Origin of the sequence: Desulfatibacillum alkenivorans DSM 16219, assembly GCF_900142135.1 — a bacterium.
In the GTDB taxonomy this organism is placed as follows: Bacteria; Desulfobacterota; Desulfobacteria; order Desulfobacterales; family Desulfatibacillaceae; genus Desulfatibacillum; species Desulfatibacillum alkenivorans.
In genome coordinates, this window is sequence record NZ_FQZU01000034.1 from 1 (window position 1) to 57,671 (window position 57,671).

Annotated in this window: 48 protein-coding genes (1 of these 48 running past the window's edge); 21 read left to right on the top strand and 27 right to left on the bottom strand. The window is 53.2% G+C overall.

Translation table 11 applies throughout. From position 1 onward, the window contains the following. A partial coding sequence (locus BUE18_RS20820; protein ID WP_139264832.1) for a POTRA domain-containing protein occupies positions 1–684 on the bottom strand: 684 nt, incomplete at its 3' end. Between the two features lie 821 nt (positions 685–1,505). Here BUE18_RS20820 and BUE18_RS20825 point away from each other — a divergent pair. The 4 genes from BUE18_RS20825 (at position 1,506) to BUE18_RS20840 (ending at position 3,515) form a co-directional block, all read left to right on the top strand. Next, positions 1,506–1,985: a zinc ribbon domain-containing protein gene (locus BUE18_RS20825; protein WP_073478112.1), complete on the top strand. Its 480-nt coding sequence runs from the start codon at positions 1,506–1,508 to the stop codon at positions 1,983–1,985. Next, positions 1,982–2,476, top strand: coding sequence for a tetratricopeptide repeat protein (locus BUE18_RS20830; protein ID WP_073478113.1), 495 nt, complete (start codon positions 1,982–1,984; stop codon positions 2,474–2,476). Before BUE18_RS20825 ends, BUE18_RS20830 begins: the two co-directional genes overlap by 4 nt. A gap of 38 nt (positions 2,477–2,514) precedes the next feature. Beyond that, positions 2,515–3,057 (top strand): hypothetical protein, encoded by a 543-nt coding sequence (locus BUE18_RS27640; protein WP_073478114.1) that lies wholly within the window; start codon positions 2,515–2,517, stop codon positions 3,055–3,057. A 113-nt stretch (positions 3,058–3,170) separates the two neighbouring features. Continuing rightward, the gene (locus BUE18_RS20840; RefSeq protein ID WP_211482829.1) at positions 3,171–3,515 is read left to right on the top strand and encodes a tetratricopeptide repeat protein; all 345 of its coding nucleotides are present in this window, start codon (positions 3,171–3,173) and stop codon (positions 3,513–3,515) included. Positions 3,516–3,568: 53 nt separating this feature from the next. Here the strand turns inward: BUE18_RS20840 and BUE18_RS20845 are convergent, their stop codons facing one another. The 3 genes from BUE18_RS20845 to BUE18_RS20855 all read right to left on the bottom strand — a co-directional run bounded on the left by BUE18_RS20845 (position 3,569) and on the right by BUE18_RS20855 (position 6,782). Continuing rightward, positions 3,569–5,698: an acetate--CoA ligase family protein gene (locus tag BUE18_RS20845; protein WP_073478116.1), complete on the bottom strand. Its 2,130-nt coding sequence runs from the start codon at positions 5,696–5,698 to the stop codon at positions 3,569–3,571. A 350-nt stretch (positions 5,699–6,048) separates the two neighbouring features. Then, complete coding sequence (locus BUE18_RS20850) at positions 6,049–6,600, bottom strand: DUF4416 family protein (RefSeq protein WP_073478117.1); 552 nt, start codon at positions 6,598–6,600, stop codon at positions 6,049–6,051. An 8-nt stretch (positions 6,601–6,608) separates the two neighbouring features. Further along, on the bottom strand, positions 6,609–6,782 hold the full coding sequence (locus tag BUE18_RS20855; protein ID WP_073478118.1) for a Trm112 family protein: 174 nt from the start codon (positions 6,780–6,782) through the stop codon (positions 6,609–6,611). Positions 6,783–6,935: 153 nt separating this feature from the next. On the opposite strand from BUE18_RS20855, the gene BUE18_RS20860 reads away from it, so the two are divergent. The 3 genes from BUE18_RS20860 (at position 6,936) to BUE18_RS20870 (ending at position 10,043) form a co-directional block, all read left to right on the top strand. Beyond that, positions 6,936–7,889 (top strand): glycosyltransferase family 9 protein, encoded by a 954-nt coding sequence (locus BUE18_RS20860; protein ID WP_073478119.1) that lies wholly within the window; start codon positions 6,936–6,938, stop codon positions 7,887–7,889. Positions 7,890–8,073: 184 nt separating this feature from the next. After that, a complete protein-coding gene (locus BUE18_RS20865) occupies positions 8,074–9,348 on the top strand; it encodes an AAA family ATPase (RefSeq protein WP_073478120.1) in 1,275 nt (424 codons plus the stop codon). Then, positions 9,348–10,043 (top strand): RloB family protein, encoded by a 696-nt coding sequence (locus BUE18_RS20870; protein WP_073478121.1) that lies wholly within the window; start codon positions 9,348–9,350, stop codon positions 10,041–10,043. Before BUE18_RS20865 ends, BUE18_RS20870 begins: the two co-directional genes overlap by 1 nt. A 44-nt stretch (positions 10,044–10,087) precedes the next feature. Here BUE18_RS20870 and BUE18_RS20875 read toward each other — a convergent pair whose 3' ends face one another. The 13 genes from BUE18_RS20875 to lptF all read right to left on the bottom strand — a co-directional run bounded on the left by BUE18_RS20875 (position 10,088) and on the right by lptF (position 24,483). After that, positions 10,088–10,588 carry a hypothetical protein gene (locus BUE18_RS20875; protein ID WP_073478122.1) on the bottom strand — a complete coding sequence of 167 codons (501 nt, stop codon included), beginning with the start codon at positions 10,586–10,588 and terminating at the stop codon, positions 10,088–10,090. An 81-nt stretch (positions 10,589–10,669) separates the two neighbouring features. Beyond that, complete coding sequence (locus BUE18_RS20880) at positions 10,670–11,620, bottom strand: lysophospholipid acyltransferase family protein (RefSeq protein WP_073478123.1); 951 nt, start codon at positions 11,618–11,620, stop codon at positions 10,670–10,672. A 34-nt stretch (positions 11,621–11,654) separates the two neighbouring features. Further along, on the bottom strand, positions 11,655–12,881 hold the full coding sequence (locus BUE18_RS20885) for an O-antigen ligase family protein (RefSeq protein WP_073478124.1): 1,227 nt from the start codon (positions 12,879–12,881) through the stop codon (positions 11,655–11,657). Between the two features lie 8 nt (positions 12,882–12,889). Then, the gene (locus BUE18_RS20890) at positions 12,890–13,951 is read right to left on the bottom strand and encodes a glycosyltransferase (protein ID WP_083611196.1); all 1,062 of its coding nucleotides are present in this window, start codon (positions 13,949–13,951) and stop codon (positions 12,890–12,892) included. Positions 13,952–13,966: 15 nt separating this feature from the next. Further along, entirely contained in the window at positions 13,967–14,995 is a 1,029-nt protein-coding gene (locus tag BUE18_RS20895; RefSeq protein ID WP_073478126.1) for a glycosyltransferase family 9 protein, read from the bottom strand. Next, positions 14,992–16,140, bottom strand: coding sequence for a glycosyltransferase family 4 protein (locus tag BUE18_RS20900; protein WP_073478127.1), 1,149 nt, complete (start codon positions 16,138–16,140; stop codon positions 14,992–14,994). The genes BUE18_RS20895 and BUE18_RS20900 overlap by 4 nt, the downstream gene beginning before the upstream one ends. Continuing rightward, the gene (locus BUE18_RS20905; RefSeq protein ID WP_073478128.1) at positions 16,116–17,078 is read right to left on the bottom strand and encodes a mitochondrial fission ELM1 family protein; all 963 of its coding nucleotides are present in this window, start codon (positions 17,076–17,078) and stop codon (positions 16,116–16,118) included. The genes BUE18_RS20900 and BUE18_RS20905 overlap by 25 nt, the downstream gene beginning before the upstream one ends. 89 nt (positions 17,079–17,167) lie before the next feature. Next, a complete protein-coding gene (locus BUE18_RS20910) occupies positions 17,168–18,397 on the bottom strand; it encodes a hypothetical protein (RefSeq protein ID WP_073478129.1) in 1,230 nt (409 codons plus the stop codon). 83 nt (positions 18,398–18,480) lie between these two features. After that, the gene (locus tag BUE18_RS20915) at positions 18,481–19,860 is read right to left on the bottom strand and encodes an NAD(P)/FAD-dependent oxidoreductase (protein WP_073478130.1); all 1,380 of its coding nucleotides are present in this window, start codon (positions 19,858–19,860) and stop codon (positions 18,481–18,483) included. Continuing rightward, positions 19,860–20,966, bottom strand: a complete 1,107-nt coding sequence (gene lpxK, locus BUE18_RS20920) for a tetraacyldisaccharide 4'-kinase (protein ID WP_073478131.1) — start codon at positions 20,964–20,966, stop codon at positions 19,860–19,862. Before lpxK ends, BUE18_RS20915 begins: the two co-directional genes overlap by 1 nt. Next, positions 20,959–22,212 carry a 3-deoxy-D-manno-octulosonic acid transferase gene (locus BUE18_RS20925; RefSeq protein ID WP_073478132.1) on the bottom strand — a complete coding sequence of 418 codons (1,254 nt, stop codon included), beginning with the start codon at positions 22,210–22,212 and terminating at the stop codon, positions 20,959–20,961. Before BUE18_RS20925 ends, lpxK begins: the two co-directional genes overlap by 8 nt. Before the next feature lie 16 nt (positions 22,213–22,228). Then, positions 22,229–23,290, bottom strand: coding sequence for an LPS export ABC transporter permease LptG (gene lptG, locus BUE18_RS20930; RefSeq protein WP_073478133.1), 1,062 nt, complete (start codon positions 23,288–23,290; stop codon positions 22,229–22,231). Beyond that, on the bottom strand, positions 23,287–24,483 hold the full coding sequence (lptF, locus tag BUE18_RS20935; RefSeq protein WP_073478134.1) for an LPS export ABC transporter permease LptF: 1,197 nt from the start codon (positions 24,481–24,483) through the stop codon (positions 23,287–23,289). The genes lptG and lptF overlap by 4 nt, the downstream gene beginning before the upstream one ends. Positions 24,484–24,684: 201 nt before the next feature. Here lptF and BUE18_RS20940 point away from each other — a divergent pair, with 201 nt between their 5' ends. After that, entirely contained in the window at positions 24,685–25,755 is a 1,071-nt protein-coding gene (locus BUE18_RS20940) for a tetratricopeptide repeat protein (RefSeq protein WP_083611198.1), read from the top strand. A gap of 520 nt (positions 25,756–26,275) precedes the next feature. Here the strand turns inward: BUE18_RS20940 and BUE18_RS20945 are convergent. Together BUE18_RS20945 and BUE18_RS20950 are read right to left on the bottom strand one after the other, a co-directional pair. Beyond that, entirely contained in the window at positions 26,276–27,457 is a 1,182-nt protein-coding gene (locus tag BUE18_RS20945; protein WP_083611199.1) for a prenyltransferase/squalene oxidase repeat-containing protein, read from the bottom strand. A 47-nt stretch (positions 27,458–27,504) separates the two neighbouring features. Further along, positions 27,505–28,227 (bottom strand): YdjY domain-containing protein, encoded by a 723-nt coding sequence (locus BUE18_RS20950; RefSeq protein ID WP_073478136.1) that lies wholly within the window; start codon positions 28,225–28,227, stop codon positions 27,505–27,507. Between the two features lie 120 nt (positions 28,228–28,347). Here BUE18_RS20950 and BUE18_RS20955 point away from each other — a divergent pair, with 120 nt between their 5' ends. The 3 genes from BUE18_RS20955 to BUE18_RS20965 all read left to right on the top strand — a co-directional run bounded on the left by BUE18_RS20955 (position 28,348) and on the right by BUE18_RS20965 (position 35,064). Further along, positions 28,348–30,390, top strand: coding sequence for a TonB-dependent receptor (locus BUE18_RS20955; protein WP_073478137.1), 2,043 nt, complete (start codon positions 28,348–28,350; stop codon positions 30,388–30,390). 283 nt (positions 30,391–30,673) lie between these two features. Then, positions 30,674–32,314 carry a choice-of-anchor U domain-containing protein gene (locus tag BUE18_RS20960; RefSeq protein WP_073478138.1) on the top strand — a complete coding sequence of 547 codons (1,641 nt, stop codon included), beginning with the start codon at positions 30,674–30,676 and terminating at the stop codon, positions 32,312–32,314. 251 nt (positions 32,315–32,565) lie between these two features. Beyond that, positions 32,566–35,064 carry a PAS domain-containing protein gene (locus BUE18_RS20965; RefSeq protein WP_073478139.1) on the top strand — a complete coding sequence of 833 codons (2,499 nt, stop codon included), beginning with the start codon at positions 32,566–32,568 and terminating at the stop codon, positions 35,062–35,064. A gap of 81 nt (positions 35,065–35,145) precedes the next feature. Here BUE18_RS20965 and BUE18_RS20970 read toward each other — a convergent pair whose 3' ends face one another. After that, the gene (locus tag BUE18_RS20970) at positions 35,146–36,525 is read right to left on the bottom strand and encodes a sigma-54-dependent transcriptional regulator (RefSeq protein ID WP_073478140.1); all 1,380 of its coding nucleotides are present in this window, start codon (positions 36,523–36,525) and stop codon (positions 35,146–35,148) included. 10 nt (positions 36,526–36,535) lie between these two features. Continuing rightward, positions 36,536–38,347, bottom strand: a complete 1,812-nt coding sequence (locus BUE18_RS20975) for an ATP-binding protein (RefSeq protein WP_083611200.1) — start codon at positions 38,345–38,347, stop codon at positions 36,536–36,538. Positions 38,348–38,663: 316 nt separating this feature from the next. On the opposite strand from BUE18_RS20975, the gene BUE18_RS20980 reads away from it, so the two are divergent. From BUE18_RS20980 to BUE18_RS21000, 5 genes are all read left to right on the top strand, one after another. Continuing rightward, positions 38,664–39,056, top strand: a complete 393-nt coding sequence (locus BUE18_RS20980; RefSeq protein WP_073478141.1) for a hypothetical protein — start codon at positions 38,664–38,666, stop codon at positions 39,054–39,056. Positions 39,057–39,623: 567 nt separating this feature from the next. Continuing rightward, a complete protein-coding gene (locus BUE18_RS20985; RefSeq protein ID WP_073478142.1) occupies positions 39,624–43,415 on the top strand; it encodes a hypothetical protein in 3,792 nt (1,263 codons plus the stop codon). A gap of 79 nt (positions 43,416–43,494) precedes the next feature. After that, on the top strand, positions 43,495–46,410 hold the full coding sequence (locus tag BUE18_RS20990; protein WP_170868426.1) for a hypothetical protein: 2,916 nt from the start codon (positions 43,495–43,497) through the stop codon (positions 46,408–46,410). A 511-nt stretch (positions 46,411–46,921) separates the two neighbouring features. Next, the gene (locus BUE18_RS28045; RefSeq protein WP_170868427.1) at positions 46,922–47,089 is read left to right on the top strand and encodes a hypothetical protein; all 168 of its coding nucleotides are present in this window, start codon (positions 46,922–46,924) and stop codon (positions 47,087–47,089) included. A gap of 560 nt (positions 47,090–47,649) precedes the next feature. Continuing rightward, positions 47,650–48,090: a periplasmic heavy metal sensor gene (locus BUE18_RS21000; protein ID WP_073478145.1), complete on the top strand. Its 441-nt coding sequence runs from the start codon at positions 47,650–47,652 to the stop codon at positions 48,088–48,090. Between the two features lie 470 nt (positions 48,091–48,560). On the opposite strand, the gene BUE18_RS21005 is transcribed toward BUE18_RS21000, so the two are convergent. From BUE18_RS21005 to BUE18_RS21030, 5 genes are all read right to left on the bottom strand, one after another. After that, entirely contained in the window at positions 48,561–48,818 is a 258-nt protein-coding gene (locus tag BUE18_RS21005) for a TfoX/Sxy family protein (RefSeq protein WP_012609484.1), read from the bottom strand. 545 nt (positions 48,819–49,363) lie between these two features. Beyond that, on the bottom strand, positions 49,364–49,786 hold the full coding sequence (locus BUE18_RS21015; protein WP_073478147.1) for a QcrA and Rieske domain-containing protein: 423 nt from the start codon (positions 49,784–49,786) through the stop codon (positions 49,364–49,366). Next, complete coding sequence (locus BUE18_RS21020; RefSeq protein WP_073478148.1) at positions 49,779–50,651, bottom strand: HD domain-containing protein; 873 nt, start codon at positions 50,649–50,651, stop codon at positions 49,779–49,781. The genes BUE18_RS21015 and BUE18_RS21020 overlap by 8 nt, the downstream gene beginning before the upstream one ends. Then, positions 50,623–51,852 carry a hypothetical protein gene (locus tag BUE18_RS21025; protein ID WP_244549360.1) on the bottom strand — a complete coding sequence of 410 codons (1,230 nt, stop codon included), beginning with the start codon at positions 51,850–51,852 and terminating at the stop codon, positions 50,623–50,625. The genes BUE18_RS21020 and BUE18_RS21025 overlap by 29 nt, the downstream gene beginning before the upstream one ends. 211 nt (positions 51,853–52,063) lie before the next feature. Further along, positions 52,064–52,696 (bottom strand): MBL fold metallo-hydrolase, encoded by a 633-nt coding sequence (locus BUE18_RS21030; protein ID WP_073478150.1) that lies wholly within the window; start codon positions 52,694–52,696, stop codon positions 52,064–52,066. A 127-nt stretch (positions 52,697–52,823) separates the two neighbouring features. Between BUE18_RS21030 and BUE18_RS21035 the strand changes: the two genes are divergently transcribed. The 4 genes from BUE18_RS21035 (at position 52,824) to BUE18_RS21050 (ending at position 55,701) form a co-directional block, all read left to right on the top strand. Continuing rightward, a complete protein-coding gene (locus BUE18_RS21035) occupies positions 52,824–53,495 on the top strand; it encodes an ABC transporter ATP-binding protein (protein ID WP_073478151.1) in 672 nt (223 codons plus the stop codon). Continuing rightward, on the top strand, positions 53,492–54,289 hold the full coding sequence (locus BUE18_RS21040; protein ID WP_073478152.1) for an ABC transporter permease: 798 nt from the start codon (positions 53,492–53,494) through the stop codon (positions 54,287–54,289). Before BUE18_RS21035 ends, BUE18_RS21040 begins: the two co-directional genes overlap by 4 nt. A gap of 26 nt (positions 54,290–54,315) precedes the next feature. Continuing rightward, on the top strand, positions 54,316–55,170 hold the full coding sequence (locus BUE18_RS21045) for a M50 family metallopeptidase (RefSeq protein WP_073478153.1): 855 nt from the start codon (positions 54,316–54,318) through the stop codon (positions 55,168–55,170). A gap of 72 nt (positions 55,171–55,242) precedes the next feature. Beyond that, a complete protein-coding gene (locus BUE18_RS21050) occupies positions 55,243–55,701 on the top strand; it encodes a hypothetical protein (protein WP_073478154.1) in 459 nt (152 codons plus the stop codon). A 182-nt stretch (positions 55,702–55,883) separates the two neighbouring features. Here the strand turns inward: BUE18_RS21050 and BUE18_RS21060 are convergent, their stop codons facing one another. After that, entirely contained in the window at positions 55,884–57,092 is a 1,209-nt protein-coding gene (locus tag BUE18_RS21060) for a PP2C family protein-serine/threonine phosphatase (RefSeq protein ID WP_073478166.1), read from the bottom strand. A 310-nt stretch (positions 57,093–57,402) separates the two neighbouring features. Here BUE18_RS21060 and BUE18_RS21065 point away from each other — a divergent pair, with 310 nt between their 5' ends. Beyond that, a protein-coding gene (locus BUE18_RS21065; RefSeq protein ID WP_073478155.1) for a DUF4388 domain-containing protein crosses the window boundary here: on the top strand, positions 57,403–57,671 show its start. The gene runs 895 nt beyond the window's last position; only the first 269 of its 1,164 coding nucleotides appear in the window; it begins with the start codon at positions 57,403–57,405; its stop codon lies beyond the right edge, outside the window.

Consider the following 57,671-nt stretch of genomic DNA (forward strand, 5'->3'; position numbering starts at 1 on the left):
GTCTTCGGTCACGTCCAGCACGATGTCCGAGGTGCCGGGACGCTCGCCGGGCTTGAACGTGGCCTTCACGTTGAGGCCCGGAATGTCCGTCAGAAGCAAAAGGCCCCGCTCCACGTCCGCCGTGCGCACCGCGCCTTCCCCCCGGATCACCTTCAGGGTGTTCCGCAGAAGCTCACGGCTGTATCGCTTGTTGCCCCGGATGATGATCTCGCCCAACCGGCCTTCACGAACCTTGATCAGAACCTCCCCTTCCTTGATGCACTGGGGAGGCACATAGGCGCGGGAGAGGAAGTACCCGTGCTCTTTGTAGAACCGGGTCACCTCGTCCGTCACTTCCTTGAGGGCGCTCACCTCCATGGTCTGGCCCACGTACGGCGCCACAACCTCCTGGAGATCCTGGTCCGCGAAAACCCGCTGACCCTCAAAACGGATCTTGGATAAACGGAACGTCACACCTTCCCCGCCCTTGAACACCGCGCTCTGTTCGTCCTGAACGCTGATCTCGGGCAGCCGGGAATGAGCGGGAATCTCCCGCTCGTTGAGCGATCTCTCCACTGCACCGGGCATGCCGCTATCCGGCACAACGGATTCTTCGGGCTCTTGTCCAGCCCAGGTTACCGCGGCCATTGCCAGCCACAATATAACCTGCCCCAAAATGATGGTGTGCTTCACTGTCTTCCTCACCGCGGCCTCCTCTGTATAGGCGATCTGCAATAAACATAAAGCATAAGCAAAACTACGGGCGCCGTTTCAAAATCCGCCCAAAACTGAAAAATGACTAAAAAGAACAAACTGTTAAGAATGCGAGCGGCAATGGGAGCATAAAAAGACGCCCTGCTAAAGATAGTGGGCGCAGGAGTGATGTGGGACGTTTGTCCCTCGGGGATGCAAAACAACGAGACGCTATTTTGCAGAAGGATGGAATTGCGTAGGACCCGCATACAGTTCAGCACTTTCAGCCGGCAGACTCAGAAAAAGCAGCTTTCGCAATAACTTTAGCTGTAAAAAGCGCAATACGACGCATTTCTCCCTTGAAACGAAAATGCGGCTATTGGTGGTGCTCTTTGCTTTTTTGCAAAAAATTATACAACTAGTATATAAATAAAAGCGAAACATAAATATGAATTGAATCACATGGGGAGCGTGATTCAGTTCACATATAGTCGCTTATGGGAACTGTATAAGACCAGAACATACCCACATATTTGACACGCTATTCATAGCAGAAAATTGGTGCAGTCCATTTCTTTTTGTGGAGAATATCTCAGTTACTTGTGCGCTTTTGTACTTCAACGCCCGGAAAAGGTCAAGTTAAAATTAAAGATTTTGGCGCCAAAGCCCTTGAATATTTGCAAATTTACTTTTAACAGAATTAAACTGTCGCAGGGCCTTTGATAGCGCCTTGTTGACGATTCGGGAGGTGCTGTGATAGGTATTTTGCGCTATTGAAATACGGATGCGGACCACACCGCCGGATATAATTATTTTCTAAGAAAGGCAGCCCAGTGCAAGTAGATTGTCCAAGATGCCAGGCCCCCATTGACGTCAATGACCTTGAAGAGGACGCTTACTGCAATAACTGCGGCGCAGCCCTGGCCATAGAGATGGGAGGCGCCGGCTTTGCGTTGGTTTCATCCGGCAAAGAAGAAGAGGACGTCCCCATCATACCTGAAGAGGAACAGGCGCCGGACCCCATTCACGACCGGGTATTGTCCGACCATACCAAATGGCGGGTGGGCGCCGTGTTTGCCGCCTTGTTCGGCCTGACGGTTCTGGGATGCGCCGTTTATTCCGCGATCCGTGAATACTCGGAAAAAGGCATGTGGGGGTTGACCCGAGGAAACGAGGCGGCCTTTTTATGGGTGATCATTGCCATCAGCGCATTTTTGCTGATCGGCGCGGGGATCGTGTATCTGATATCCCGGTCCGAGACGAAAAAGTATCTTAAAACCGTAGAGGCCAAAAAAATGGGAGCCAAATCGTGACAAGATATTATCCCAATGCGACCGTTGCAGTGCTGATTCTGTTATGTCTGATTGCCGGTATGGGGACGGCCCAAGCCAAAAGCGGCAAGGGCTCCTCGGTTTATCTGACGGACACTTTCAGAAAATGGCAGGCGGCCCATCAAAAGGTCTGCGACCTGATGGGCCAATTCAAATTTGAAGAGGCGCTGAAGGAATCCAAGCCCTTGATGGGATATTTGGCGGAACTGAAACTGACCGACGGCAAGGAAATGTTTGAAACGTGCAACAATCTAGGCGCCATTCACTTGCATTTGAAGGATTTCCAGGAAGCCCATAACCTATTTTGGACGGCCATGAAAATCGGAACCCAAGTATACGGGTCAGACAGCATCCAAGTCGGCTTTGTGTTTAAAAACCTCTCCATGTTATACGGAGAGCGGGCCGACCTGATTTTTTTAAAACATCGGGATGAGTTGGGCGGCGCCCAAAACCAGGCGCCTCGAAAAAAATAGTTTTGCTCAAGCCACTTGAATATTGTGAAAGAACCTTTATGACAGAAAACGGCAAGCCTTTGGAAACCCCGCCGGACTCCGATTCCAAATCCTCCTCCGACATGACGGAAGGCCCGGTCCAGTCCCCTCTGAATATGGTGACCCCTGTAACCGTGCATCAAAGCTGGGAAGAAGCCTATCGGATTGAACAGGAACAGGATCCCAAAAGCATTGATTTTAAGGAATATGCGGATGGGCGGATCGTTATTTCCAAAGAATCCATGGAAGTCATCCAACGAAAGCTGAACGCAGCCGCCAAACTCAAGAAACGGCATTTAAAAGTCCTGAAAGCGCATGAGCAGTTGCTTGCAGAGCATGAAGGCCTTCTGCACGCCCGGGAACAGGCGCCTGCCGCTTCCGCATCCGAAACGGCCAACCTGCCCGTCCCCGTAAGCGCTCCGGCCGCCATGGAAAGAGCGGTTGTCCGCATGGATAAAATCCTCCTCGCCATGGCGCGCTGCAAATGGCACGAGTTTCAGCGCAGGAAGGATTTGCTTCTTGCAATGAAGAAGACCCTGAACTATATGAAGCGTCGGATTTAGCCCCCGCTGAAAACGGGTTAGGCCGAACAACCGAACATGTTATAAACGGCGAGGAATTCCCTTTGTTTAAAAAATTCAAAGAAAAATTTGGAGCCCCCAAAGCGGACAAATCCATGGTCTGGAAAGAATCCAACCAGGAGCTTGTGGATTTGATCAGAAGCCGCAAAGCGGAAGAGGCCCTGGACGTCGGCCAGAGGCTGGTGGATTTTGTGGACAGAAAATTTCCCAAAGACGCGCCGGAAAAGGCCACGACCTATAACAATGTGGGCATGGCGCTGCTGCTGAACTCGGACTTCTCCCTTGCCGAGGAATGCTTTCGGGAAGCCCTGGCCATGCGTATACGGATTTTTGGGGAAGAGCACCGGGAAGTGGCCGTGGTCTATATGAACCTGGCCCAGATGTATAAGGTCCGAGCCCAACAGATCCTTTCCAAATTCCACGAAAAGACCACAGCCTGACAATCCATCCAAATAATCCGGCGGCCCCCCAAGGGGAGCCGCCGGAATGTAAGCTAAAAGACAATCAATGCGTCGGCCGCCACAGGCTTGCCGTCCATGATCAGAATGGGATTGAGATCGATTTCCTTGATTTCAGGAAAATCCAGGGCCAGATAGCCTAAATTCACCAGCATGGACGCCAGGGCCTCGCGATCCACAGCGCCCATATTTCGGAAATCATCCAGCAAGACGCGGGACTTCAAGGAGTCGATCATAGCCAATGCTTCCGCCTGGGTCATGGGCGCCAGGCGCAGGGAGAAGTCCTTCAAGGCCTCCGCCAGAACACCGCCCATGCCGAACAGAACGCAAGGGGGGTAGCCCTCAAAACGGGTTATTCCGGCCATGAACTCCCTTTGTACGGGCAGCATTTTACCCACGATGACAGGAACGCCCGGGGCCGCTTCCTGAATGGCGTCGTAAGCCTCCGCCGCTTCCTGGGGATTGCCCAGGTTCAGCTTTACCAACCCCTTTTCCGTTTTGTGGAGAATGTCCGGGGAGCAAGCCTTGATCACCACGGGATATCCGAGGGATCCCGCAGCCTGGACAGCCTCGTCCCGACTGGAGGCCAGGCTTTCGGGGCTGACGGGTATGCCGTAATCCGCCAAAATCCGCTTGGCCAGGAACTCGTCCAGGGGGCCGTTGGCCTGAGCCAGGATGGAAGCCGTCTTTTTTCCCAAGCCCCGGGGTTTTTCCGCCTTGGAATAGGGACGGGTCCTGATCAGATGATGTTTGTACAAACAGCCCATGGAAAACGCGGCTTTTTCCGGGGAGGAAAAGACCGGGATGAAGTTGTCCATCATCACATTGCGAGCGTTGTCCTCGTCCCCCATGAAAGTGCCGACCAAAACGGGCTTGCCGTATTTTTCTTTAAGCTGCAAAAAGCTGGTCAGGTCGCTTTTGGTCAGCTCGGTCATATCCTCCTCGGAGACGCCCAAGGCCTTTCCCAGGGTGCCGGCGGTGACCTTGGCCCAACCCGTATCCATGATCCCGTGGATAAGCAGACCGTCCACTTCATCGCATTCCAGAAGAATCTGGGGAATGATCTGTGACAAGGGCTTGGAATCCACGATAAAGGTCAGATCCACGGGGTTCTTGGGGCTTGCCGTGGGCGGGATGACCTCCCGGATTTTGTCCTGCACGTCTGCGGGAAGCTCCTCCACCACCAAACCCTGCCGGTCCGCCGTATCGCACATGCCCGAGCCAGGCCCGCCCGAATGGGTGAGGACAGCCACCCGGTTCCCCTTGATGCCGGGCTGAGTAGCCAGAGCATGACCAACCTTGTACACGTCCTCGATGCTGTGCACCCGGATCACCCCGGCCTGCTCAAACAGCCCATTGTACAAAAAGTCCGGCCCGGCAATGGAGCCCGTGTGGGAAAGGCCGCTTTTGGCCCCCGCCTTGCTGCCGCCCACGTATTGGGCCACAATGGGCTTGACGCGGCTGACTTCCCTGGCGACCTCCAAAAATCCGCCGGGATCGGACAGGGCTTCGATATACAGGCCGATGGCCTTGGTCTTGGGATCGTCGCCCAGATACTCCAGGCAATCCACAATATTGATGTTGGCTTCATTGCCCACGCTCATGGCCTGGTTGACCCGCACCCCCCTGTACTTCAGATAGGTCAGGGTCTGGGCCAGATAGGTGCCGCTCTGGGAGGCGATGCTTAAAAAGCCGGGCTTGTCCTGAAAAGGCGTCACGGTGGCGTTGAACGGATATTGGGAGTTGAACACCCCCATGCAGTTGGGACCCAGAAACCGAATGCCGTGCTTGTCCGCCGTCTCCAGAAGCTGTTTTTCCAGAACCTTTCCGTCTGCGCCCATTTCCCTAAAACCGGCGCTGATAATGATGGCGTGCTTTGTCCCCAGCTTGCCGAAATCGTCCAACATGTCTATGACAAGCCCCGTGGGAACCACCAATATAGCCAGCTCCGGCGTGTCGGGCAGACTGGAGATGGAGGGATATGCCTTTACTCCAAAAATTTCTTCGTGCTTGGGATGCACCGGAATCGCCGTTCCGGGAAACCCGCAATGCAAGATGTTCAAAAACTGCATGGACCCCATTTTCATGGGATTGGCGCTGGCGCCCACAATAGCCACGGACTTGGGCGCCATGATGGTATGCAACGGATTACGACTGGTATTCAACGATTCTCCTCCTTTTGAAAATCCCCCTGAACCTGACTGCTTAAACAAATCTTGGGCGAACCGCTTGTTCGCAACCAAACGAGTGATCGTTCGGTTTGTATCATAGGGCGCAAGAGCCTGTAAAACACTGTCGCATTTTGACGATCGTCCAAAATAAGACTTTTAAAAAGCAAGTAATTGGTGTTCTTCATAATTCCGAAAAACCAGGAATGATAAAAAAATTTTGCACTGCCCCCGGCCCCCGGCTTCCCTGCAAAAAAACACACCAAACCGGGGTTTGAGGCCGCTCGGGAGCCGGTCTTTGAACGGTCCGTGGGCGATGAAAATCGGCCGGTTTTGTTTTTAAAAAATCAGGATTGGACGGCGCTGCAAAGCAGCGGATCTTTCAGGCAGGCGGCGTATTTTTTTCGGACGGCTTTGAGAAAATCGTGCATTTCCGGCTCGGCGTAGTCCGGGTAGGTCCAGGGAAGGTTTTGAAAACCCCCTTTGGTGTAGATAAGGGTGAGGTCCGCGTAAATGCCCCAGGCAAGGTAAACCCTGTGGGTGAAATTCTTGCCCGTGGCCAGGATGAACCGCTCCATGAGCAGATATCCGGGGTCTATGTTCACTTTTCTATAGTCGTTTTCAGCGAAAGCGGCTTCGATTTTGTTGGTCGCCAGCTTGATTTCCGGCAGGTCATCCTGGGCGATAAGCTGGGCGAAAGCGAACATGCGGCGGTACAGCGGGCCGCCCATTTCCCGCTCGTAATACTCGGTGTGATGAAAGGAGAACCACGGGCTCATCATGTCCACCGGGCCGAACCGGCCGGTCAGTTCCTTGAGGATGGGCTCTGCAAGGCTTTTGTCCGCGGTGAAAATACCGATGACCAGCTTGGCCCGGCTTGGGAGAGTGGGTTTGCTCACGGGGCGGTTTACTCCTCCAGGGGTTTGGCCTCGCTGATCAGCATGATGGGAATTTCGTCCCGGATTTCATAGACCAGCTTGCAGGGCCTGCAAATCAGGCCGTTTTCCTGCTCATTAAGTTCTAGTTTGCCCTTACACTTGGGACAGGCTAAAATTTCCAGAAAATCTTTTTTAACGGGCATGTTCGCCTCCTGAATATTGACTTCCGGGCGTTTTCCCGGAATTAATTGGCTATAGTCCTATGCAATTTGCCTGGTTTTGTTGTATAAGGCGCCTCCAGGATGAAATAAGCAGCGGACAAAACGCCGCTCCATAATATCCCTAAAGGACTAAATATGGCCCCTCATTACTTCATTATCCGCTGGTCCGGCATGGGCGACATCGTCATGAGCCTGCCGGCCCTGGCCTTTCTCAGGGAAAAGCAGCCTGACTGCCGCATCACCTATCTGACCGACGTTCCGTTTATGGCCATCCCGCTCATGTCCGGGCTGGTGGATCACGTGGCCCCCCTGGACAGACGGGGATTCGCCAAACCGGGCCGCATCAGCGGAGCCCTGGGCGGCGCGGTCAGCATAGTCTCCCAATTGCGGAAAGACAAGCCGGATATCGCCTTTGACCTGCAGGGCTTCGGAGAAACCGCGGTTTTGGCCTGGCTTTCCGGGGCGCCGATTCGGGTAGGACGTATCAAAAAATCCGGCCCGCGTAAATGGATTTACACCCAAAACATTGACGCGGACTGGGGAACGGATCATCGCAGCGCATTTTTCGTCAAAGCGGCGGCCCAGGGATTGGGTCTGCCGGCCCCCGTCCACTTTGACCGGCCCAGGCTGGAAATCCCGGGATTGACGCCCGTGGAAGGACTGGTGTGCCTGAACATGGGGGCGTCCACCGAATCCCGCAGATGGAGCGAGGAGAATTTTATCGCTTTGGGAAAAAGCCTGTCCCAAAAGGGATACGCCATCCGCCTGCTTTTAGGCCCCCAGGAAACCCATATTCTGGATGCAGCCAAAGCTGCGGCCGAGGAATTCGGATGGGAGATTGCCATGCCCGAAAGCATGGAGGATCTGGCCAAGGCCTGCGGAGAGGCCAGCCTCATGGTTTCCAACGACACCGGGCCTGGGCATCTGGCTGCGGCTCTGGGAGTTTCCGTGATTACGATTTACTCCACGGGAGATCCCGACAACGTAGGCCCCCTGGCCCCTCGGACCGCCTGGTTTCGCGACCGCGAAGACATCAACCGCATCGCCCCCGGCGGCGTGGAACTCGCCTGCCTGAACTTTTTGGAGTGAGGCAGGGTAGACGCCTTGTTAGCTCCTGCTAAAGTCCACCTTGAAGGCCCACAAATTGACGATATTTGAATTTAAGACCATATTTTGCTTATTTTATGCAAAATATGCCTTTTAATTTGACGCATATCTATTTTTACACTATACTGTGTAATCATTTTTATCCTCTAACAGCTAAGGCAATATTATGCTGATTGAATTTTCCGTCACCAACTACCGCTCTTTCTTGGGTACACAATGCCTGAGCATGGCCGCCGGGTCCAAGGCGGACCATTTGAAGGAGAATACCTTTGTATCCCCGATCAATGGAAACTTGCGGTTGTTGAGATCGGCGGTGATTTACGGTCCCAATGCGGCGGGAAAGAGCAACCTTGTAAGCGCCCTCGAGTTTATGCGCGAGTTCGTCCTAAATTCATCAAAGGAGAAACAGGAAGGGGAACCTATCGGTAGAGTCCCATTTCTTTTTGATTCTGAGGCAAAGAGCTGGCCAAGTGAGTTCGAAGTATTTTTTATCCAAGACAGCGTGCGTTATCAATATGGCTTTTCTTGCACTGAGTCTCGTGTAACGGGAGAATGGCTTTTGGCATATCCTGGAAATCGCGCCCAACGATGGTTTGAACGCGCTTTCGATCCTAAGGCTGGAAAAGATGAATGGTATTTCGGCAGCCACCTAACAGGGCCAAAAAAAACATGGATGGAAAGCACACGCTCCAATGCTTTGTTCCTATCCACTGCCGTTCAGCTAAATAGTGAAAAACTCAAACCCGTATTCCAATGGTTTAAAAAATTGGCGGTGATCGGGCATGGAGCCATAATGGGTGATAGTTTTACCGTTGAATGTTGCGAAGATGCAGATAAGAAGCGCCGTATTCTTTCCTTTATCCAAAATGCCGATATTCAAATTTCAGACATTATGGTGGAAGAAGAAAAAATTTCTTTCGAGGATTTCCCATTTCCCAAGGACATGCCAAACGAAGTGCAAAGGGTCTTGAAAAAAGATTTGGATGGCCGGACAATCAAAAATGTTGCGTTTAAACATAAGGCCGCTAATTCCTCTGATGATGTTATTATGGATATTGAAAATGAGTCAGACGGGACGTTAAAACTCTTTTCCTATGCCGGACCGCTCATGGACGTCATGGAAAAAGGACGTGTGTTGGTGGTGGACGAGTTTAATAACAGTTTCCATCCGCTCATCATTCAGTATCTTCTCAGCATAATTCATAACGACGAAATGAACAAAGCCAACGGCCAGCTTATTTTCACCACGCATGACACCTCCTTGCTGGACCAGGACATCCTACGCAGAGATCAAATCTGGTTTATGGAAAAAGATGACAATCAGGCCAGTACGCTATATTCACTGCTGGAATTCAAGCCAAGAAATAAAGAGGCTTTAAGAAAGGGATACCTCCAAGGCCGGTATGGCGCCCTGCCCTACATCGGGGAGGTCCGCTTCTGATGGGAAAAAGCAGACAGGACAAAATATTCCATAAGCGTAAGGCTCGCACAACCAAAGAACTCCAAAGAAAAGCAGGCAAGCGCGCACCTTATGACAGGGTCCTTATCGTCTGTGAAGGAGCAAAAACCGAGCCCCTGTATGTCAAACAAATGTGCAGCGACCTTCGTTTAAGCTCCACTAACCTTGTGGTTGTGGATAACACACAAGGATCCGCCCCCACCAGTGTGGTTGAGTGCGCCATGAAAAAGTACAAATCCGATCCTTATTTCAACAGAATATACTGCATCTTTGACAAAGATCGACATGGCTCTTACAAACAGGCTTGCGACCAAATCAGGGATGCAAAATTGAAAGGTACGAGCACTATTCACGCCATAACATCCGTCCCTTGTTTTGAATTCTGGCTTCTGCTCCATTTCGAATATACTACAAAGGACTATTACCAGACAGGGAAATCTGTCTGCGATAAACTCATTTCCGATTTAAAAGTGCACATTCCCGGTTATGAAAAAGGCGAAGCAAGCAACTACGAAACGACAAAAGATCTATTGAAAACAGCTATAAACAACGCCCAGCGGTTAGAAGCATACTGCAATGATTCAGGAAAAGACAATCCATCCACTCAAATGCATCACTTCGTAGAGTATTTGATGAAATTGAAAGAGAAAGCAGACCGTAGAAGGCAGTCATGCTAAAAGTGCCAAAACTCAAAAACCTAAAACTATCCAAGACCGCTTTATCAATCCCACCACAGATGCAGCAAATTTTCTTCGAGGACAGGCGCGAGGAGCGGGCTTTCTCCATCCCATTCGGAAATGTATATTTCCAGGCCTGCCTGAAATGGGTCGTCCTTGGTCAACCACCCTTCTAAATTTTGCAGTTCCGGTTCGGTAATTTGTCTCTCAAATTTGAGCTTAAGGCCAGCTTGGTCAGCGAATATGACTCGAAAGGGAATCAGTTTCTCAATTTTCTTTGCAACAGAGGCAGTCATGTCAACGCTTTCCTGCTCATTAACTCCTCGAATATAGGCGTTATGAGCGCCTACTTGAAATACTTGGACAATTTCTTCCACAGAGGCGTCCATCGGAATGTCATAAAGCCGGTGCCCTGCATCGCCTTCCATCATTCCCCATAACAAAATTCGGGATGGATTAGAGGATGAGGGCGGATCGTAATAACTTTCCCTGTTTTTTTCGTACCGACCGGCTGTCCAATCGCTGGGCAAATCAGGATGACTCATTTAGCACTTCCTTGGTTAGGGCTCAAGCATTGGATAAATCAAAGGACTGTTTACAAATCTTATTGACCTTTTTATTCCCTCTTACAGCTGAGGCAAGCCGCCCATTTTTTTGCGGGCGCGTTCGGGGATGTCTTTGATGCGCCAGCGGCGATGCACCCACAGCCACTGGGTGGGATCTTTTCGGATGGCGTCTTCCATGACCTTGTTGAACATGGCGGTGTTGGCTTCCACGTCTTTGCCGATGTTTCCGGTCCTGATGAGGGTCAGCGCCGGTTGGAACTCCACTTCGTAAAGGCCGTCGGGCTGCTTGCGGGAGAACGCCGGGATGACCGTGGCTCCGTGGCGTATTGCAAATATGGCCAGGCCTTTGTTGGTGCAGCAGATTCTACCGTAAAAGGGCACGTACACGCCTTCGTACCAGGACGCGTTCTGATCCAGCAGAATGCCCACCGCCTTCTTATTTTTCAACAACCCGGCCACGGCGTTTGCGCTTTTGTCCTTGTCCAGCACCACGTTTCCGGTATAGGACCGCATTTCCGTCAAAACCCGGTCGGCCGGGGCCAGGTCCAGGGGCCTTACCATCACATGGATGGGAATTCCCATCCTCTGGGCCGCCGAGATGGCCATCAACTCCCAGTTTCCGTAATGGGCCGTCAGGAAGACGAGGCTTTTGTCCTCGCGCAGGGCCTTGTATACATGGTCCAGCCCGGAAAACTGGACAAAGCTCTTGAGATTCGTGGAGTCCAGTTTGAACAGATGGGGAAGCTCCAGCATAACGCTTGCCAGATGGATGAAAGTATCCTGGCCTATTTGGCGGATTTCGTCGGGTGATTTTTCCTTGCCGTAGGCGTGGCTCAGGTTGTCCAGGGCGATGTCGCGGTGGCGTTTGTCCAGCTTGAACCACAACCGCCCCAAAGCCCGGGAGACGGGCTTGATCCACGGCCGGGGCATGAGGGCCAAAAAGCGTACAAGAATCTTAATCAGGGTGTATATCAGGTTATCTATGGCGGGATGGAACTCGCGTTCTTTCATAATGTTCTCTATTATAAAGGCCGGATTTCGGCTCTTATGAAGCGTTTTTATTGTTTGGACATTCTTTAGCGCCGGAAAGCACAAGGAAGAATGCGAACAGGGCGTGATACCAGCTATGGTAAATGTTGAAGCCCGTAAGCCCAATGACCAGCAGCACGACAGGCCAGGCTGGCAGGCCGTTTCTCCAGCCTTTGGGGTTGGCGTATATCAGCCGGCAGGCGCGGACCATAAGCCACCCGAACGCCGCCAGCCCCAGAAAGCCGGTGCAGGCGCCGATCATCAAAAACAGGTTGTGGGCGTGGGTTTGCTCCACGTTAAAATAAACGCGGCCGTCCGGGGCTTCCCATGGGGGAACCAGGCCCGAGGCTGAAATCCTGGCGAAGGCGTCCTGGAACGCCCCGACGCCCGCTCCCACGGCCGGGTGCTCCTTCCAGATTTCCACGGCCACCTGCCAGATAACCCAGCGGTCGTACATGCTTTCCATGTTCCACCACTCGCCCAGATAAAAAGCGACTCCCAACAGGGAGAATATGCCGGCGGCGATCAGCCCGACCTTTTTAAAGCCGAACTTCCGGCCCTGGCCGTAAAACACGATGAACACGAACCCCGCCAGCACGGCCAAAACCACGGTTCTCACCTGGGTCTGGACGATCTGACCGAAGGCGATGGCTGCGATGAACAAAAGAATCGCCAGGCGTTTTTTGTTTTGCAGGATATTCCTATCGCCCAGGGCCCAACCGACGAAAAACACGCACGCATAGGCGCATAAGCCGGAGAAGCGGGCGGCTTCCTTGAGCTTGCCGGTATAGCGCTCCAGGGATCGTGCGAACATGTCCACGCCGATGGTGTAGGCAAGGATGGTGTTGAACGCGGCGAACAGGACGCCTGCGGCAAGGCCCCCGACAAGATAGGGGCCTACAGGCCTTCGATTGGACACATCCAGCATAGCCAGGCCGAACAGGAAGAAGCGGACAAAGGCGATGTCGTGCAAAGCCCCTTTGGAGCCCGCCCCGTTGACCATGAGGCTGATGAGGATGGCGCCGAACCAGAACATCCATGGCGCGGTGAGAGGGTTGTCAGCGACCCTTTCCATGGTTCTGTCTCTGGCGACAATGGAGCGAAGAATCCAGGCGACGCTGGCAAGGGCCGCAAAGGCCTCAAAGCCCACGTTGCCTATGACTATTCCCACGGGCACGAGGGCGCCGGCCCACAGGCAGACGAGATCGCACCCGTTTTCGAATTTTTCTCTCAAAGCATCCAAACCTGATCCTATTTTATCCCCCCCGGCAATACGCGATCCAGAATAATCCTAAGCATATCACGCATTTTATCATCCCCAAAATACCGGTCGAACAGCTCCCGGGTTTTAAGGCCCCGTTCCGGCAAATCCTGAGGTTCGGCGATCCACTCCCGCACCTTGTCCGCCAGGGCCTGCTCGTTCCCCCTTTCGACCCAACCGATCACCGGGCTTTGTCCAAAATTATCGGCGTAGGCGGCGGCCTGCTGCGTTATCAGCGGTCTGGCCACGGCCATGGCTTCGAAAATCTTGTTGGGAATCACAAAGTCGGTTTTTCGGGTGACGCCGAAAATTCCCAGAAGAATATGCATGTTTCCCATGCGTTCCGGTAGGGTTTCATACTTCACCCATCCGGTAAATTCAATATTATTTAGCCCTTTGGCCAATTGTTCGGCTTCGGGTTTGTCGTCGCCCTCGCCGATCAAGGTCCATTTGACGGGAAGATCCTGGCATAAGCGGGCCGCCTTCACGATCACGTCCGTGCCCATGGACGGCTGAAAGCTGCCCACAAACCCGACTTCAAAGGGCGGTCCAGGATCGGGAGGCGGCTGAGGCGTGAAGAATTTTGTATAGGCCCCGTTGTACAGCACTCCCAATTTTTCTTCAGGCACGCCCATTTCATCCCGGACAAAATCCGCGTAGGCCGAGTTTTCCAGGACAATCAGGTCCGCCTGTTTGAACAGCCCCGCCTCCCATTTCAAAAGGCGCTGGGCGCGCCGGGAGTCTGCGGAAAACTTGCCTCGTTCATAAACCTGCTTTTGATATGAGGAGGTCAGGGGATCGCTGACGACCGGAACCTTCCATTTTTTGCCAAAGTGGATGGCCGAAGCCATATCGCGCTGGCGAAAGCAGGGAAGCCAGATGAGGTCGGGCTTTTTCAATTTGGCGAAATAGGCCTGAATCAAGCCCAACTCGCTGCCCACGGCAGGATAGAAGTACTCGCAGTTCCAACCCAATTCCCCGAACATCCGGGCGATGGTCCGGTTGCGCGAATAGTTCTTGTCCCCTCTTCCCCACCACAATACAGTCGGCATATTCCAGTTTGCGGACTATTCGCCGTTTTTGACGATTTTGCCGCTTTCCCCTAATCTTTCTATGATTTTGCCAAGCACGAGCTCCGGCGTCAACGACCTCATGCAGGCGTGTTTCTTGCCGGGCGGACATTCGGGCTTGAAGCACTGGCCGCAAGCAACGTCAGACTTTAGCACATTCGCGATCTGTCCGAAGCCGTGGCTCCAACGATAGTTCGTGGGGCCGAAAAATGCAAACACAGGGATTCCCGCCTGGGAAAAAAGATGCATGGGCGCGGAATCGTTGCTGACGGCGAACAACGCCTCCCTGGCCAGGACGTAAAGCTGGCGCAGGCTCAACACGCCGGTGGCGTTCACTCCCGCGTTTTCCGTAATGTACCGGTTAAGGTCCTGCTCCACGTGAGATCCGGTAACCACGCAGGGAATGCCGAAAAGCTCGAACATTTCCACAAGCTGGGCGAAATTCTCCTTGGGCCAGCGCTTGGAGAGCCATTCCGGACTGCTGCCTGCGTGAACCACGGCGAAGCGCTTCTCCTCCAACTCGTGCAACGACATAAACCGCTCCGCGGCCTGAATGTCTTCGGCGCTGGTGTACAGAGGCCCGGGCTGGGTCGCGGGAGGAATGCCTCCTGCCTCCAGGGTCATATTCAGCCTTTGGGCTACATTTTGCTTGATGGTCCGCATCCACTTGCCGGGCGCGCTTTTTGTGTACGCGGGATTGGGCTGGGTGCCGATGCGTTCCGGGCTTTTGGACCATTTGCAAATCCGATAGCTCACTTTGTTGCCCTGCAGGTCGAAAATCCGATCGAAACCCATGGACCGCACCCACTGAATGGTCGGCAGCACGCCCTCCTTGCCGAAAAAACTGTCCCGATTGATGGTCTGCACCCGAAAAAACGGATGATGCCGGAAAAGGCCCTTGGCTTCCGGGCTGGTAAGCAGCCAGATTTCGCCGCCTGCGTAGGTTCGGCAGATTTGCTCCATATGGGGAAGGGCCGCCACGACGTCACCCAAAGCGGTCATTTTTATGACCAAAATCCTTCTCATAGGCCCCTGCCCTTTTCCTTTAGCAATTCGTGATACACCTCCAAAGTGCGGCTGCACATTTTGGTCGCGGTAAAGTTCTCCCACACCCAGGATTTTGCCCGGGCGCCCATTTTCCGCCGCAGGTCAGGATCGGCCAGGGCCTCTTTCAGGGCCTGCGCCATTTGCGCCGGGCTTTCGTGGCTGACGAGCCAGCCGGTCTCGCCGGGCAGAACCGTCTCCAGGCTGCCGCCGTGGGCCGTGGCGACAACAGGCAACCCCATGGCCTGGGCCTCCACAGCCACCCGCCCGAAAGCCTCCGGCTCCAGGGAAGCGGAAACCGCCATGTCGGCGTTCATCAAGGCGGCGGGCATGTCGCTGCAGTGGCCGGGAAAAAGCACCCTGCCTTCCAGGCCGCGTTCTTTCACTTCATCAAACAGCGTTTTCGAGTATTCGGGATTATCCTCCACGTCCCCCACGCAGACCGCAACAAAATCCTGATCCCTGACCAATGACAGAGCTTCGATAAACAGCTTATGCCCTTTCCAGCCCGTAATCCGGGCGGGAAGCATGATTACCGGAGCATGTGATTTATCCAGGCCCCAGGACTTTTTCAAGGCGTCCACTCTATCCCGAGAAACCGCCTCCGGGTTGAAATAATCCGGGTCGAATCCCCGGTGGATCACCCGGATTTTGGAAGGGTCTGTCCCGTAGTTCTCCTTGATATGGTCTGCAATGAAATTGGATATGGCGATTACCCGCTCGCCCCGGGCCATAATCCCGGAAAAAAAATGCACGGAGTAAAATCCATGAAACGTGGTGATAATAACCGGGCGTTTGGCTTTAGGGATGGATTTGGCCGCAAGATACCCCACCCAGGCGGGCACGCGAGAACGCAGGTGCAGGACGTCCACGTTTTCTTTCAGCAAAAGAGACCGCACCGGCGCAAGATATTTCAACAGGGAGGGATTTTTATCCCCCACCCGCATTTCAACATGCTCGGTTCCGGCCTCCACAAGCTGGGGAACAAGGCGGCCTCCGCCGGAAATCACAATGGATCGATGCCCCTGGCCGACCAGATAGGCGCCCGTTTCCAGGGTTCCGCGCTCCACCCCTCCGGCTTCCAGTTCGGGAAGCATTTGTACTATAGTAAGAGATCCGGACGCCATCGCTCTAATATCTCCCTGGCTGCTCTGCCGGCTTCATCCAAAGCCCGGCGCTTTTCCCAGGTTTGCTTGTTATGAAAAAAGTCATCAAAGGATAATACCCATTTTTCCTTGAGCAGCCTGTCCAAGCCCCGGGCGATCTTTCCCGCGGGATTCTTCCATGTAACCGGAATGACGCCGACCTTGCAGCCGGCGCTCAAGGCTTCGTAGGTCATGGATACGCTGTCGGCCGTCACCCAGCACATATCCGCCTGATTATACTGCTCTTCTATCCAGCCCGGACCTGTATCACTGGCGTTGAAAAAGGTGCAATTGGGCATATCTTCCTGCATTTGCAGGAGCTTTGCCAGCATATCTTCCGGCGTTCGGAAGGACGAAGCGACGGTCCAGTGAATTTCCGGATAGGCTTTTATTATGCCGGCCGCCTTGGCAAGGACGTCATCTGAGTTCCACACATGATTTTTTTCGTCTACGCCGCCGATGGCCAGCAATCCCTTGTTGGGCTCGTGCCTCCCAAGGTCCCTGGCCGTGTTGGGCGGCCCCAACGTTTCAAAAAGGTTGGGCTTGTCGCCCGGGTTATCATGGGCCGGGACCAAGCACAGATCAAAATGCTTGACCAGCAAAGAGCTGGGAGTCATGCACGTGACCACCGGCGCCTGGCAGGTCCTTTTGTATTGCAGCATGGGCAGATGGGTGTGTGTTCCCGTCCCGATTATAAAATCCGGCGGATACACGGAGGACCGGCATTCATCGGGAATGCTGGAGCGGCCCATAAACCAGGACATCCACTGCCCGGCCTGAGAGGGAATGCCGGGAATGGGGACGTTCACCTCCGTGATCATGATGTCCGCTATAGCATCCAGGGCTTCCAGGATTCCCCGGGTCTGTTTAAGATGTCCGGGGCGATTGTCCAAAAAAGCCGTTATTCGCAATTTATGCATACAAGTTCCCTGCCTTTTAAAAACAAAGGCGGTTGATTCTTGGCTTCCATATCATTACATGGTTGATTCATCAACAGCGCGGAAAAAGGTTAATCCCGTTCTTTGCGATAGTAAGGCAACAAAGAGGATACATGCCGATCCAGCACCCCTTCGATTACGCATTTTTCGTCCCCGTCCATGACCAGCTCGGTTTCCACCTGCCAGTTGACGTTAATAAACTCGTTTATCGTTGCCTGGTTCAGATAATCGTCTATTTTATGGATTATCTCGCACCGCACCTCGCTCGATTGTCTGGGAACATGCACCAGAGCCTGTCTTTCCAGCGTCTGCAGGGTTTCTCCCCGAACAAAATTTATTTTCACCTTGGCGACAAGGTTCAGGTCATAGTCCGAATGATTGGTAAAGGCCCCGTACAGGTGAAAATCCCTTTGCTTGTCATAGTCCTCGGCTACGGCTTCCACATAGTCGATTGTCACCTTGGGAACCTCTATGGGTAGGGTGTACTCGCTGATTATCTCCTGAGCGGCCCCTTTTTTCAAAACAAAATCTATGTGGGTCAGGGTTACGCAGTCGCAATCATCGTGTCCATAGAACCCGCCTCCCGTTACCTTGCCTTCCTGCCCGGCAAGCAGGCGGGGGACGGAAGCGGACGTGCCAGGGGATGCCTTCCCAATAAAAAAGCGGTAACGGCCTTCCAATTTGTATGCTCCCGCTTCAATGGGGACTGTGCCCGTGTTTTTGACGACAGCCTCCCAATTGCCCATGCCCAGGTATTTTGCACTGATAATCGCCGCTTCCTCCCGAACGTCCAATTGACCCGGCCCTCCCTGGGCGGCCTGGGGGATGGTTTGCTGCAGCGAGACGCCCATGTTGTCCTCAAGGGGAATTTTTTGGGAGACGACTTCCTGGTTGTTCTTCAGGTCAAACAAGACCAGACGAAGGCTTGTTGCGTCCCGGCGTTTGTTGAAGCGAATGCTCACACTGTGGGACCTGCCCGAGCCCAGATTGCTTTCAAAGGGGATGACGCTGGTTTGGTATTGCGTATGCGCAGGAAGTCCAATTTGATAAACCCGGATTTCCATCCTGCCCCTTGTCAAAGAGCGGTTGGGATCCGTGTTTTTAAAGGTCAGGTACCAATACCATTGCCCGTCCTTGTCTTGGGCGCTGAATGACAGAATTTCCAGGGACAAGGGCGCTTTGGCCATGGACAGGCTTTCGTTGATCCTGAAGGGCGCCATGGGCTGCCCGGCCAAGGCCTGCGCGGCAACGATTAAAGACAGCAACAGAACGATTTGCAAAAGCCTCCGGGGAGTTTTCATATCAAATCCTTTCGCTATTTTTATAATCCGGCGTCTTTCAAGAATAGGCGCACGGCGCGCTTGCCGTCCACTTTCTGATGCAGTCAGCTTACATCCAGGCGGTTTAGAATTTTTTCAGCCCTGGTCCTCCATTGTGTATAGGCCTCCGGAGTGTAAGTCTTTGGGAAATTTTTATAGTGCCTTGTAATGATGGGAATTTTAGCGCCATGCTTAACAAAGCCGATCAGGGTTCCTAATACGGGCAAAGCCTTCATGAAAAGCCCCAGGCCTTGCAGGGGCGCCACGCTGAACGGCCGGGCGTCGTGCACGTTCTTGAACTGCCTGGGGTCTATGAGCTTGCGGCGTACAAGTTCCTGCACTTCCTGCTCCGTAAAGGTGGTGAGCACCCGGTGCGCCACGTAATATCCGGCGAAGATGGCGCCCAAATGGGTCTGAAAGGCCGCGTTATATCCCCACAGATGCTCTTTAGTCGGTTCCAGGCCGGCGTTCAGGGCTTTAGCGATCGTCCAAGCGCATTGAGCGCCGGCGATCATGGAAGGCGTTGTACCCGACCCGTTGGCCGGAGACGCCATAAAGGCGGCGTCTCCCACTATGGCTATGCCGTTATCCACCAGGTTGTCCAGGGGATTGCGCATGGGGATGGCCCTGCCCCCGCCGTAAATGCGCTCCGTGCAGAATCCCAGGCGATTGTCCTTAAAGTCATCAATAAGCTCCCGCGGGGACAGTACGTCCGGGTTTTGGGACTTGCAGCCGGCCAGCAAAGCCATGATCTCCTGATCCAGATCCAGTTGATACATAAAGGTGGAAAAGGAGCCGCCTCCGGGCACGCCCACGTAAAAGACCATCTCATTGGGGATAAGGATGCCCTCGTTCACCATTCTCCGGGCCGGCCCCGGCTTGATCTTCCACAACTCCTGAATGGCGTGCACCCGGTCGTCGGGGCGGCAGGTAAAGTTGAAATCGCAAAACCCGGGAATTTTTTCCAGGATGGGAGAAAAGGCGCCGCAGGCAGCCACCGTGACTTTTGCCGAAATCTCCCGGGGAGCGTCGTCAGACTCCGCAATCACGCCGGTTACAGCCTTGCCGTCATTCAAAAAATCGATGATTTTGGCGCCGAATTGGAACTCCACGCCCGCCTCGCGGCACAATCGCACCAGCCGCTTTTGATACAAGGACACCTTTAAGGCGTAATTGGGAATGTCGGGCATGATAATGGTTGCGTCGCCGTTGCTGGAATTGGTTCGCATGTTGCGATGAACCGGAAAGGCCAGTTCCTCGGGCAAGGGCTTGGGAAGGTCGTATTTGTCAAAAGGGTGGAGGTCCAGGTCGTTCAGCCAGGTGTTGCCGTGGCTGTCTTCCGGGTTTTTCTCCAAAACCAATACGTCCAGGCCCTCCTGGGCCATTTTCAAGGCGGCGATCAGGCCGCCGGTTCCCGCGCCTATAACCACTGTATCCGGATTCATTATTCTCCAATCTGCAATTTTGATTTCAGGAAGTCTTCAAACTCCTGGGCCCGTTCAAACTCCAGGGCGATTTCCAAAGCATACAAATCCAGGCCGTGGGCGTCCCAGCCGGTAAGCCGAACCAAATCCTTTTCCGTGGTGATCAGGGCCTTGACGTCCGCCTTGATGGCCGTCTCCACAATGATGTTCCTATCGCGCAGCGTATATGCGTGATGATCCGGGAAAGACAGGCGCTCCAGCACGGCAACTCCCAAGGAAGACAGGCTTTCAAAAAAGCCCTGGTTATCCGCAATGCCCGCAAACGCTGCGACTTTTTTGCCTTTCAAATCGTCCAGGGAATGCCGGACGATTTTGGGGCCTCTCGTCCCTTTTTGGGGAAAATACTCCAAAAAGCCTTCGGGCTTGTGCGTGCAGGAAAAAACCGGCTTGCCCTGCGGCAGCGGAGCCGAACCCGCGCCCCTATCCGCCCGGGTTCTGATGACGGCGTCGGCCCTGGACGCAAATTCAACAGGCTCCCGCAACATCCCTCGGGGAAAAACATGGCCGTTTCCGAAGGGCGCCTGGGAGTCCACCAGCAGCAGGTCCAGATCGCGATCAATGGCAAGGTGGCTGAACGCATCGTCCAAAATCAAAACCTGGGTTTGGAATTGGGAAGCACATAAGTTAGCGGACCTGACCCGGTTTCCACCCACAACCACGGGAACGCCGGGCAATTTGACGGCCATCAGCCAGGGTTCGTCTCCCGCTTCAGCCGGGGTGAGCAAAACGTCCTTGCTGTCCGACGCCGCACCGCCCTGCTTTTGCATGGTCCCGCCGTAGCCTCGGCTGGCGATGGCGACGTTCAAGCCCCAACCGCTAAACAAACGGGCCAAATGGATGGCCATGGGGGTCTTGCCCGTGCCGCCCACGGTGATATTGCCGACGGAAACGACCTTGCAGGGCGCCTTGTTTGTCTTGACATGGCCCTTTTGGTACAGCTTAAACCGCAAACGCATGACCAGGCCGTATGCCAGGGAGACAAGATGCAAAACCGCGCCCGTCAGGCCCATGTTTTCGTCAGGACCGGACCGCATGACCGTTTCTATTCGCCGCCGCAGGCTACTCATGATTTTCAATAAACTCCTGAACCAGATCCAGGTTCCTTTGTAAGGCGCCTCGATTCCGGCGAATGACTTCCAGGGCGTTTGCGCCTATCTTGACGCCTCGGGCGGGATCGTCCAGCAACGCATGCACGGTCTGGGCGAGTTCCTGAGAGTCCTTAACCTGAATCGCCCCGCCCTGATTCAGCAAACGCGCCGTGATATCCGGGAAGTCGCCCATGTCCGGACCGAATAACACGGGCTTGCCGAACAGGGCCGGCTCCAAGGGATTATGCCCGCCGAACGGCAGCAGGCTGCCGCCCACAAAGCAAATGTCTCCGCGGGAGTACAACGCGGCCAGGAGGCCCATTTGATCCACCACCACCGCATCGGCCTGTTCCGGCTTTTGGGAGTACAACGCCGCGTCCAATCCGTTTCGCGAAAAAATATCCCGCACATCCCCCGCCCTTTTGGGGTCCCGGGGGGCGATGATTATGGCCAAGTTGTGCTCCTTGTTCCGGGCTTTCAATAAACCGGCCAGAATCTCCTCCTCGCCAGGATGGGTGGAGCCAGCCACAAACACCGGTCCGGAAAAATCAGGCAGCGCTTCCAAAGGCTTTAGATCCGGCGCATAAGGCCGGTCGAATTTCAGGTTGCCGGTCACGACCATGCTTTCGGACCTCACGCCAACCTTCAGGAATCGTTCGCCTTCTTCTTTGGATTGCGCGCCGACCTTGTTAAAGCACTGAAACACCGGCTTCATTAAAAAGCCCAAATTCCGGTATCCCTTGTACGAAGAGTCGGAAAGCCGTCCGTTGGCCAGAATCAAGGGGACGCCACGCTGTTTGCACTGAAAAATGAAGTTGGGCCACAGGTCCGACTCCACCAGGATGAACATGCACGGATCGACTTGATCCAGGGCTTTGGAAACGCACCAGGGCAGATCGTACGGATAATACACCACGCCGGCGACATGGTCCTGCAACTTCGCCCTGGCGTTGTCGTAGCCCGTTTTGGTGGAGGCGGAGACGATGATATCCTTGTGGGGCCAGGCTTGGGCCAAAGCCAAAACCATAGGGACGGCCGCATTGATTTCGCCCACGGACAGGCCGTGCACCCAGATGGGTTTGCTGCACTGGGGATAGGCCTGAAAACCCAGCCTGGGCCCCATGGTCGTGCGGCGCTTTTCCTTTAACGCCGCCAAAATCAGGCCTATTGGCAGGAACAAAATCGCGCCCAGGCAGAGCGCCAGATTGTAAACGGCTTTCACCATATTTCATCCAAAAAAATCAGGCGAGTTCGTAAACAAAAACAGCCGCAAGCACTGCAAATACCGTGTTGGCCGTCCAGGCTGAAAAAATCGGGGAATACATGCCGGCGTAGCCGAGGGAAAGGCACAGGCTGTGCACCACCCAATAGGCGAATGCCAATCCCATACCCATGACAATATTGACGGCCATGCCCTCTCCCTTTTTTCCGCGAAGCGCCATGGCGCCGCCCAAAACGGACATGATCAGGCAAACCAGCGGAAAGGATATTTTGGAGGCCAGATCCACCCGAAACCGGACGGCCTTGTATCCTTCGGACTCAATTTTATGGATGTGCTCCTTTAACTGCACCAGGGACATTTCGTCCGATCTTTTCACCCTTTCATGCAACTGATCGGCCGTAAAATTCATTTCCACCTTTAATTCTTTATGCTGCCTTGTTTCGGATGCCCTGCCCCCAAAGGACTCCATGGCGTTGCGCAGAGTCCAGACGTTTCCGGAAATGGTTGCGTCTTCGGCGTCGATCCGTTTAATCAGCTTAAAGGACGCGTCATAGTAATTCAAGGTGATATCCCTGGCCGTATGGGTTTCCGGAATGTATTTATCCACCCTGCCGATGAGCCCCTTGCGGTGAAACCAGGTAGTCTTGGTCCCAACGTCCCCCTCATGCCGCACATCGTCATACCAAATCCGATTGGCTTCCGCGGCCGTGGCCGGAACGATTATTTCATTAAAAGCGAATAAAAACAAACTGGCGATGACGCCCATGACCGCTATGGGCTTGAGCAGGGAAAAGCTGCTGCCCCCGCCGCTGGCGTAGGCGATGATTTCGTTATGCTTGGCCATGAGCCCGATTACCACCATAGCGGAAAGCAAGACGCCCACCGGCAGCACCTGGGCCGCCACAAAGGGGATGCGCAAGAGGAAAAACCAGCCCACCGTAAGCAATGGAATTTTGGCGGCCATGAAATCGTCGATTTTTTCAAAAAAATCCACAGCCACATAGATCACCACCACGGCGAACAGGATGGTCAGCAGGTTCTTGAACAGCGCCCTGGCTATGTATTTTGAAATAATCGTCATGACTTTGCCGCGGCCTCTTGCCCGCCGCCCCATCTGCCGGACAGGATGCGAGCCTTGGTTTGAAACCAGGCGAAAATGGCCACAGGCCGGTCCTTGGCCATGCGCACCAGGGAAAAGCCCCCCATGGCGCCGATCACCAAATTGGGAACCCACATGCCGATCATAGGCGGATACTTGCCCGCCTCTCCGAACACCCAGCCGGCGGACAGCAATAAATAATACAGCAGGAACAAGCCCAGGCCCAGGGCCACTCCAAAAGAGCGGCGCGCCGACCGGGATACGATGCCCAAAGAAACGGCCGCCAGCCCCAGGACGATGCACGAAAACGGGATGGAAAATTTTTTATGCACTTCCAGCAGGGCCAGATAATACCTGTCGTCCTTTTTGTTGTAGCGTTTTACGAATGTTAACAGCTCCTTGAAATACATTTCCTCCTCATCCTTTTCGCCGTCCCGGGCCCCCAGGGCGGTCCTAAGATTGAGGTTGAAGTCGTAGCTGTCAAAATCCACCGTAAACATGGACTGATTCTTGCGATCCGCACGCACAATGACTCCATCGCTCAAACGAAGCTGCCAGATATCGTCGCCGCCGCTGGGGATGATGCGGCCTTTGGAGGCCATGATGGTGCTGGAAAGCTCCAAGTCTCTGCGGTCTTCAATAAAAACGTGATGTAAGGTCCTGGACTCCACGTCCACGGACCCCACGTACAGGACCACCCTTTTAAAGGTCCGCTCGAAAGATCGCTCCTTCAGGCCGATTTCCACGTTCTGCCGAGCCACGTCGATGAGCAGCTCCTTGGCCGCCATCCGTCCCCAGGGCAGCCCTATAAAGGACATGGACGCCGTGAGCAGGGCCGTGGCCGTGCAAAAGGCCAAAACCGGCGGCAGCAGGCTGTACAGGCTCCATCCGGCGGCTTTGAGGGCGGTGATTTCGTTGTCCGACGACATGCGTAAAAAGGTCAGCAGCACGGCCATCATGGTGGACATGGGAATGACGAAAATCAGGAAAAAGGGCATGGAATACATGAGGAGCATCATGACATGCCCCAGGCCCACCCGAAAATTTACTACATAATCGGTAAGTTGCAGCATCCGAGTCATGAGGAAGATCAGGGCGAAAACCAAGAGGGTCACCCCAAAGGGGGGGAGCATTTCTCCGAGCATGTATTTAAAGACAATGTGTTTTTTTCTCACCCTGAACCTGATTTCAGTTTAATGTTCATGCCCTTATCCCTCAAAACCAAAAAAATTGCAAACAGGCTTCGGTCCCTGAAAAAAATCCTTGGGCCGCTCTTGTATCATGAAAGGAGATTGTGCTAAGGTATGTCCACGCGACGTCACAAGTGAGCTGTAAGCGAAAAAATTTTTATAGTGAGTATTTCCAATAAGTTCCCCATGAAACCAGACATCGACATTCGTACCATGGAAGAGGCCATGAAAAGCGGGGCCGCGGACCTGGATTCGCTGTTCGCTCTGGGCGATCTGTATTTCGCCCAAGGCAGGCATTACGATCTGCTGGATCTGTGCAATCGCATGGCTCTCATGCCCCTGACCCAACTGGATCTGGCCACCGTCCTTTCTTACAAAGGGGTGACCCACGTTTGCCTGAGCCATTGGGAGGCCGCCACGGATGCGTTCCTGCAATCTCTGGACGCCCTGGAAGACGTGCCGGAGAATCTGGAGGAGGTGGTTTCGCTCAAAGGGATGAATTATTACGATTTGTCCCTGTACTGCCAGGACCTGGATAAAGCGGACGACTACGGGGAGCTCGCCCTGAAATATCTCACCATCCTGGCCCATCATTATCCTGACTATCCCCATATGCCCAAGGTTTACGCCCACATCGCCGACCTGCACCACAGCATGGGCGAACTGGACGAGGCCATGGTGTATTACGGGCTCTTTTACGAGGCCAGCCACGAAACCGAGGATAAGGTCTGGGCCATGACCGGCATGGCCACGGTGTACGGCTTTTTGGGCAAAATCGACAAAGCCCTGGACATGTACAACGAAGCCCTGGCCATTGCGGACACCAAAGCCCTGAAGGCCAAGGTCTTCTACGACATGGGCGAAATGCACTACCGGCTGGAAAACTACAAGGAAGCCAAGTCCGCCCTGGAAACCGCCATGCAGTACCGGGGTCAGGACCCGGCGCTCAGGCAGAACCAGGAGTTTGAAGTCAGCATCTTGTGGCGTTTGGGCGCCATCGCCTTTGACCAGGAAGAAGACGATGAAATGGTCCCGCTTCTGGAGCGGGTTTTGGATCTGGTGGACCCGGCCCACACCTATTATGCGGACGCCAACCTGCGCCTGGGCCATTATTATCTGCAGCAGTGCCGCTATTCCACGGCGTCAGGCTATTACAATCAGGTGCTTCTCTCCCCGGCCGCCAGCGCCGAGGAAACCCTCATCGCCAAAGACTCCCTGGCCAGCATCCCCCTGAAAAAGCCGGCCATGCTGCATTGATCTCAGGCATTACTCCAATATGCTCTAGCGAAGCATCAAATAATGGTCAATCAAGCGGCCAACAAAGCTATTGTAAAGAATACTGCTCGACGGCCCCAAGGAGTCGGATAAAAACTCGTTCCCATGCTTTGCGTGGGCATGCATACCAAAACCACATAAATCCAGTTTGTTAGCAAATATCCCTAAACTGATTGTTCCGTTCAGTATCGAATAAAACCACAAAAACGATAGCGCCCAAGGACAAAGACTCCGGATTCCCGGCAAGCACATTCGGGAATGACTTTAACAACATAGCAGGGCGAACCCTGAGACGCAAAGAGACAATCCCCTGCCGTTGTGGAATACGATTGCGGCAAATAACCGTATATATGTGTTCTCCTGGGGCCATGAAAGGATGGCAGGAATTAGGGGTAATGCAGACTTCCTTGCGAAGCGCATTTGAAAAGTTTTTGAAGGGGGTCTGGGGGAAACTTTTTTCAAAAAGTTTCCCCCAGTTTTTTTCCAATGAGTTCTTGGCGGTTTAAAATCCCTGATCCGAATCCAGGGCGAATTTCATGGCTATGACCGAATAGGCCGTGGCCAGGGGTTTGACGTTTTCCCAATACCGGTTGCTTGGGTTTTGCCAATATCCCTCGGGCTTCTGGATGGAGACCAGCTTGGAAACCAGGTCCTCCCGCCAATGATGCTCCTGGCCCAGGGCGTCGGTGAGGGTTTCCTCTCCCAGGGCGGCCATGCATTTTGAAAAGGTCATATAGTAATAGAAAATGGAATAGGTTCCGAAGCCGGGGTTGAAATCCAGGGTGTAGTTGTTTTGGATCCACTCCACGGCTTTTTGCACCCGTTCGTCGCTTTTATCCACATTGGCGTACAAAAGGCTTTTGACGCCCGCGTAGGTCATGGAGCCATAGGAATGGCTGCGATCCTGTTTGTAGGTTCCGGTCTCGTAGATGAATCCGCCGTCCTTGCCGGCGTAGGGCATGTCGTTGACGGATTGGAGGTTTTGGCAGCGGTTGACGAACATGAGCGCTTTTTTCCAATGCAGGCCAAGCTCTTTTTCATCCGACTCTATGTTTCCGGCCTGGGCCAGAAGCACGCCGGAAAACTGGCTTTCAAAGCCTTCAGCCGCCCGGATGGCTTCCATGGCGAGCTGGGTGTTGGACATATCCGGCCTTGTATCGCCTCCGTAGCCAATTCCCCCGTAATAGGGGTTGGACGGGTCAATGCCTTCTTCTTCATCCAACTGAAACTTGATCAAAAAGTCTTTGGCGCCGGTGATGGCTTTTGCGTATTTCTTGTCCTGGGTGCGTGTGAGGGCCATGAGGCAGACGGCCGTGACGTAGTTGCGGTATTCCTTTCTGTAGATGCCTCCGTCAGGCTGCACAAACTGGGTGATGTAGTCCAGGCCCTTTGCAATGGACCTTTCCGTCTTGCCGTCCGGGTCGTAACCCGGGCTTAGCAGCAGGCTGTACACAACCAACGCGGTGATGGCCGGATCTTTGCTCCATGATCCGTCCTCTCCCTGATCGGAGACCAGAAATTCCGTGGCGATCTGCAAACTATGGGCGGCGGATTTCTCAAGGGACACGCTGACGGGAGAGATTCCACCGGAAGGCATTTTAACGGATTGGCCGGAGCAAAGCCCCATCCCAACGCCGCTCAAGAAAAAGATGATCAACCCCATGACCAGGCATTTTGATTTCATGTGAAGTCCTCCCCCATTATTTGTTCTGCACTCCATCTTTATGGTCTTCATTTATACGCCTCAAGGACCAGTTCAAACTCCTGATCCTTTTTCAACGCCTTGTTCTCCGTGTTCATGACAAAGCCCAACTCCCCCCGGTAGGGATTGCCCCGGTCCGAAAACAGGTTGATCACCGCCGAGTCGTCCGGCCACATGGCGATATGGCTCAGGCTGATGTCGCCGACGAATCTACCGTCCTTTGTAAACCGGCTTCCGGTAAAGACCCATAGCAATTCGCCTTTCTCCTTTTCTCTGTCACGGACTATTTCATCCAGCCGTAGATTTTTTTCTCCGCGCGCTAAAGAGATGCGAACCAAACTGTTTTTATGCTGCGCCAAAAGGGCTTCCCGGCCGTTTTCATTTCTTGCCAGCTCGAGGAGTTTATTGTAATCTAAGGGTTCAATTCCAAGCAGCAGCAGTGAAAAATTTAGTTTTGAAGGCAGTAGGTTATCCACTTTAAAGGCGCTTTCATACGCTTTTCCGTGATCATCCACCATCAAGTATTCCAGGACGCCCTGATCAATTGCCGTCCTGACCTTGATAGTCGCCTGCTTGGACATTTTATTGATGGTAAGCGGGCCCATTTGGATGAAATTTTTGGCCGTTTTTTCCGGTGCGGGATCGGCGCCCGTTTCTGAAGATGACAGACCTATGCCGTTTACAAGCAGTAAGGCTAGTAAAATGGAAAAATATAATCTGGCATGGCGCCATTTTTTGGGCGATAACTGCATAATTTCCCCTAACATTCGTGCATGGTTCGGGAGATGATTTGTGTTTGGAATAACTAGTGCATAATAGCATACTGGGAATCTTTAGTTACAGTTTTTTTTCAGAACAGGAGAGCGGCCGTAATGATGAGGACTTTGTTGTGCATGCTTGTGTCGGCTTTGATCATGTCATCCGCGCCAGCGGCTTTGTGCCAGGACGTGGAGCTGGAACCCGTTACGGCCACCGCCGAAAAATGGGAGGAGAACCCGCAAAAGACGCCGGTTTCCATGACTTATCTTTCGGAGGGGCAAATTGAGGACGGCGGGGTGCGCGACGCCCAGGAAATGAGCCGGTTCATCCCCAACGCCTATATGGGCGCTACGGGCACGGAAAACGTGCTGACCATCCGGGGGATATCATCCTTTGACACGGCTCTTTTTTCCCCGGCCGGTTTTTTCGTGGACGGCGTCAGCATGCCTTTGCACTACATGTACAACATGGACCTGCTGGACGTGGAGCGAGTGGAAACGCTTCGGGGGCCGCAAGGGACTTTGTACGGACGCAACAACGAATCCGGCCTGATTCACGTAATCACCCAAAAACCGTCGGATCAGCTGCGCGCCAAGGTCTACGGGGAGTACGGCGGCTATAACAGCTTCCGGGTCGGCGGCAATGTGTCCGGCCCCATCGTAAAGGAGAAGTTTCAGGCTGGCCTGGCCTTGCAGCAGCGTAATTCCGACGGATTCATGGAGAATTTGTACAACAACGACGACGAAACCGCCAAGAAGGACGGCTTTACCGGGCGCATCGCTTTGAGGGCGCAGCCGGCCCCGGCCTGGGACGTCAACCTGAGCGCTGACCTTATGGAGACGGACGACGGCCTGGGGGTCTACCGAAACATGACCGGCCCCAACGCTACGGATTTCAACAAAATCAACCAGGACGCGGCCCTATACTCCAAGCAGTCGGGAAACGGACAGACTCTGTCCATTGATTTCAAGAATGAATACGTCCATGTCACATCCCTCACAGGGCTGCGCGACTACGAACACGAGTTTGCTACGGACAACGACTTCTCCCCCATGCCTTTCGCCAGCGCTGCATTCGAATACCAGGACGACAGCTTCAGCCAGGAGCTGCGTCTTGCTTCGCCGGATCAGCACGGCCCCCTGAAATGGCTGGCGGGCGGTTACTTTTTTTCGGAAGACACCGACGTGGACTACAACCGAGCCGCCAACTGGCATCTTGTCACCAACATGGAAACCACAGGCGCCGCCGGATTCGGCCAAGCGGTCTGGTCCATCACCGGCTTTTTGCGTCTTACCGGGGGAATCCGCTTCGACTCCCAGGACATGGACGGCGCCATGCACGATCTTTCCAATAAGACGAATTTCAGCAAAAGCATGGACCACGAGGAATGGCTGCCAAAAATTTCCTTAAGCTGCGACGTCGCGGAATCCACCATGCTATACGCCTCGGCGGCCAAGGGATTTTTGGCGGGAGGCTATAATTACGGGATGTCGCGCACGGCTTCCTCCTTCACCTACGGCCCCGAATACACCTGGAATTACGAGGCGGGCTTGAAGGCGACGATGTTTAACGGCAAGTGCGACTTCAGCCTGGCGGGTTTTTACATTGACATCGACGACAAACAGGTCTTTGACGTGGATCCCGCGATATTCGCCACGGAAATCCGCAACGCCGCCTCGGCCCATAGCTCGGGCTTTGAAGCCGAGGCCAGGGTCCGCCCCATCCATGGGCTGGACGTCTACGGAAACATCGGTTGGGCCGAATCGCGCTTTGACGATTGGACGGCCACGGAGTTCAACAGCACCTATACAGGACTAATCAAGTACGACTACGAAGACAAGAACCTGCCAAACGCCCCCAAGTACACAGGCCTTCTGGGCGCCATGTACAGGCATAATTCAGGCCTTTTCCTCCGGGGGGAGGTTATGTTCACCGGAGAATTTTACGCAGACGCCAAGAACACGGCCAGACAAGGCGCTTATGAGCTGGTTAATCTGAGAACAGGGTACGAAGCGGATCATTTTGACGTGGTTCTGTGGTGCGAGAACCTTTTTGACCAGGAATATGAAAAAATCAAGTACGCCTGGGGCGTAAACGAGTTAGCCATAGATGGGGCGCCTCGCACTGTAGGGGTATTGATACGGCTTAGGGTGTGATACCTGCCCCTATTGATTTTTTCCATGATAAACCAGCCATTTTTCTTAAGAACGATAAAAATGCAGCCCTTTGGAACGTCTTAGAAATCCCTTGACTTGCCAGGAGAATAAGCCGGATAATTCAGTATTCGACTCACAAGGACGCGACTCCCGCACCAGGGATGGAATCGGGCGACATTGAGAAAATGTTTCCCCTGGTCCGGGATAGTTAAGCTGAATTTTGACTTGCTGACTGTTTGTTGTTCCCGCTTTTTTCAGGCATGTTTTGTTTGGAGGTGCGACAATGAAGAAACGCTTGGCGATGTACGGCATCGTACTCTTGGCTTGTTTTTTTCTATCATCCCCGGCAGGATTTGGGGCTGTCATCAGTTCAACGGAACTCATAGAAGGCGGGCAGGCCTATCTCCTTTCCCAGCAGGCGGCGAACGGCTCGTGGACGGACGATTATCAGGGGGAGCCCACCACCACCACAGCCCTGGCCTTGGCCGCCCTGATGGACACGGGCGTATCCAAGGATCACGAAGCCATCAAAAAGGGCGTTGATTATCTTTTAACCCGGTTTAACGGAGAATACTTCGACGCCAGTTACTCCTCCCACTTCACGTACTGCAACGGGGCGGTGGTCATGGCCCTGTCCATGTACGCCGCTGACAATCCAGTGACAAGAACCGTGGTCATGTCCGCCACGCAAAGCCTGCTGAACGCCCAGTATATCAACCCCAGCAGCAACGGCCACGGGGGATGGTATTACTACAACTATTCCAGCTCGAGCGGGGACTTGTCCAACACGCAATTCGCCGCCATGGGGCTTTACTACGCGGAGCAATACTTGGGGGCCTTGCAAGAGGGGGATGAAGAAAGCTGGAAGGATGCGCTGTACACCTACCTCTCCAACAACTACAACTCCACCACCGGCGCCAGCGGATACAGGCCGGGCTCCAGCAGCTACATTCCGTCCATGACCGGGGCATCGCTTTGGTGCATGTCCCTCATCGGGCATGAAACCGACCCCATAGCCGTGGGCAGCGTGGTTTCAGGTTCGGAAACCCCCGGAAACGTGGGCTGGTTTGAAAACAATTACGATTGGGACGATCCCTCCGGAGCGCCTCAGTTTTATTACCTGTACGCCTGGGCCAAAGCCCTGACCGCCGCCGTGGGCACGGAAAACAAGGTGGGGGAGCATGACTGGGTGGACGATATGGTGACAGTCCTGGCCAACTTGGCCATTCCGGTCGCCAGAAAAGACGATACCCCGTTATACTATTGGGACAGCAACGACTCCCTGGACGGCGGGAATATCATCGCCACGTCCTTTGCCATGATGTCCATGGCTTTCGCCGACATCAACGTGGAAAGCCCGGAGAAACGCGTGAGCGACGTGCCAGAGGCGGAAGGCGACATCGACTATCCCATCCGGGGTCTGCTGACTCTCAAGACGGAAGGAGGAGTCACCATCACCGGCGCCAAACGCAGGCTGGCCGACCTCTTCCGCTGGAAGGGCAAAAGCAGGCTAAAGCTGCCCGTGGGCGCCGTGGAATTCGTGCTTCATCACGTCCCCGTGGGCGGACAGGCCAAACTGACCATCAAGCTGCCCAGGGACGCCGTGAGAAACGACGTGGCTGACAGCTTTGTGGACGAAAACGGCGATCCCAAGCCCTATCTGAACTGGTTCAAAATCCAGAACGGAGAATGGAAGGGAGTCACCCCCATTGAAGTGGACCCGGAAGCCGAAACCATCACGGTTTGGCTCACCGACGGCGGGCCGGAGGATGCGGACGGCGTCGCCAACGGCGAAATCGTGGACCCGGGCGCTCCCGGCATAACGGACGGCCCGTTGGTGGAAGAGGCGGCGGCCGAGGCGGCTGAGGTGGAATTCGGCACGGAAAGCTCCGACTCCATCTGCTTTGTCAAGGCTCTGAAATAAAAAAGCCGGCGTCTCCCAGAGACAATCCTATGACAAAAGAACCTAACAGGGGAGAGCCAAGCGCTTTCCCCTGTTTTTATTTCAACAAAAGATTACGCCGGAACCGGGACGCCTGCGGGCGGAAGCATTGGCCGGGCGCCGCCCGGGCGCTATTAATCCGGACGATAAAAGGATTAAGTTGTAGGCCGTATGGAATAACGGTATAATTATTCACCAAGATAGCCAATCAGCACCGTTCCCCGGGAGTTAAATTGAAGCTGAAACCATGCATCATATTTGCAAGCATTGTGTTTGTTGCGGTAATAGCCCTTTGCAGCCCTGTCAGCGCCGGCGCCTCAAGCAGAACCAATATTTTGTTCGTGTTTTCCTGGCATCAGGGCATGCCTTGGCAGGCAGAGATTGAACGTGGGTTTAAAGAGCATTTAAAAAACGATGCCTTAAATGCAAATCTATTTTTTGAATATATGGACGCCGGGCGCTTCATGAGTGTGCACCATCCTGATATCTTTAAGAAATATTTATCGGAAAAATACAAAGACCATCGAATGGATTACGTTATCTTTGAAAGCGGACCCGCTAATAAACTGTTTTATTATTATCCGGATCTATTTGAAAATTCCAAAAAATATATTGTAAATCCAGATCCTATTCACGGAGGCCTGCATAATGATGGGTCCACGGTAATTCCTGTAACAGCCGACTATGAAAAAACAGTGCAGCACCTTTTGGCAGTCAGCAAAGGCAAAACCATTTACTTGGTTGCCGGAGCTACAGAAGCCGGCAAGGAAAGAGTTCAGAAAACTACCGAAATTACTTTAGCGTCAGCCCCCCAAAATAGAGTGGTTCCTCTGATTGGCCTGCCCATGGACCAGCTAATAAAAGAAGTCTCAAATTTGGAACCGGACAGCGTAATTTTTTACCTTCTGGTTTTTGAGGATGGAAAAGGAAATAGCCATATACCCTATGACGCAGCCAAACAAATTTCCAGTCACGCCAACGTCCCGGTATACAGTCTTTGGACTTCATTAATGGGGAGCGGCATTGCCGGCGGATATATGCTTAGCGGAGAGCTGGTCGGTAAAAAAATCGCCGCCATAATAACGGATCCGGACCTCGCAAAGAAAACCGATTACGCAAATTTGGCGGATGAGTTCCACGGGTATTATTATGATTGGCGCCAGCTAAAACGTTGGGGCATTGAAGAAAAATCACTGCCGCCCGGCAGTAGAATACTGTTCAAGGACATGACATTTTTCGAGCGCTACCGCCGCGTAATAGTGCTTGGTTCGTTGTCTCTTGTTCTTATAATTTCCTTCATTTGGATTGGAGTGTTAAGCAAGGAGATTTCCAAAAGAAAAAAAATTGAAAGGGAGTTGCAGGATAGTGAAAACAGATACCGCGGCCTTTCTGACGCCTCGTTCGAGGGGATTTTAGTTACCAAAAAGGGAAAAATTATTGATGCCAATAAAACATTGGAAGAAATGTTCGGCTATTCCCTGGAAGAGGCCGTTGGCATGAATGCAGCCGATTTGATGGCATCTAGTGAGCGGGAAGATGTCCTAAAAAAAGTGTTGTCCGGTTATGAAAGATCTTATGAAACTCTCGGCCGGAAAAAAGATGGGTCGATATTCCCCATTGAAATTCATGCCAAAATGGTTTCCTTCCAGGACCGCCAAGTGAGGGTCTCAGCAGTTCGCGACCTCAGCGAGCAGAAAAAGGCCCAAACGTTATTGATGGAAAGTGAAAAGAGGCTGATTGAGGCGCAAAAAGTTGCAAAAATGGGTTACTATGTTTTCAACATAAAAACAGGATATTGGACAAACTCCCCCGAACTGGACAAACTGTTCGGGATAGGAAAAAGTTTTAATCGAAATATCGAGGGATGGAAGCAAATCATCCATCCGGATCACCAGGAAGAGATGATCGATTACTTACAGGTTCATGTGATTGGAAATCATCAAAAATTTGACAGAGAGTATAAAATTATCAACCAAAGCAACCAAAAGGAGTATTGGGTGCATGGAAGGGGAGATCTGAAACTCGACGCCGACGGCGCCGCATTGGAAATGTTCGGCACGATTCAGGATATTACCCAGCGTAGACAGATGGAGAAGGAATTGCGGGAAAGCCAACAAAACATGGCGTCCGTATTAAACAACACCCATGATTTGATTGTAAGGCTTGATCGTAATTTCAGACATATATTCGCCAATCCCGCCCTGTACGCCGCGACCGGTCTTTCTCCGGAAGAGTATTTGGGAAAAACCAATGAAGAAATAGGAATGCCGGAAGAGCTTTCTCATTTTTTTAAAACCAAGCATGAAAAAGTTTTAGCGACAGGAAAGCCGGAAGTCTTTACATTTGGTTTTAGGACTCATAATGAGAGCCTCAGGGAATTTCAAGCTGTTGTGACTCCGGAATTCAATCCAGATGGAGAGGTTGAGACGATCATCAGCATCATGAGGGATATTACGGAATTAAAACAGGCGGAATCCGAAAAAAACAGAATCATTAAGGAGCTTGAAAAAACTCTGTCCGAGGTAAAAACCTTGCGGGGATTGATCCCGATTTGCTCCAGGTGCAAAAAAATTCGCGACGATCAGGGATATTGGAATAATCTGGAAACGTTTCTCGAGGAGCATTCCGATGCTTCTTTCAGCCACGGCATGTGCCAGGGATGCCTGGAAGAACTGTATGGTCAAGAGGATTGGTATATTAAAAGAAAGCAGAAGGAAGAAAGTCAGCCGTAAGGGGTTATCCGGTGCACGCCATTTAAAAAGGCCGTGAAAAATGCTCCCACGGCCGCTAAAATCCTCTATGTTAAATGGGCCTTAGTCGGTATAGCCGTATTTGGCCAGCTTGCTGTGCAGGGTTTTTCGGGTGATGCCCAGCCTGCGCGCCGCCTCGCTTTTGTTGCCGTCCACGGCCCTGAGAGTGGTCAGAATCGCTTTTTTTTCCACTTCCTCCAAAGACTGGAGAATGGGCTCCTGCTCAACAACCGGCTCCATGGGCTCGTCGTCGCATACGGGGCCGCAGATGCCTAAGGGAAGCTCCTTTTCCGTGATGAACTCCCCGGTCAGGAGGATCACCGCCCTTTCCATGGCGTTTTCCAACTCCCGCACATTGCCCGGCCAGGGATGCTTCAACAGCATGTCCATGGCCTGGGGGGTTATGCCTTTGACGTGCTTCCGGTTTCTTTCCGCGAATTTATCCAGAAAATACTGAGCCAGCAGATGAACGTCCCCCTCCCTCTCCCGCAGGGGGGGGATGCGGAGCGTCACCACGTTCAGGCGATAAAACAAATCTTCCCGGAACTTGCCGTCCGCAACTTCCTGCTCCAGATCCCGGTTGGTGGCGGCGATAATGCGAACATCCACCTTGACCGTTGCGTCGCTGCCCACCCTCTGGACCTCTTTTTCCTGGATGGCGCGTAAAAGTTTGGCTTGCATGGTCAGGGGCATTTCGCCGATTTCGTCCAAAAACAAAGTCCCCTTGTCCGCCTGGACGAACCTGCCGTCTCTTTTCTTGTCAGCTCCGGTAAAGGCCCCTTTTTCATGCCCGAATAGCTCCGACTCCAAGAGGGTTTCTGTAAGGGCCGCGCAATTGAGCACAACCAGGGGGCCGTCCTTGCGCTGGCTTCCTTCGTGGATGGAACGGGCCACCAGCTCCTTGCCTGTGCCGCTCTCTCCGGTGATGAGGACCGTGGCTTCCGTGGGGGCGATCATGCTCACCATGTCGGTAAGCTCTTTCATGACCGAGCTTTTTCCAATAATATCCCGCAATCCGGCGCGAAAGCCCAGAGCCTGCTTCAGCTCCTTGTTTTCCTCCTTCAGGCCCGCGTATTCCCGGGCTCTTTCAATGGTCAAACGCAGGTCCTCAAAGTCCAGGGGCTTGGTCAGATAGTCGTAGGCGCCGGTTTTCATGGCTTCGATGGCGGACTCCACCGAGGAGTAGGCGGTCATGATTAACACGGGAATGGAGGGATTGTACTCCTTGATGAGCTTGAGGGCCTGAATGCCGTCCATTTCCGCCATACGCACATCCATAAGAATGACGTCATAGGGGCCTTCCCGCACCATATCCACGGCGATGGATCCGTCCTCTGCCGTTTTTACGTTATAGCCCCAACTTTTGATAACCGTATAAAGGGTTTTACGGTGGCCCTCATCGTCGTCCACCACCAGAATGTCGGCCTTTTTTTCCAAGTTCATAGATGCCTCGTTATTCTCGCCCTGATTGCGCCTTTGGATCTTGGGCTTTTTTTGCTCCGGGAATAAACATGGAGACCAGGGTCCCCTGTCCGGGCCTGCTTTCCACCTTGATGCGCGCGTGATGGCCTTCCAGGATTTTGTGCACGATGGCAAGGCCCAGGCCGGTGCCGGAGGCCTTGGTCGTGTAATATGGGTCGAATATCCTGTTAAGGTCCTGGGAAGGAATGCCTTTTCCCGTATCCTCCACTTCCACGCGGACGTCGCCGGAGTCTTCCACGGCGGTGCGCACCGTCAACACGCCGCCCTTATTCATGGCGGCCATGGCATTCAGGTACAAGTTAAGCAGACATTGGGTCAGGCGATCTGCATCAGCCATGGCAAAAGCCGGTTTTCCGCCCGGCTGGCTGATGATGTTGATATTCTTGGTCAAAGCGTCCTGCTTTACCAGTTTCAGGGAATGGGGAATCAACTCGTTGATATCCATGGGCCGCAGATTCAAGTCCGAAGGCCGCGCAAAATCCAGCAACTGGCTGACCACGCGGTTTAGGCGATCCACCTCCCGAGCCATACCCTGGGCGATTTCCTCATCATCGGAGCCCTTGTCGAATTTTTGGCTGAAATAGGTCGCCAGGCCCTTGATGGAGCTGAGAGGATTGCGAATCTCATGCGCTACGCCTGCGGCAAGCTCGCCGATGGCCGAGAGCTTTTCCTGCCGGCGCACCTGCTCCTGGAGGTCCCGGACCTCCCGCAGGTCCCTCAAAATCACAATCCTGCTGACGTAATGGCCCTGCTCGCCCAGGATGTCCGAAGAACTGACGCTAAGGGGAAAGACGCCTTTGCCTTTGATCTCGCACTCAATTTCCTGCTCGGTCACGGAAATTCCCGGCTCCAAAAGATAAACAAGACCTTCCATGTGTTCCGAAAAGATCTTTTTTGCGTCCCGGCCAAGGGTTTTCATGCGAGATAAGCCGGTGATGATCTCGGCGGAATGATTGAAAAAGGCCACCCGGCCCGCGGCATCCATGGCGATAAGACCCACAGGAAGGCTGGTCACCACCTCCTTGGCGAACGCGCTGGTATCCTGCAGCATCCGCCTGGCCACCTGATAACTTTGCGCCCAATATAAGGCGAGAAAGCCGCCCAGCCCCATAAGGCATATGAGCCCGGCCATGAGCAGGGTGTTGCGCATATCAACGCTGCGCTCGTTTTCAAAGGGCGCCATGTTCAGGCCCACAAAAATGATCTGGTCGCTGGAATCGCCCTTGGAGGAAAAGCACCAGTCCATTCGGGTCTGACCCGTGTTCGGATCCACATGCATGGTCATGCCCCGGCCGCGCATTTTTCCCTGCCCGGGCAAAGGACAAAAGGCCCGGTACACTTCAAAGGCTTTGACCTTTTTTTCCACCCCCACTATGCGCCAAAGCCCGCTGGTTGTGGTTTTCAATGCATCCCGGGAAAAACGGTTGGGCACAGTCTGCCCAATTTTGGAGGAATTGCTGTGAGCCAAAATCTTTCCGTCCTTGTCCACAATTCCGATATATAAAATGTCGGGATGCCCCGCCGCCTCCTCCAGCAATGTCTGAACCTGGTTCCCGCCCCAACGCATGCCCATCAGGCCGGTTCTGGCGCCCGCCTCCACGGCCCGAATGATGGCGGCCCCCTTCTCACTTAAAATATAGGACATATGATGCCGCTGCCTGTTGATGTCCCTGACCGTCATGGCCACGACAGCGGCCAGTAGAATCAAGGAAGCGCTGGCCACCACCAAGGGCGGCATGGGGGCCCATTCGTCCATGTCTCGCGATTTTTTTCTAAACAGCATGTTTGATCCTTTGCCGGCGGGTGATGTTAACAATCATGGCCTGTTCCATAATAGCGCAACTGTATAATTTGTAAACACCCTGTATCCTCCGGAACCGCAATTTTGGGTAAAAAAGATACATTCCACAAGTGCATTTTTATTATCCTCAGCCGTTAAAAGCCTCCACAAAGACAATTAATCCTTTTTTATTCAAGCAGTTAACCACTTTCCACAATCTTTGGCACGCCTGTTGCCTATGTAGAGGGCAAGAGCAATTACCCTGCCAAAGATTAAACATACGGCGGAATCTTTAAACCTTTAGTCGGGAGACAAACACATGAAGAAGTTAGCAACCGGAGTCGTAACATTAGTCATGGTCGGCCTATTGGCCGGATCGGCCCTGGCCTGGGAATGCTGGGGCGGCGGCCGCGGCTATGGGGCCAACTATAACAACTACAACGCCGAAAGTCTGGAGTCCCGCAACAAGTTCCTGAGCGAAACAGCGGATCTTCGCAAGGACCTGGCTGCCAAACGCACCCAACTGGATGCGGTCATGTCCAGCGCCAATCCGGACGCCGAAGCAGCGGGCAAGATTTCGCGAGAAATATTTGACATCAAAGAGCAGCTTCGCGCTAAAGCGGACGCTGCCGGAGTCGCCGGCCCCCTCGCCGACGCCGGCTACGGCTGCCAGGGCCAAGGAAGACGCGGCGGCGGAAATTGCTGGCGTTAGCCGCATCTTACTAAGCCTGTTTTTTTCATCATACCCAACCTCCTCTAAACTAGGACCGGCTTTCGGGAAGCCTCCCCCTGACCGAAAGCCGGTCCAAACCCTCATCTGGGTTTGGACAAAAAATCTGAAAATGAATTTTTTAGCAATATAACTAACAAGTTAAATTACCGCAGTGCATTCTCCTCTTTATCCCCTCTTCATCCCCCGGCCCCTCTTTCCCGCATTGGGAAAGGGGGGTTGCCCGTTTGACGCCGAGTGAACATAAACTCAAAATATTTTCCCGAAAATAGTGCCATGCTTTGCGGCAACATTTCACTGATTGGATCAGGCGTTAAACAGCTTTCCCCGTAGCGCCTTCCCTCTCTGCCCCAATAAATTTTGTCGGCAACTATCATCAACATTTGATATATCAGCACTATAGTGACAGTTGATGTATAATATTAATTTTTAGTTCTCATATTCACGGTTGCCAAAGAAAGCATTATCTGTTAGGCGATCTTCAAACAAAACAGATATTTCAAATAAATATTTGTAAGACTTTATGTTCTCATGGAGGGGGGAATTACTATGCTCTTACGCCGCCAGTCCATTTTGTTGTGGACGATCGTCTTATTTCTCATCACAGCAGTTTCAGCCGCAGCTTTTCAAACTTCCGATCTCACAGGGACATGGCATGTGCACAGGCTCCTTTCCGGCGATGCGCCTGACGCCGTTGGATGGGAGTACGGCACATGCGATATCACTCCTGGCGGGGTCATTTCCTACACAGGGACATCTACCTGCTCAGGCGAAGTCACGGAGACCGGCGCCCTGTCTGTTGACAGCTCCGGCCAGGTATCCGTGGCGGAAGACGCATCCTATAGCGGGGCTCTCAATGCCGGGAAAGATCTAATCGTTGGAAGCTACACCGCCCCCGGGGGAGGCAGGGCTTTGGAAATCGCCCTGAAGCGGACTCCAGGAATGGTGTTCAGCCAGGCGGACCTTGCCGGTACGTGGCGGATATACGGTCTGGTATCAGGCGATTCCCCCGCACAGACGCCCGGGTGGACCTACCAAACCCAGGCGATTCTGGACGCAACCGGAAACGGCGTTTACGGGACGCCCCAATACAACAGTATGGGCACTAGTTGGGACCATCTTATCAACGCCCTTCCCATGGACTCCAACGGAATCATGAGCTTTTTATCGGAAGACGGCCCCGCCCACGGCGCCATGAGCGATGACAAAAATCTGTTGGTGATCGCGGGGACCGGTTGCCCTGGGTACAAGGATGATGTGTGCGGGTTTAATATGCAGATCTGGGTGCGGGCCGGGGTAACGTGTTTTAGCCAGGAGGATCTGGCAGGCTACTGGACGATCCATGGACTGGTTGCTGGCGATGCATCCGCCGGGGCTAACTTTATCGGCTGGACCCGGTCCACCGGCACATTGGATCACGCGGGATGGTATGAAACGGATGCCTGGGAAACCAGCAGCGGATCCTCCGATCCTGCTGCAACTGCCATCCCGGTGACCTTTGACGGGCTTGTCTCCTTCATGTCCGACGGCGTGAGCGCAGGCCATGGCGCGGTAATGGCTTCCAAGGATTTCTGGGTCCTTGTACAGAATGACGGGGGAGGGGGATTCAGCCTGGTAACAGGCGTGCGGCAAAAGGCTGCCCCCCGGGTGTTCGGCGACTTCAATTATTCCGGCAACCTGGACCTTGGGGACGCCATCCAGATTCTCCAGATCCTGGCAGGCCAGCGCTCCAACACCTTGGATGGAGGCATTCAGGCGGCATTGGAGAGATTTGAGGCCATTCTCGCCAAGGATTCCACCTCGGTGGACGATCCGGACTGGGACTACGTGATAAGCCGGAATTTCATGGACTTCGGCCGGGATAGAGAAGACTATCTCGCCCCAGTGGTGAACGGCAGCCTGCAAGGGGCGGTCTTCGAAGGCATGCAAATCGTGGAGGTGGCGGACGGCGATCCGCCCCGGGTCCGCATATCCTGCCACATCATGATGCCGGACGGGTCCCGGTTTTTTGTCTCTCATCTGTGGTTCACCCAGGAAAACGGTGTTTGGCTCATGACCGGGGACGGGCTGCCCATGGAGTTTGAGGTGGATGCTTCCGCTGCTCTGAACCAAAATACGGGAACGGTGCAGGAAAACGGAATCGGTTTCAGAGCGCACGATTATTATCATCATACCGTAAACAAGGGCATTGATAATATTCTCGTCACCGGCCCCGGACTGCCCTCCCAGGGGCTGGTCATGCAAGTGGTTGACAACAGCGACCCGGACGACGTGAGGTACCGCGTTTTCAAGGACGATGAGGCCATCGAGCTTTTTCAGGAGGCGGACGGGCTGGATACATCCGTAATCCCAAATAACGCCCGGTATGTGTTCACGCCGCGGGATGCGTCCGGCAACGCCGTGTTCAGCCAGTCTTTCACAAAGACCCTGCCTCTGCCGCCCCTGTCCAATGCGGAGCTGGAGTCCAATCCCCAGCGATATTTTCCCTTGCTCACAGCTCCGGAAGGAAGCGTCTTGTCCTCTTTTGACGGCGGCGATCTTACTGTCAAGTGGACCGAGCCCGACGCCTTGGACGACCCCAATGTAATCAAGGTGGAAGTGGAATGGGCTTCCGGTTCTGGCAAAGGAGGGGGGATCTATGGCGCCGCCCTGGCTGTCCTCACCGGGCTGGACGCTTCCCTGGGACAGGCTGATACGGCCGACTTTACTTTGGAATGCTACGACAAGACCATGCGGGAATTCACCACCCATTGCAAGGTGGACGTCTCTGATAGTATCAAGCTGGTGCTGGCCAGTTATCACGCGCGCTATGCGTCTGGCGTTCCGTTCAGCCTGGAAACACGTTCGGCAGGTTCTCCGGAACAAATTATTGTGGTGGATGAAAACGGGCTGCCTCCGGCCAGCCCCTATGCGCTTTCCATCTACAGTTCTTCAGGAAATGTCTGGCAAATGGAAAACATTCCAGCTGGAGTGAGTGAAATCTCCATGGGCGTTGTTCCCGAGGGAGCCGATGAGGTTTTTGCCTTCACAAATACTAGTGCAAACGGGACCTATTGGGCTGAATTGAAGGCGGGAAACCATAAAGAAAAGGACAGCTATTTATGGAAGGTTACGGATGGAGAGCCCATGTCAACCGGATCGCAGGTTGCGGTCAATATGTCAAATCCCCAGGGGATTTCGTTCAGCGGGTACCTTGGGATAGCCTTTATTGATTCCAACGATGAAATATACATGAATCTGTTCGAGTATACAGGGGGCAGCGAGTCCTTCTCTGCTGTGCCTCCTTCCGGCGATTGGATTTGGTTTGTTAGCGTCGCGACCGACACCGGTGGAAACGGCTGGCTGCCGCTTTTTGATCACGAACTTCACGACGTAAGCGCAGTGATTCCATTGGGAAGTAATGAACTGTTGGGCGGGGGAAATTCAGTGGATCTGGAACTGTCATCCATGCAGGTCCAGGGGGGCGTGCGTTTCCAGGATGCGTCCGGCATTTTGCAGTCACCTCCCGCAAATGCGGTCATCGAGCTTGAGGCTGAAGATTATGAAGACGTGGAAGGCGCTTTCATCCCACAGAGCGACGGCTCCTTTTCCGGCTCAATGCATTACTTGAAGAAGGTCGGAGATGCGGCCATACCACAAGACGCCTTGATGGAGGTGAATGTTTTTCTGGACGTTCACAGAACCGGTGATGTGGGTCACAACTCTTTCGTTTTCGCGGAGTTGGATGGAATAAGCGCCTCTAATCTGGGGACCGTGCAGAATCCACTGGCGACAATAACGGGCCATTCGTTGAACATCACGGTGAACGGCATTTTAGGCGACGACCAGTGGCTTTGCCACCCCACCAACCAAATTCTTACCGCTTCGAGCAATACCATTACAGGAATCCTGTACTCCCATCCTTCCGGCTCAGACGATGTTGACCTTTTCTATGATAGAAACGGCAACGGATGGGTCGAAAACGAAGAGGACAATGTGAATATCCAACCAGATGCAACCAGTTTTTCCATTCCGGAAAACCTGCTTTTTTGCTTGTTTCAGTTCAAAGATGACGTGTGGCATAATATGGATTTCGAACTTAATAACAATTGGCAGCGTTGGTATGGGCACAGAAGCACTTCCAGCAAAGGAGAAGGCCTCGCCGTCATCGGTCTTGGAAATGCGCAGCCCGATCCGAACCTTCCCACGGCCATAACCCTGTTTCAGGATGCAAACCACAACGGGCACTTGGACTCCGGAGAGGATCACGCCGTTCTCAACAACATCCCGGCCCTTACAGACCGGTACTGCCTGGACTACCCGGACGTGATCCAGGCAAGCGATTTTTCGCCCTGGCCCTGAATTTATCATTTGCACGCACAAAGCAAGCACTGAACAAATAGGAGAATGGAGCGGAAAAATGCGAGCATGGAAGACTGGGTTGGTACTAATAGCAATGCACTTGTGTTTGTTGGGCCAAATTCACGCCCTGGAAGTGGGGCGGGAGTTTACCGTCACTCAGAACAACGCCACCCTGATTGGAACCATTGCCGGGTTTGACGGGGACAATTACCTGATTGTCTATAAATATGCCGGCGGGGTGTATTGCCAATTTACGGCGCCCGATGGTTCCCTGCGGGGAGATCCCATGAAAGCCGGGGATTCAGACGCCATCGCTGTTTACGGCGCCTATGGGAACGGCGACTACCTCGTTACATGGACGGACAACAATCAACACGTACTGGGGCGTTTTGCGTCCAAATCCGGAGGCTTCAAGGGCGCGGCCTTTTCCATCAACCAAACCAGCCACGGCAAGAGCCTGCGTGGTTGCTGTTTTGGAGCGGATGAATTTCTGGTGATCTGGGAGGACAAGCGGGGAGCGGACGACGACATGTACGGTCAAATTGTTTCCATCTCCGGGGATCTGGTGGGTTCGGAAATACCCGTCAGCACGGCGGCGGACGACCAGAGACAGGGCGCTTTGTGTCACGACGGCGCCCGCTTCCTGGTTGCCTGGTATGACTACAGAAACGGAATCAATAACAAACATGTTTTTGGACAATTTGTGGACGCTTCAGGAAACCTTTCCGGCGCAAATTTTCAAATCAGCCAGACGCCTGCTTTTGACGGTATGCCTCCGGCCGTGGCCTTTGACGGGAATAATTATCTGGTGGTCTGGAATAAAAAATTCGATTCTGAAAACGCGGAAATATGGGATCTGCATGCGCGGATAGTATCCACAAGCGGCCAGTTCCCTAAAGGCGGCGAGTTTGTGGTGACGGACGCCTTCGGCGTACAGAATTTTCCCTCTGTCTCTTTCAATGGATTGAATTACCTGGTCACGTGGATGGACGGACGAAGCGATGAGGGCATTGAACTCATGGGACAGTTTGTTTCCCGGGAAGGGACGTTAAACGGGGATGAGATCACCATAACCGGCCTGGACCCTGCGCCCTCTTCAGAGGACCAGCCCTATTTCGCCGATCAGATCTGGAGCGGCGAACAATACCTTACCGTTTACGGCCGGGGAGACATCGAGGGCTTCATGGACAGCGGTTTCGCTACGATGGTTGGGGACTTAACCGGCAGGATCGTGCGCCCCCTGGCAAATGATGCCGATGCGGCCGCGGTTTTGAAAGCCCTTTGCAACATTCTTGACGATCAAAGGGACTCGTGTGTGCAGGCCGACCTCACCCAGGACGGCAAACTAGGGCAGGAGGAGGCCCTGTTCGCCCTGCAGGCCCAGGATATCAGACAAACGCCTGCGGAACCCGATTTTACCCTGGTTTTGAGGAGTGACGGCTCCCGGTATGCTTCTGGAACTCCGTTTTCCATGCAGACATTGCCAGCAGGGTCGCCTGAAACGATTCGGGTGGTCAATGAACATGGATTGCCGCCTGCAACACCCTATTCACTGATGATCCATTCTTCCACAGGTGTTGTATGGCGTGTGGAAGATATTCCCGCCGGTCTTAGCGACATCACTTTAGGCGAACTCCCCTCCGGGGCTACAGAGATTTCTCCCTTTACCAACTTAACGGATAATGGCACGTACTTGGTCGCCGTTACCCTGGAGGATTCGGGAATAGGTGACAAACAGGGGGGAGACATGCGATGGTGGCAGGTCACCGATGGCGCCCCCTTGGGCGGGCGGCAAATGACGGTTAACCTGACCAATCCCCAGGATATCCAGGTAGATGGCTTGGTTATGTTCCTGTTTATAGATGAAAGCAATGGCCAAGCCAGCTTTCAATCTTTTGATTATGCTTCCGGAAGCGCTGTTTTTCAGCCTTATATCCCGGCAAATGACTGGATTGCCGTCGTTAGTGCTGAAAACGATGCAGGAGGCAATGGATGGCTGCCTTTCCTTGAACACGAGCTTGATGACATTTACAGCTTCTATTTATTGAAAAGTGATGAGGTTATATCCGCAGGGTTTGAAGTCAACCTGGAATTAGGCACGACCCAGGTGCAGGGGGCTGTCTGTTTTCAGGACCAGTACGGCAATCTGCAGGCGCCGCCCGAGGATGCCGTTGTGGAGGTTGAAGTCGCCGATTATGAGAACCTCGAGGGCGCCTATATCCCCCGGAACGACGGCTCTTTTTCCGGCCCTCTGTATTACCTCAAACAACTCAGCGATCCCCCCATCTCATTAAGTCTTTTTGAAGAAGTGAACGTGTTCCGCGACACATACAGGACCGGTGACTGCGATCACAGCAGTTACAGGTATGGCCGGGTGTATCTACAGGACGTTTCTGACTTGGGGTCCGTCCACAACCCTCTGGTCACTTTTACGGCCCAAACAGTGGACATCACGGTGAACGGCATTCTGGGCCAGGACCAATGGGTGTGTCATGACACACAAGAGGTACTGAACGCTGCCAATAATAAAATCACAGGGACAGTATATACGGTTCCCAATGGTTCAGATTCATTGGGCCTTTATTTTGATCGGAACAAAAACAGTGTGGTGGACGATCGGGAGCACAGTGTCGCCCCCAATATAGAGCAGACAACCTTTGATATCCCAGAGAATCTGCTCATCGCCAAGTTTGAATTTGAGGGCTTTCGTTGGGACAGGCACGACATTATTGCGGATAACGGCTGGTACGTGCGATGGGGAGGCATTGGTTCGTCCACGAGCGAGGGAGGCTTCGACACCGAGGGCTTTGACAACTATCAGAGCAATCCCAGCCTGCCCACCCACTTTATTTTCTACCAGGATACAAACGGGAACAGAAATGTGGATTCCGGCGAGCCCGCCGCGACTCTCACCAACATCCCGGCCCTAACGGACCGGTACTGCCTGGACTATCCGGACGTAATCCAAGCAGGTGATTTCTCGCCTTGGCCTTGACCAGACTTCCATTAAATACATGGATAGGAACCGCATAATGAATAGTCGGCCGCCCGATATACGGGCGGCCGATTACTGCTCATGCCAGGCTGCTGTCACTTGAGTCATTTATTTCCTCTTTTTCCGGATTCCAATCCATCCCCTGCCAATATTCTGCAATGTCTCTGGGCTGCCTTTTCGGCGATGTGGAGGCCGCAGCAATTTCTCCTGGCGGCGGTCCCCTTTTCTGGATCTTCCGCAAGCCGGGATTCTTCGTTTGAGGCTTGTCTACATTTTACCCAACTGTTTCCCTCCGGCGCATCATAGTGGATAAAAAAGTTACAGCGGGCAAAATATTTTTTATTTTACAGCGAATTGCTTTCGAAGGAAAAATCCATTTTTTTCATAAAAACAAATACTTAAACTTTTATTGCCACTTTTGGCACGCCCATTGCTTATGTAGGAGGGCAAGAACGGCGGCGCAAACAAACAGATCGAACGCGGACCGCCGCAAACAGAAGGAGGCTGATTTATGAGAAAATTGTCTGAAAGCATAGCGAACAAACCCATGGTCGGCCTCCACAAAGCATTGCAATTGTGCGCCAGACTCACCCAGCAGGAAACGCCGGACCCCTTGCCGGCAATGACCTCAGCCTGGGAAGTCAGGGGCCGGAAAGGATGCGGCGGCGGACAACGCTGATCCCTGCCGCAGCCGGAAAGGCCCAACGTTTCATCATCCCCAACCTCCTCTATCTCTCGGACCGGTTTTCGGGAAGAACCCTCCCCTGACCGGAAGCCGGTCCGAGGCCCCTCTTTCGAGGGGAAATATGGGGCGAAGCAAGTACGAAATTATACTTTAGCAATGAAGATAACAAGTTAAATACCGCAGTATATTCCCCTCTTCATCCCCCTCTTCATCCCCTGGCCCCTCTTTCCCATACTGGGAAAGGGGGGTTGCCTTTTTTTGGGGAGGCGGTTTTTACCCGCTGCACAGGCCGCCGGATATTTTTTACCCATGTGTACCCATGCGACTCGGCACAGTGGATAAATAAGTTACACATACACGTTTACACGGAAAGCAATTTTTATCCTCCCCGCCTCTTATATGAAAAAATATATAATAAAATCAATGTAATATAAAATTACTTCCATCCTTGGCACAACTGTTGCCAATATAGAAGGGCAAGAGCAGCGAGGCTATTTAACCATAAACAAGAGGGATAGACAAAAACCCTTTGGAATAAAGCAGGAGTCAGCGCCATGAAGAAAATATCAGCAGGAATCGTAACCATAGCAGTCATCGGACTTCTCGCCGGGTCTGCTTTAGCCTGGGATCATTATGGTCGCGGCTACGGCCACTATGGAATGGGCTATGGTATGGGCTACGGCATGCACCATGATTACGCCTATGGCGACGACGCTGGCGTAAGCCGGGAAGCGCGAAACCAATTTTTGACGGAAACGGCGGATCTGCGCAAGGATCTTGCATCCAAACGCATAGAGCTGGACGCAGTGATGTCTGCAGAGAACCCGGACCAGGAAACGGCCGGAAAACTATCCAAGGAGGTTTTTGAGCTAAGAGAGCAGATTCATGCCAAAGCTGAAGCAGCCGGAGTCGCCGGACCCCTTGCCGGCAGAGGCTACGGCTATGGCCATTACGGACGCGGGATGCGCGCCGGCGGCGGATACTGCCGGCGATAAGCCCGAACCAAGTGGCTGGTCACGATCATCCACCTTTTATCTCCTCAATCCCCCGGGACGGTTTTCGGAAAGAACCCTCCCCCGACCGAAAGCCGGCCCGGTCCCCTTAATTGAGGCGAAAACGAGGAAAGATGATCGGATAAACCCAATAAAGACATTATACCGCAGTTATTCCTATCTCAATCACTCCTCATCATCCCCGGCCCCCTTTCCCGCATTGGGAAAGGGGGCCACTCTTTTTTTGGAGCTTTATTTGGATGCTCTGTAGTCAAGGGTGCGAAAAAGCAGGCCTGAACTGCGGGATGCAACCGCTGAAAAAGCCATTGGCCTGCGGCGTTTTTTGGATATACGCCGCCCTTGCCTTCGGCGTTTTTTTGCAAAAAAATCTACGGATGTAAAAGAGCTTCGTCTCAGGTTCCCGTAACGCCGAAAGGTCTAATACGGCCTGGGCCGCTTATGAATGCGTCAGATCAGCCTAAAAGTTCCTTCAATTCCTCTTTGCGTTTATCGCCGATGCCGTCCCAACGCTTTCCCTGGAGGGCTCCTTCAAAAGAAAAGAGATAGTAGCAGAGGGGAAGTCGGGCTCCCGGGTATGCGTCCCGGATTTTTCTGTGGGCTTCCACCGGACCGATAGCCCGGAGGTCGTCTTCTGTGTAAACGCCTATATGGTTGAGGCGTTTTGCGATGGTGTTGCCAATGTTCTGCAGTTCTTCTACTTTCTGACTCATCAAACCTTCCATCTGTTAGCATTGCGAACTCCCTATTCCCGTTTATCGTGGGATGATTGCGGGAACTGAGGGGGAGTCCTTAGTTCTCTCCAGGTTTTTTTGCCTAAAGTAAAAACAGGCAAAGCTCCCGGCGCAATTAGAAAAACTAAATGAAAATGGGTTTTTAGGGCTTGCCCCCCAGGCAGCCAGAAATACAGCAGTCCAATAACCGTGAGGGTCAAAATGCCTATCAGTCCCAAATAGAGTTTCCGGAAAGGAGTGTCAGGATGCTTCCACGGGGAGAAAACACTCAAATAAACCATTGCAAGGCTAAAAAGCCCTGCGCCCAGGAAGGCGCCGGCGTAATTGCCCTTTGCAAAAAGAACTCCGGAAAGAATCAGCGCCCAAAGAAAGGAGCCTATTCCTCCTAAAGTCCATCCCAGTTTAGGCCCCAGGTCCCTCTGCATATCCGCCTCCCGAATCCTTTAACCGGACGTGCAACTCTCAAGCCTATATTCCGGGCAAAACCTGTCCGGTCTTTATGTTGCAACAAGATGACAAATTTTTCAAGCTAATTTAATAATCAACGCATTATCTTCCTTAACCACTTGGTATGTTTTTATGGGATGAGGCGCCGGCCCTTTCAGATTGGCGCCATCGTATTCGTACATGGAACCGTTGACGCTGCAACACTGAACGCAGTTTTGCCCCGGCACGGGATCAAGCCTTCTATGCCCTATATGGGTGCACCGATTTTTTACGGCCCGGTATGTTCCGTCGTCCCCCAGGAACACCAGCACTCTTTCAGGTAAATCCGCACCTTCCAGACGTATGGCGCCGCCGGGCTTGGAAAGTTCGGGCGCCCGGCCCAAATCCACGGTGATCACGCCGTCCTTGAAGGACCAGCAGTCCGAGTCCTGCGGGGTTTTGGTTGCAGGCACTCCTAATATGCGATTGATAAAGCCTCTTTTCAGACCTTGCTTACCCATTGTTTGCGTCTCCTGTCGCGGAAACCGCCTTGGTTTCCCGTTTGCCTTGCAGGCGCGCATCCAAATAAGAGCGCACCTTTTGATAGATTTCCTCAGCCTCCCGGCAGGGAGGCAGGGCTCGGGCGATTTTTTCCAGATACGCCCTTTTATTCAACAGCATAAATGACTTATCGATATTGAGGTCAAAAACCCACCCCATTTGCAACACCATAAAATCCGGAGCGGTTTTCAAATCCAGGGAGTTGACGATGCCCCCGGCCATAATGTCTTTGTGCACGTTTTGCGAAATGCTTTGATCTCCAGGCAGCCCCAATTCCACGGTTTCCTTGGGCGCTTCCCTTTTTCCGTTGTAATGGGCGCACACCACCCGCCAGATGTCCAGTTTGTCCGCGTCCCGGAGCAGGCGCAGGAAGAATTCCTCTTCCGGGGACGCATCCGCCGGGACTTCCTTTTTGTTATGCCATTTTACGCAATACAATATTAACCGCCGTTCGCAGTCCGAAAAATCTTCTAGCAGATTTTCCTTGGCGATAATTTCCGCGCTTTCATCCCCGTGGTCCACGCTGACGGCGTCCACAAAGGTTTTGAACCTGGCATACTGGGTGAATCGCCCCACGTCGTGAAGTAGAGCCATCATTCTGGCAAGACGCATTTCTCGGGACGAAAGAAAAAGGGACTTACCCAGAACCCCGATTTCCCCCATGACCCGAAAAGTATGCCGGGTTTTCAGGGAGCAGGCCTCCCACACCTGGCCGTCTTCCCCGCAAAAGCCCTTTGCGTAGGTGCGGAACCATGCGGTGTATCGGCTTATGTCTTCTTGCCCGGGGCGCATGATATCAGAGCTTATGCACGGACGGCTTTTCATCAGGATCTATTTCCACGGCGATGGTGTCGCCGGTCTTTAAGCCCAGGCGGATGAAGCTCTTGATCACCTCATCATGCCGGTCCATGTTCCAATATACGGACCAGACCGGATTTCTCAGGGTGTCAATGCCGTACGCGTCATGGGAGCATAGGTTGATCCTGAACTTGTCCTTGGCGATGAGCGTATCCGCTTCAGCCAAAAAGTAGTCCATTTGATATAAATTGGTGTGAAGGGCTTTGGCCAACTGACCGTGAATTTCGGGGTACTCGTCCAGGTAATGATTGGCAACCTGGTACAATTCCTTGGGATCCCTGGTGGAAAGGCGAAGCACGGCGTAACGTTCGTGCCAGATGGCGAACTCCTCCATATCCCGCTCGTATCCCCGGATCAGGGAAAGGAGATCCTCTATGGTGGTTTCCTTGCCGTCTTCCCGTCCCAGAACGATGTCCTCGCATTTGGAAATGACTTCCAGGTAAAACGCGTTGTTGTCCATGACGAACAAGGGGCGCTCCCTGTAATTCCTGCGCCGGCGAATCCTGCGCACGCCGTCCAGCTTAATGCGGGTTTCGCTGTCCTTGAAGCCCCGGGTGTCTATGGACGATATATCCTTGGCCTGAACCACAAAGACCTCTCCGGTGGGGGACACGATGAACTCGATCTCGCACCGGAAGCCTAAAAAGGCCTGGATTTCCTGGGACATGTGCAGCAGTTTGATATCGTGGGGGGTGTTGGTGATATAAGGATCCCGCTGGACCTTGTGGCTCCGGTCCATGCTGTAGCCGAACTCCCAATGGTCCCCCACCATCTTGGCCATGATGCTGGCCCCGCTGATAAAGGGCATGACGATAACGCCCATGTCGTCCAGCTTAAGCTCCGGAGCATTATTGAAAATCTGCTGGCGCATGATGGCCAGCTTTTTGGCCTTGCGGGCGGACTTGATAATCCGTTTTCTGGCGTATTTAATGCCCCCTATGTCGGCGTAGGTTTCCAAAGAGTCGAAGGTGCCGCCTTTATAATACTCCTCCATGGGGTGGGCGCTTCTGGCGATTACTTTGAAGTCGTCCGAGAACCTGCTTAAAAAATCCTCCAGATCTTTAAAAGAGTCCTTTTCGAAATCTTCAGCAGGGATGAAAATAAAATCCGGCACATTAAAATTGCCCTGTTTTAACAAGGCCAAAAGCCTGGCTTTTTCCGGCAGCATCTTTTCCACCGCAGCCTCCGACGCCTAAAGTGAAAATACCAATTTGCAAATTTAAACGACCACACAACCGTAGCTGGAAAATCATACCATACAGAGTCCATGACTTCAACATTACGCGCGGGAAAACAAAAGGAGATTGGTTAAATTACAGGACGGCTGGGGATCGGCCTTCCACCTTGGCTGATCGGCCAGGCAATAACACGCCTGGCGACTACCGGGTGAAGGGATTCGACGCTTTTTCACGGCCGATTGTGGTGGCCGGCTCCGGACCGTAGTCATGCCCGGGCAAGACCACGGTTTCCTCGGGCAGAACATACAGGCGTTCCTTGATGTTCTTGACCAGCACCTTCAAGGACGCCCCGGGAAACCAGGTCGCTCCTATGGATCCCGCAAACAGCGTGTCCCCGGAGAAAAGACGGCCCTCCCCCAGCAGGCAAATCCCTCCAGGACTGTGGCCGGGGGTGTGCATCACCTCAAGCTGGGTTTCTCCAATGGAAATCCGGTCTCCATCCTCCAGGAGGACGTCTGCGGGCGGGGATTTCCTGCCGCCCAACATCCTGCACGCAAGGCCGCCAAACAAGGAGGTCAGCATTTTTGCGTCCTGTTTGTGGATGTACAGACGAGCTCCAGTCGCCGAAATAATGCCGGCATTCCCGCAAATGTGGTCGAAATGGCCGTGGGTGTTGATAACGTGCGTGACCTTGCCCCCCATTTCGTCAACCTGCCCCAATATGGTTGAAGCATCGAATGCCGGGTCAATAAGCGCGCAATTTTTTGTGACGGGATCCTGGATCACATAACAAAAAACCCCCATGGAACCTCCCAGGATTTGACGAATGATCAAAGGCCCCTCCTTTTTTTTAACGAGTAAAGCGCATCGGCGCCGTCAAGAAGTTGCTCTCAATGAAGGATTGTGTTTATCATGCTACGAAGTTTCCGTCAAAACTGTCCCGGGTACAGAGATTATCGACATGAAAGACCAAACCATAGTGGAATGCCGGAATTTGGGATTTGCTTATGAAAACGGCAAGGATCTTTTTTCGGAAGTCAACCTGAAGGTTCCAGCCGGCGCTTTTGTGCAGATTCAAGGGGCTTCGGGTACGGGAAAGTCCACGTTTTTGCGGCTTCTTAACCGGCTGGCGATCCCCAGCAAAGGAAGCATCCTGTTTCAAGGGAAGGACCTGCAGGAGTTGGAAGCGCCCGAGCTGAGAACCCGGATTGTCTACCTTCAGCAAACGCCCACGCTAATCCAGGGCAGCGTGCGCCACAACCTTGTGCTGCCTTTCCGGTTCTTTCAAAATAAAAAGCGTAAGGCTCCTGAAGATGAGGAACTCCGAAAGGGTCTTCAGCGTTTTATGCTGGACGAAATCAGCCTGGAGCAATCGGCCATGGATCTCTCCGTAGGGCAGCGCCAGCGTTTATGCCTGCTGAGGGCCATCTTGCTTTCGCCCGACGTCCTGCTGCTGGACGAACCTACAAGCGCCCTGGATAAAGACAGCCGCCAGGCGGTGGTGGACGTGGTAAACAAGCTGCACCGGGATGACAACATAACCATGTTTCTGGTGGCCCACACGGAGTTTTCCGTCGAATCGGGGAAGGTTATTTATTGCACCTTGAATAGCGGAAAGATGGAGGTCCAATGAGCCAAGTCGTACACATCAGCCTGTGGCAGTTGGGGCTTGGAACGATTTTCATCCTCATGGCCGGGGCGACCTCCCTGATCTATAAGCTGGGGCTGGAGAAGGACCTGTTTTGGGGGACTGTTCGCACCTTTGCCCAGCTGTTTTTAATGGGCTACGCTTTAACCATTATTTTCACCCTGAACCTCGGCTGGATGGTCCTGGCCATTTACGCGGTGATGATCGGCTTCGCCGCCCTGACCGTACGCGGCAGGATCAAAGAAAAGCAGGTTCCCGTTCTAGTCCCGACCTTCGTCTCCATGCTGACCAGCTACATGCTTGTGAGCATTCTTATAACCGGCGTTATTGTCGGCGTGGATCCTTGGTGGCAGCCTCGATATTTTCTAACCTTGGGGGGCATGGTCGTGGGCAATTCCATGACCGCCGTGGCTATCTCCCTGGAACGCCTGTTTGCTGAGCTGAGACAGCGCTCCAACGAGGTGGAAATGATGCTTTGCCTGGGCGCCGATTACAAGGAAGCCAGCCATCCTATGCTGGCGGAAGCCCTGAAAGCCGGCATGATTCCCTCCATCAATTCCATGATGGGCGCAGGAATCGTGTTTATACCCGGCATGATGACCGGCCAAATTCTGGCGGGCGCCGATCCCCTGGAAGCCATCCGCTACCAGATTGTGGTGATGCTCATGCTGGTGGGATCCACGGCACTGGGGTCTTTGCTCATCACCCTGCTGGTCCGTAGAAAATGTTTCGGCGCAGCCCAGGAACTAAGATTGACCAAAACCAAAGGGGTTTCCTAATCAAACAGCTCAATAAATAGGCGCACATGCTTGAAATCTTACAGAATGTTGGAATTTTCGCCTTGGATTCCCTCAAGACCACGGGCATGATCCTGCTCATGATCATGGGGCCGGGCATGCTCTTCGCCCTGATTATGAACAGCGTCTCCACCCGGTTGAAAGCCGAATTATGGAACTTGCTGGGCCGAAAACTATACCTGGCCGCCTTTGGATGGTTGGGCGTAAGCGTGCACGAACTGGGGCATGCCGTCATGTGCCTTTTGTTCGGGCATAAAATCAACAAGCTGCAACTCTTTGCGCCGGATCACAAATCGGGAACCCTGGGCGCCGTGAATCACAGCTTCAATCCCCGCAACCCATACCAGGTAGTCGGCAATTTCTTTATAGCCTTAGGCCCGGTCATCCTGGGAGTCGCCGTTATTTGGACGGCGGCGCATTTTCTGCTTCCCCATGGAATAGCCTCCCTGGAAATCTCCGTCAAATGGTCCGATTTCCGTTCCCTGGACGCCTTTTTAAGATTGGCCGCTTCCGCCTGGGACGCCCTAAAGGACATGCTGGACGGCCTGTTCACCAAGGCCCTATGGAGCCAATGGCAGACGTGGGTGTTCACTTATCTCCTTATCTGCGTGGGGAGCGGCATTTCCCTTTCGTGGTCCGACATCTCCGGCGGGATCGAAGGATTCCTGGCCTTCTTTGTCCTGTTGTTTATCGCCGTGCTTGTCGCTGCGTATTTTGACAGCATACCCTCGCAGCAGATCAAAGCCTTAAGCCGGGCTATAGCAAACGTGTATCCCTTTATGCTTTTCGCCCTGGCTTTAAACGCCCTACTGGCCGCGTCGATTTTCCTGCTCAACACATTGAAAGAATCTATAAAAAACTAAATATCTTGCGCCAAAATCCGATAACAACCTTAAGAAGATTACCTCGCGCATCAATGATCGGACGGAGGCGCCATGTATTCCATAAAAAACGACATCGCAAAAAATCGTCTTTACGTAACCATCGGGGTCCTCAAAACCCGAGATTCGTGCAACTTGGTCAACTCCATGCTAAAACGGGCTTCCAGAATGCGAAGAGAATTCACGCTTTTATTGGACTTATCCGCATTCAGGCCCACCTCGGAGCTTGCGACCCAAAACATTTGCATGGGAATCGATTACATGCAAAAGCAGGGGCTTGGATATGTCGCCAAGGTTTCCTGCCCCATGGAGGCCATGACGGATATTGACGTTTCCTGCATTCCTTACGGCATGGAATGCCAAACGGCGGCCACGGCGGCGGAAGCAAATAAGATTTTGGATTGGTGGACGGCGGAGCAACAAGCCAAGGGCGCCATGCAGGAAAAAGGGGGCGTCCCCGCTTTTCAGGAATATAATCCGCCTGACTGGGTTTTCCTTTCACCGCCGGATTAACACGTCAGGCTATTTCCAACTCATCCCCCACACATAACCGGTTGATCATAAAAGCCTGGTAAAAAGCGCTTAAAGCCGGAAGGGCCGTGCAATGGTTGGGAAACAAAGATTCAACTCCCTCTTGACGGAAGTAATCAATGGTTTTTTCCGCCGCTTTCGAATCGTCCAGTTAAACGCCGCCATTAATTTCTTTGCAGGACCATAATGCTGATATCGTCGGAAAAAGCGTCGCCGCCCCGAAAGCGGTATAGTTCTTCCGCGGTTTTCCGCATAACGCTTTCCAGGTCCTGAGAGCGGTTGTCTTCCAGCAATTGCATGAGGCGCTTTTGGGAAAACTCGTTTTCATGGTCGTCGCGGCATTCGGTGATGCCGTCGGAATACAGGTAAAGCCGGTCGCCGGGATTCAGGGTGAACTCGTATCCGGAATACTCGGCGTTTTCCAAAAGCCCCACAGGAAAGCCTCCGTTGCCGATGGTCTCCAGAGCGCCCTGGCTTGGTACGCGTATTGGGTGGGGGTGGCCCGCCTGGGTCAGGATGGTGCGGCCGGTCCGGACGTCGGTTATTCCCAGGACCATGGTAAAGTAGGCCTGCAGCGTGTCGCTGCTTTGAAACAGGAGGTTCAGTTTGGCGGCCATGTCCTCGGGGGAAAGCAGCGTTCCCGACCCGTTTCGGGATATGCCGGTAGTCATGGCCTCCTCCCATATCAGGGAGGTGAGGGTTTTGCTGACGGTCACGGAAAGCATGGCTGCGGGAACTCCGTGGCCGGAGATGTCCAGGATGAAAAAGGCGATGTGGTTGTCCCCTAAAGGGAAAAAATTGAACATATCCCCGCCCACAATGGCGCAGGGCATGAACAGGGAGCCGAAGCTGAACCCGTTGATTTCGCCGGTCTGGGCGGGCAATAGGCTCTGCTGAACCGAGGCCGCCACTTGGAGGTCCTTGGTGATAATGTCGTTGGAGCGGGAAAGGTCGATGTTGGATTGGGACAGTTCCGCGTTTTTGACTTTAAGCTCTTTTTCCAGGCTCAGGATTCTTTCGGCCGCCGTGATCCGGGCTTTGAGTTCTCCGGCGTTAAAGGGCTTGGATATGAAGTCGTCGGCCCCGGCTTCCAGGCCTTCCATCAATTCGGATTTGCTTGTTTTTGCGGTAAGCAGAATCAGGTAGGTGTATGAGGACAAAGAGCTTTGCCGGATTTTTTTGCACAGGGCCGGACCTTCCATGCCAGGCATCATCCAGTCTATCACGGCAAGGCGGGGAGCCTCCGGATCCTGCAAGATCTCCCAGGCCCGGGCCCCGTCCTGGGCCGTAACAACCTCATAGCCCCATTTGGACAAGAGAGTTTTAAGGGCTATCTGAACTGTTCTGTCATCATCAGCGACGAGTATTTTCATAGCGGTATGGTTGAAATTTCCCGCCTCCTTCAGTTCTTTTTTTCCGTTTCTTAAGGCCTGGTCATAAAATCGGCTTTTAGGCTGTGTTCCTTTAGGATCAATTTTTACGGAAACAGGCGGATCTGACAAAAAAAAGACTGTTCCAAGCGGCTCGCCCCCGAAATGAGTACAAATTAATCTTGATATTTAATAGGGAAATTGATATGGATTAATGATAATCAATGCATTGTGAACAGATTGGCCTTACTCGGTTTTTTTGTAGATTGAACCCAATAATAGTGCATCTACTCTTGAAACGCCCGGTTAAAATATGAAGCCTTCCATAGCGCTTAAAGGTCAGTTGGATTTTGTCAGCCTGGCTCAAGTCATTCAGTTTTTATCATCCAATTCCAGCAACGGCGCTCTTGTCCTTAGAAGCCCGTATATCAATCAGCCCGGCGTAATCTGTTTTAACAAAGGCATAATCACCAATGCCTTTTGCGGCGATTTACAGGGGATCGACGCTGCATACTCTCTGTTCGGCTGGACCGAAGGAGAGTTTGAATTCGACGTAAACCGCGTGGAAGCGGAACGGGTCAT

Bases quoted from the DNA above. Each gene is read 5' to 3' on its own strand.
- BUE18_RS27640 (WP_073478114.1), top strand. From the start codon at position 2,515: ATGACAGAAAACGGCAAGCCTTTGGAAACCCCGCCGGACTCCGATTCC.
- BUE18_RS20840 (WP_211482829.1), top strand. From the start codon at position 3,171: ATGGTCTGGAAAGAATCCAACCAGGAGCTTGTGGATTTGATCAGAAGC.
- BUE18_RS20855 (WP_073478118.1), bottom strand. From the start codon at position 6,782: ATGCCCGTTAAAAAAGATTTTCTGGAAATTTTAGCCTGTCCCAAGTGT.
- BUE18_RS20860 (WP_073478119.1), top strand. From the start codon at position 6,936: ATGGCCCCTCATTACTTCATTATCCGCTGGTCCGGCATGGGCGACATC.
- BUE18_RS20865 (WP_073478120.1), top strand. From the start codon at position 8,074: ATGCTGATTGAATTTTCCGTCACCAACTACCGCTCTTTCTTGGGTACA.
- BUE18_RS20870 (WP_073478121.1), top strand. From the start codon at position 9,348: ATGGGAAAAAGCAGACAGGACAAAATATTCCATAAGCGTAAGGCTCGC.
- BUE18_RS20875 (WP_073478122.1), bottom strand. From the start codon at position 10,588: ATGAGTCATCCTGATTTGCCCAGCGATTGGACAGCCGGTCGGTACGAA.
- BUE18_RS20880 (WP_073478123.1), bottom strand. From the start codon at position 11,620: ATGAAAGAACGCGAGTTCCATCCCGCCATAGATAACCTGATATACACC.
- BUE18_RS20890 (WP_083611196.1), bottom strand. From the start codon at position 13,951: ATGCCGACTGTATTGTGGTGGGGAAGAGGGGACAAGAACTATTCGCGC.
- BUE18_RS20895 (WP_073478126.1), bottom strand. From the start codon at position 14,995: ATGAGAAGGATTTTGGTCATAAAAATGACCGCTTTGGGTGACGTCGTG.
- BUE18_RS20900 (WP_073478127.1), bottom strand. From the start codon at position 16,140: ATGGCGTCCGGATCTCTTACTATAGTACAAATGCTTCCCGAACTGGAA.
- BUE18_RS20905 (WP_073478128.1), bottom strand. From the start codon at position 17,078: ATGCATAAATTGCGAATAACGGCTTTTTTGGACAATCGCCCCGGACAT.
- BUE18_RS20910 (WP_073478129.1), bottom strand. From the start codon at position 18,397: ATGAAAACTCCCCGGAGGCTTTTGCAAATCGTTCTGTTGCTGTCTTTA.
- BUE18_RS20915 (WP_073478130.1), bottom strand. From the start codon at position 19,860: ATGAATCCGGATACAGTGGTTATAGGCGCGGGAACCGGCGGCCTGATC.
- lpxK (WP_073478131.1), bottom strand. From the start codon at position 20,966: ATGAGTAGCCTGCGGCGGCGAATAGAAACGGTCATGCGGTCCGGTCCT.
- BUE18_RS20925 (WP_073478132.1), bottom strand. From the start codon at position 22,212: ATGGTGAAAGCCGTTTACAATCTGGCGCTCTGCCTGGGCGCGATTTTG.
- lptG (WP_073478133.1), bottom strand. From the start codon at position 23,290: ATGACGATTATTTCAAAATACATAGCCAGGGCGCTGTTCAAGAACCTG.
- BUE18_RS20940 (WP_083611198.1), top strand. From the start codon at position 24,685: ATGAAACCAGACATCGACATTCGTACCATGGAAGAGGCCATGAAAAGC.
- BUE18_RS20945 (WP_083611199.1), bottom strand. From the start codon at position 27,457: ATGAAATCAAAATGCCTGGTCATGGGGTTGATCATCTTTTTCTTGAGC.
- BUE18_RS20950 (WP_073478136.1), bottom strand. From the start codon at position 28,227: ATGCAGTTATCGCCCAAAAAATGGCGCCATGCCAGATTATATTTTTCC.
- BUE18_RS20955 (WP_073478137.1), top strand. From the start codon at position 28,348: ATGATGAGGACTTTGTTGTGCATGCTTGTGTCGGCTTTGATCATGTCA.
- BUE18_RS20960 (WP_073478138.1), top strand. From the start codon at position 30,674: ATGAAGAAACGCTTGGCGATGTACGGCATCGTACTCTTGGCTTGTTTT.
- BUE18_RS20970 (WP_073478140.1), bottom strand. From the start codon at position 36,525: ATGAACTTGGAAAAAAAGGCCGACATTCTGGTGGTGGACGACGATGAG.
- BUE18_RS20975 (WP_083611200.1), bottom strand. From the start codon at position 38,347: ATGCTGTTTAGAAAAAAATCGCGAGACATGGACGAATGGGCCCCCATG.
- BUE18_RS20980 (WP_073478141.1), top strand. From the start codon at position 38,664: ATGAAGAAGTTAGCAACCGGAGTCGTAACATTAGTCATGGTCGGCCTA.
- BUE18_RS20985 (WP_073478142.1), top strand. From the start codon at position 39,624: ATGCTCTTACGCCGCCAGTCCATTTTGTTGTGGACGATCGTCTTATTT.
- BUE18_RS28045 (WP_170868427.1), top strand. From the start codon at position 46,922: ATGAGAAAATTGTCTGAAAGCATAGCGAACAAACCCATGGTCGGCCTC.
- BUE18_RS21000 (WP_073478145.1), top strand. From the start codon at position 47,650: ATGAAGAAAATATCAGCAGGAATCGTAACCATAGCAGTCATCGGACTT.
- BUE18_RS21005 (WP_012609484.1), bottom strand. From the start codon at position 48,818: ATGAGTCAGAAAGTAGAAGAACTGCAGAACATTGGCAACACCATCGCA.
- BUE18_RS21015 (WP_073478147.1), bottom strand. From the start codon at position 49,786: ATGGGTAAGCAAGGTCTGAAAAGAGGCTTTATCAATCGCATATTAGGA.
- BUE18_RS21020 (WP_073478148.1), bottom strand. From the start codon at position 50,651: ATGAAAAGCCGTCCGTGCATAAGCTCTGATATCATGCGCCCCGGGCAA.
- BUE18_RS21025 (WP_244549360.1), bottom strand. From the start codon at position 51,852: ATGCTGCCGGAAAAAGCCAGGCTTTTGGCCTTGTTAAAACAGGGCAAT.
- BUE18_RS21035 (WP_073478151.1), top strand. From the start codon at position 52,824: ATGAAAGACCAAACCATAGTGGAATGCCGGAATTTGGGATTTGCTTAT.
- BUE18_RS21040 (WP_073478152.1), top strand. From the start codon at position 53,492: ATGAGCCAAGTCGTACACATCAGCCTGTGGCAGTTGGGGCTTGGAACG.
- BUE18_RS21045 (WP_073478153.1), top strand. From the start codon at position 54,316: ATGCTTGAAATCTTACAGAATGTTGGAATTTTCGCCTTGGATTCCCTC.
- BUE18_RS21050 (WP_073478154.1), top strand. From the start codon at position 55,243: ATGTATTCCATAAAAAACGACATCGCAAAAAATCGTCTTTACGTAACC.
- BUE18_RS21060 (WP_073478166.1), bottom strand. From the start codon at position 57,092: ATGAAAATACTCGTCGCTGATGATGACAGAACAGTTCAGATAGCCCTT.